The organism is Nocardia sp. NPDC050408, from assembly GCF_044458905.1.
In the GTDB taxonomy this organism is placed as follows: Bacteria; Actinomycetota; Actinomycetes; order Mycobacteriales; family Mycobacteriaceae; genus Nocardia.
This window is the reverse complement of sequence record NZ_JBITIL010000005.1, coordinates 1-57671: the sequence shown is the minus strand read 5'-3', so window position 1 is coordinate 57671 and position 57671 is coordinate 1. Positions and strand designations below refer to the sequence as shown.

The 57671-nt window shown below is 66.0% G+C and carries 49 protein-coding genes and 4 tRNA genes (1 of these 53 running past the window's edge); 22 read left to right on the top strand and 31 right to left on the bottom strand.

Annotated features, from left to right (window positions below; all coding sequences use genetic code 11):
* On the bottom strand, positions 1-2876 hold the 5' portion of the coding sequence (locus ACIBJI_RS16885) for a sacsin N-terminal ATP-binding-like domain-containing protein (protein ID WP_397084785.1). The gene continues 280 nt to the left of window position 1, outside the view; the window shows 2876 of its 3156 coding nt (coding positions 1-2876); its start codon is at positions 2874-2876; the stop codon falls past the left edge of the window.
* Positions 2877-2887: 11 nt separating this feature from the next.
* A complete protein-coding gene (locus tag ACIBJI_RS16880) occupies positions 2888-5140 on the bottom strand; it encodes a DUF3027 domain-containing protein (RefSeq protein ID WP_397084783.1) in 2253 nt (750 codons plus the stop codon).
* 17 nt (positions 5141-5157) lie between these two features.
* On the opposite strand from ACIBJI_RS16880, the gene ACIBJI_RS16875 reads away from it, so the two are divergent.
* From ACIBJI_RS16875 to ACIBJI_RS16865, 3 genes are all read left to right on the top strand, one after another.
* Positions 5158-5931, top strand: a complete 774-nt coding sequence (locus tag ACIBJI_RS16875) for a glutaminyl-peptide cyclotransferase (protein WP_397084781.1) — start codon at positions 5158-5160, stop codon at positions 5929-5931.
* A 77-nt stretch (positions 5932-6008) separates the two neighbouring features.
* Positions 6009-7757: an MFS transporter gene (locus ACIBJI_RS16870; protein ID WP_397084779.1), complete on the top strand. Its 1749-nt coding sequence runs from the start codon at positions 6009-6011 to the stop codon at positions 7755-7757.
* Positions 7758-7826: 69 nt separating this feature from the next.
* Positions 7827-8336: a DUF2771 domain-containing protein gene (locus tag ACIBJI_RS16865; RefSeq protein ID WP_364347096.1), complete on the top strand. Its 510-nt coding sequence runs from the start codon at positions 7827-7829 to the stop codon at positions 8334-8336.
* A gap of 118 nt (positions 8337-8454) precedes the next feature.
* Here ACIBJI_RS16865 and ACIBJI_RS16860 read toward each other — a convergent pair whose 3' ends face one another.
* On the bottom strand, positions 8455-8880 hold the full coding sequence (locus ACIBJI_RS16860; RefSeq protein WP_364347367.1) for a cold-shock protein: 426 nt from the start codon (positions 8878-8880) through the stop codon (positions 8455-8457).
* Positions 8881-9081: 201 nt separating this feature from the next.
* Here ACIBJI_RS16860 and ACIBJI_RS16855 point away from each other — a divergent pair, with 201 nt between their 5' ends.
* On the top strand, positions 9082-9312 hold the full coding sequence (locus ACIBJI_RS16855) for a hypothetical protein (protein ID WP_364347094.1): 231 nt from the start codon (positions 9082-9084) through the stop codon (positions 9310-9312).
* Positions 9313-9678: 366 nt separating this feature from the next.
* A complete protein-coding gene (locus ACIBJI_RS16850) occupies positions 9679-10302 on the top strand; it encodes a resuscitation-promoting factor Rpf1 domain-containing protein (protein WP_364347092.1) in 624 nt (207 codons plus the stop codon).
* 186 nt (positions 10303-10488) lie between these two features.
* Here ACIBJI_RS16850 and ACIBJI_RS16845 read toward each other — a convergent pair whose 3' ends face one another.
* Positions 10489-10677 (bottom strand): hypothetical protein, encoded by a 189-nt coding sequence (locus tag ACIBJI_RS16845; RefSeq protein WP_062988419.1) that lies wholly within the window; start codon positions 10675-10677, stop codon positions 10489-10491.
* A 142-nt stretch (positions 10678-10819) separates the two neighbouring features.
* Here ACIBJI_RS16845 and ACIBJI_RS16840 point away from each other — a divergent pair, with 142 nt between their 5' ends.
* Positions 10820-13219, top strand: a complete 2400-nt coding sequence (locus ACIBJI_RS16840) for a helicase-associated domain-containing protein (RefSeq protein WP_396959407.1) — start codon at positions 10820-10822, stop codon at positions 13217-13219.
* On the opposite strand, the gene ACIBJI_RS16835 is transcribed toward ACIBJI_RS16840, so the two are convergent.
* Positions 13220-13732, bottom strand: a complete 513-nt coding sequence (locus tag ACIBJI_RS16835) for a hypothetical protein (protein ID WP_364347087.1) — start codon at positions 13730-13732, stop codon at positions 13220-13222.
* Positions 13733-13864: 132 nt separating this feature from the next.
* Entirely contained in the window at positions 13865-13987 is a 123-nt protein-coding gene (locus tag ACIBJI_RS16830; RefSeq protein ID WP_397084777.1) for a hypothetical protein, read from the bottom strand.
* Between the two features lie 65 nt (positions 13988-14052).
* Here ACIBJI_RS16830 and ACIBJI_RS16825 point away from each other — a divergent pair, with 65 nt between their 5' ends.
* Positions 14053-14868, top strand: a complete 816-nt coding sequence (locus ACIBJI_RS16825; protein WP_364347085.1) for a hypothetical protein — start codon at positions 14053-14055, stop codon at positions 14866-14868.
* Positions 14869-14871: 3 nt separating this feature from the next.
* Here ACIBJI_RS16825 and ACIBJI_RS16820 read toward each other — a convergent pair whose 3' ends face one another.
* From ACIBJI_RS16820 to ACIBJI_RS16805, 4 genes are read right to left on the bottom strand one after another with little or no spacing between them, the layout of a single operon-like run.
* The gene (locus ACIBJI_RS16820) at positions 14872-16263 is read right to left on the bottom strand and encodes a M1 family metallopeptidase (protein ID WP_364347083.1); all 1392 of its coding nucleotides are present in this window, start codon (positions 16261-16263) and stop codon (positions 14872-14874) included.
* Between the two features lie 53 nt (positions 16264-16316).
* Entirely contained in the window at positions 16317-16952 is a 636-nt protein-coding gene (locus ACIBJI_RS16815; protein ID WP_364347081.1) for a LysE family translocator, read from the bottom strand.
* A gap of 39 nt (positions 16953-16991) precedes the next feature.
* Positions 16992-17660, bottom strand: coding sequence for a DUF3239 domain-containing protein (locus ACIBJI_RS16810; RefSeq protein ID WP_364347079.1), 669 nt, complete (start codon positions 17658-17660; stop codon positions 16992-16994).
* A 40-nt stretch (positions 17661-17700) separates the two neighbouring features.
* Positions 17701-19359: a DNA repair helicase XPB gene (locus ACIBJI_RS16805; RefSeq protein ID WP_364347077.1), complete on the bottom strand. Its 1659-nt coding sequence runs from the start codon at positions 19357-19359 to the stop codon at positions 17701-17703.
* Positions 19360-19832: 473 nt separating this feature from the next.
* Between ACIBJI_RS16805 and ACIBJI_RS16800 the strand changes: the two genes are divergently transcribed.
* Positions 19833-20477, top strand: coding sequence for a LysE family translocator (locus ACIBJI_RS16800; protein WP_364347075.1), 645 nt, complete (start codon positions 19833-19835; stop codon positions 20475-20477).
* 34 nt (positions 20478-20511) lie between these two features.
* Complete coding sequence (locus tag ACIBJI_RS16795; RefSeq protein WP_364347073.1) at positions 20512-21162, top strand: trimeric intracellular cation channel family protein; 651 nt, start codon at positions 20512-20514, stop codon at positions 21160-21162.
* On the opposite strand, the gene ACIBJI_RS16790 is transcribed toward ACIBJI_RS16795, so the two are convergent.
* On the bottom strand, positions 21159-22337 hold the full coding sequence (locus tag ACIBJI_RS16790; protein ID WP_364347071.1) for a pyridoxal phosphate-dependent aminotransferase: 1179 nt from the start codon (positions 22335-22337) through the stop codon (positions 21159-21161). The two genes, ACIBJI_RS16795 and ACIBJI_RS16790, sit on opposite strands and share 4 nt — an antisense overlap.
* A gap of 177 nt (positions 22338-22514) precedes the next feature.
* On the opposite strand from ACIBJI_RS16790, the gene ACIBJI_RS16785 reads away from it, so the two are divergent.
* Positions 22515-22718, top strand: coding sequence for a hypothetical protein (locus tag ACIBJI_RS16785; protein WP_364347069.1), 204 nt, complete (start codon positions 22515-22517; stop codon positions 22716-22718).
* A gap of 50 nt (positions 22719-22768) precedes the next feature.
* On the opposite strand, the gene ACIBJI_RS16780 is transcribed toward ACIBJI_RS16785, so the two are convergent.
* Positions 22769-23689 carry a sigma-70 family RNA polymerase sigma factor gene (locus ACIBJI_RS16780; RefSeq protein ID WP_364347067.1) on the bottom strand — a complete coding sequence of 307 codons (921 nt, stop codon included), beginning with the start codon at positions 23687-23689 and terminating at the stop codon, positions 22769-22771.
* 61 nt (positions 23690-23750) lie between these two features.
* On the opposite strand from ACIBJI_RS16780, the gene ACIBJI_RS16775 reads away from it, so the two are divergent.
* Both ACIBJI_RS16775 and ACIBJI_RS16770 read left to right on the top strand, forming a co-directional pair.
* Positions 23751-24332, top strand: coding sequence for a GNAT family N-acetyltransferase (locus tag ACIBJI_RS16775; protein WP_364347065.1), 582 nt, complete (start codon positions 23751-23753; stop codon positions 24330-24332).
* Positions 24333-24413: 81 nt separating this feature from the next.
* The gene (locus tag ACIBJI_RS16770; RefSeq protein ID WP_364347063.1) at positions 24414-24965 is read left to right on the top strand and encodes a class I SAM-dependent methyltransferase; all 552 of its coding nucleotides are present in this window, start codon (positions 24414-24416) and stop codon (positions 24963-24965) included.
* Positions 24966-25003: 38 nt separating this feature from the next.
* Here the strand turns inward: ACIBJI_RS16770 and ACIBJI_RS16765 are convergent, their stop codons facing one another.
* The 4 genes from ACIBJI_RS16765 to ACIBJI_RS16750 form a co-directional block, all read right to left on the bottom strand.
* A complete protein-coding gene (locus ACIBJI_RS16765; RefSeq protein WP_396959421.1) occupies positions 25004-26146 on the bottom strand; it encodes a 3-deoxy-7-phosphoheptulonate synthase in 1143 nt (380 codons plus the stop codon).
* A gap of 221 nt (positions 26147-26367) precedes the next feature.
* Positions 26368-26838 carry a carboxymuconolactone decarboxylase family protein gene (locus tag ACIBJI_RS16760; RefSeq protein ID WP_364347061.1) on the bottom strand — a complete coding sequence of 157 codons (471 nt, stop codon included), beginning with the start codon at positions 26836-26838 and terminating at the stop codon, positions 26368-26370.
* A 171-nt stretch (positions 26839-27009) separates the two neighbouring features.
* Positions 27010-27888, bottom strand: coding sequence for an oxidoreductase (locus ACIBJI_RS16755; RefSeq protein ID WP_364347059.1), 879 nt, complete (start codon positions 27886-27888; stop codon positions 27010-27012).
* A 25-nt stretch (positions 27889-27913) separates the two neighbouring features.
* The gene (locus tag ACIBJI_RS16750) at positions 27914-31408 is read right to left on the bottom strand and encodes an amino acid adenylation domain-containing protein (protein ID WP_364347057.1); all 3495 of its coding nucleotides are present in this window, start codon (positions 31406-31408) and stop codon (positions 27914-27916) included.
* Between the two features lie 140 nt (positions 31409-31548).
* On the opposite strand from ACIBJI_RS16750, the gene ACIBJI_RS16745 reads away from it, so the two are divergent.
* A complete protein-coding gene (locus ACIBJI_RS16745; protein ID WP_364347054.1) occupies positions 31549-33168 on the top strand; it encodes an AMP-binding protein in 1620 nt (539 codons plus the stop codon).
* A 119-nt stretch (positions 33169-33287) separates the two neighbouring features.
* Here ACIBJI_RS16745 and ACIBJI_RS16740 read toward each other — a convergent pair whose 3' ends face one another.
* Positions 33288-34598: a salicylate synthase gene (locus ACIBJI_RS16740; RefSeq protein WP_364347052.1), complete on the bottom strand. Its 1311-nt coding sequence runs from the start codon at positions 34596-34598 to the stop codon at positions 33288-33290.
* 92 nt (positions 34599-34690) lie between these two features.
* A complete protein-coding gene (locus tag ACIBJI_RS16735; RefSeq protein ID WP_364347050.1) occupies positions 34691-35455 on the bottom strand; it encodes a DUF2127 domain-containing protein in 765 nt (254 codons plus the stop codon).
* A 121-nt stretch (positions 35456-35576) separates the two neighbouring features.
* Here ACIBJI_RS16735 and ACIBJI_RS16730 point away from each other — a divergent pair, with 121 nt between their 5' ends.
* Together ACIBJI_RS16730 and ACIBJI_RS16725 are read left to right on the top strand one after the other, a co-directional pair.
* Positions 35577-38033 (top strand): glycerol-3-phosphate 1-O-acyltransferase, encoded by a 2457-nt coding sequence (locus tag ACIBJI_RS16730; protein ID WP_364347048.1) that lies wholly within the window; start codon positions 35577-35579, stop codon positions 38031-38033.
* Positions 38033-39487: an HAD-IB family hydrolase gene (locus ACIBJI_RS16725; RefSeq protein WP_396959431.1), complete on the top strand. Its 1455-nt coding sequence runs from the start codon at positions 38033-38035 to the stop codon at positions 39485-39487. Before ACIBJI_RS16730 ends, ACIBJI_RS16725 begins: the two co-directional genes overlap by 1 nt.
* 485 nt (positions 39488-39972) lie before the next feature.
* On the opposite strand, the gene ACIBJI_RS16720 is transcribed toward ACIBJI_RS16725, so the two are convergent.
* From ACIBJI_RS16720 to ACIBJI_RS16695, 6 genes are all read right to left on the bottom strand, one after another.
* Entirely contained in the window at positions 39973-40692 is a 720-nt protein-coding gene (locus ACIBJI_RS16720) for a polyprenol monophosphomannose synthase (protein WP_364347044.1), read from the bottom strand.
* Positions 40693-40932: 240 nt separating this feature from the next.
* Positions 40933-41118: a hypothetical protein gene (locus ACIBJI_RS16715; protein WP_397084771.1), complete on the bottom strand. Its 186-nt coding sequence runs from the start codon at positions 41116-41118 to the stop codon at positions 40933-40935.
* A gap of 573 nt (positions 41119-41691) precedes the next feature.
* Positions 41692-41765 (bottom strand) — tRNA-Phe (locus ACIBJI_RS16710).
* A 59-nt stretch (positions 41766-41824) separates the two neighbouring features.
* A tRNA-Asp gene (locus ACIBJI_RS16705) sits at positions 41825-41898 on the bottom strand.
* A 29-nt stretch (positions 41899-41927) separates the two neighbouring features.
* Positions 41928-42000, bottom strand: a tRNA-Glu gene (locus ACIBJI_RS16700).
* A 93-nt stretch (positions 42001-42093) separates the two neighbouring features.
* The gene (locus ACIBJI_RS16695; RefSeq protein ID WP_364347042.1) at positions 42094-42759 is read right to left on the bottom strand and encodes a TetR/AcrR family transcriptional regulator; all 666 of its coding nucleotides are present in this window, start codon (positions 42757-42759) and stop codon (positions 42094-42096) included.
* Between the two features lie 850 nt (positions 42760-43609).
* On the opposite strand from ACIBJI_RS16695, the gene ACIBJI_RS16690 reads away from it, so the two are divergent.
* Together ACIBJI_RS16690 and ACIBJI_RS16685 are read left to right on the top strand one after the other, a co-directional pair.
* Positions 43610-43682 (top strand) — tRNA-Lys (locus tag ACIBJI_RS16690).
* Between the two features lie 862 nt (positions 43683-44544).
* A complete protein-coding gene (locus ACIBJI_RS16685; protein WP_364347040.1) occupies positions 44545-45507 on the top strand; it encodes an acyl-ACP desaturase in 963 nt (320 codons plus the stop codon).
* 122 nt (positions 45508-45629) lie between these two features.
* Here the strand turns inward: ACIBJI_RS16685 and ACIBJI_RS16680 are convergent, their stop codons facing one another.
* Together ACIBJI_RS16680 and ACIBJI_RS16675 are read right to left on the bottom strand one after the other, a co-directional pair.
* Positions 45630-45773: a hypothetical protein gene (locus tag ACIBJI_RS16680; RefSeq protein ID WP_364347038.1), complete on the bottom strand. Its 144-nt coding sequence runs from the start codon at positions 45771-45773 to the stop codon at positions 45630-45632.
* Positions 45764-46297 carry a hypothetical protein gene (locus tag ACIBJI_RS16675; RefSeq protein WP_364347036.1) on the bottom strand — a complete coding sequence of 178 codons (534 nt, stop codon included), beginning with the start codon at positions 46295-46297 and terminating at the stop codon, positions 45764-45766. Before ACIBJI_RS16675 ends, ACIBJI_RS16680 begins: the two co-directional genes overlap by 10 nt.
* Before the next feature lie 236 nt (positions 46298-46533).
* Between ACIBJI_RS16675 and ACIBJI_RS16670 the strand changes: the two genes are divergently transcribed.
* From ACIBJI_RS16670 to phoU, 4 genes are all read left to right on the top strand, one after another.
* Positions 46534-47400 carry an SDR family oxidoreductase gene (locus tag ACIBJI_RS16670; protein ID WP_364347034.1) on the top strand — a complete coding sequence of 289 codons (867 nt, stop codon included), beginning with the start codon at positions 46534-46536 and terminating at the stop codon, positions 47398-47400.
* Positions 47401-47793: 393 nt separating this feature from the next.
* On the top strand, positions 47794-48915 hold the full coding sequence (gene dusB, locus ACIBJI_RS16665; RefSeq protein ID WP_364347361.1) for a tRNA dihydrouridine synthase DusB: 1122 nt from the start codon (positions 47794-47796) through the stop codon (positions 48913-48915).
* A gap of 222 nt (positions 48916-49137) precedes the next feature.
* Positions 49138-51522: an LCP family protein gene (locus tag ACIBJI_RS16660; protein WP_397084767.1), complete on the top strand. Its 2385-nt coding sequence runs from the start codon at positions 49138-49140 to the stop codon at positions 51520-51522.
* A gap of 101 nt (positions 51523-51623) precedes the next feature.
* Positions 51624-52286, top strand: a complete 663-nt coding sequence (gene phoU, locus ACIBJI_RS16655) for a phosphate signaling complex protein PhoU (RefSeq protein ID WP_364347030.1) — start codon at positions 51624-51626, stop codon at positions 52284-52286.
* 138 nt (positions 52287-52424) lie between these two features.
* Here the strand turns inward: phoU and pstB are convergent, their stop codons facing one another.
* From pstB to mshD, 5 genes are all read right to left on the bottom strand, one after another.
* A complete protein-coding gene (gene pstB, locus ACIBJI_RS16650) occupies positions 52425-53201 on the bottom strand; it encodes a phosphate ABC transporter ATP-binding protein PstB (protein ID WP_364347028.1) in 777 nt (258 codons plus the stop codon).
* A 14-nt stretch (positions 53202-53215) separates the two neighbouring features.
* On the bottom strand, positions 53216-54121 hold the full coding sequence (gene pstA, locus ACIBJI_RS16645; RefSeq protein WP_364347026.1) for a phosphate ABC transporter permease PstA: 906 nt from the start codon (positions 54119-54121) through the stop codon (positions 53216-53218).
* Positions 54121-55095, bottom strand: coding sequence for a phosphate ABC transporter permease subunit PstC (gene pstC / locus ACIBJI_RS16640; RefSeq protein WP_364347024.1), 975 nt, complete (start codon positions 55093-55095; stop codon positions 54121-54123). The genes pstA and pstC overlap by 1 nt, the downstream gene beginning before the upstream one ends.
* A gap of 91 nt (positions 55096-55186) precedes the next feature.
* Positions 55187-56299 (bottom strand): phosphate ABC transporter substrate-binding protein PstS, encoded by a 1113-nt coding sequence (pstS, locus tag ACIBJI_RS16635; RefSeq protein ID WP_364347022.1) that lies wholly within the window; start codon positions 56297-56299, stop codon positions 55187-55189.
* Between the two features lie 248 nt (positions 56300-56547).
* Positions 56548-57459 carry a mycothiol synthase gene (gene mshD / locus ACIBJI_RS16630; RefSeq protein WP_397084765.1) on the bottom strand — a complete coding sequence of 304 codons (912 nt, stop codon included), beginning with the start codon at positions 57457-57459 and terminating at the stop codon, positions 56548-56550.
* Here mshD and ACIBJI_RS16625 point away from each other — a divergent pair.
* The coding region (locus tag ACIBJI_RS16625; RefSeq protein ID WP_397084763.1) for a hypothetical protein at positions 57458-57671 on the top strand (214 nt) is incomplete at its 3' end. The genes mshD and ACIBJI_RS16625 overlap by 2 nt on opposite strands.

Genomic DNA, 57671 nt, shown 5'->3' with positions numbered 1-57671 from the left:
TCGCCTGCTATCAAGCGATCCGCGGGCACGGCGAGGCCGAACCAGGGCTGGTCGAGTACCCACACGTCGTTGGGGTCGACAACTGCCGAAGACAGGGCGCGCACGTGCTCGGGGAGTTCGAGTTCGGTCAAGTCGAGATGATCCACGGCGGCGGCGAGGCGGGCGTGGGTTCGGGAAACCACCCCGGGTGTAGGGGTTTTCGATGGATCCGCGAGCGCGTCCAGTAGTGCGGCGGCCAGTTCCTGGGTGATGGCATTCGGGTTCGCCAGGATCGCGCGTAAGGACTCCAGGTCGGAGAACTCGAATTCGGGGAGCAGTCCAGCGAATTCGGTGTCGGCGGGGTGGCGGAGCAGGCCGATGGGGGTGCCGTTGATGCGCGCGTGTCTACGCAACCACCAGGCCGTGTAGCCGTCGGAATCGGTGAGCAGTTTGCGGGTGCGCGGACTGGATGCCAACTGCCGTAGCGCCTCTGGCCAGGATGACTCGTCGACCAGGTCCAGGTCGCGGACGGCGGCCAGTTCCGGCGGATCCTCGGGCAGGCCCGACCACCAGCGCTCCTCGTCGTCCAGGTGATGGTCGGGGCCGGTGGGATCGATTTCGACGACGATGCTGAAGTCCCAGCCGACGCCTACGGCACGCAGCGCCTCGGCACCGTAGCGGTCCACCAGATCCGTCGCGACGGTGCCGAACGGCGAATCCGACACCAGCAATGCGCTCAGCGGCGCGTCGGGGAGCAGCAATTCGTCCGCGGGGAGCAATTCTCCGGTGGCGTCGGGCAATTCGAGCAGGCCGAGCCAGGACGGGAGTGCCGACGGATCGGCATACGCGGCGAGCCGCAGCACGGCGTCGGTGGTATCGGGATCACCCGGCTGGTCCTCCAGCTCCGAGCGTAATCCGGGATCGCTCAACAGGTCCTCGGCGGTGGCCGAACGTGCGCCGAGTCGCGCGAGAAGCGGATGAACAGCCTCGGGATGCGCCAAACGCGCCCAGTGCACCGGTATGGCCACATCGAGCTGATCATCCAGAACCACGGTGCGCGGACCGGTTACCAGCCGGCCATCCGCCAGCGGAACCGCGACGGCGCCGAGTTCCTCGGCGGCCAACGGATCGACAACGTATGGCTCCAACGCGGCATACAGCGACTGCCACCACTTCGAGGAGCGCTCCAGGCCGCCCGAAAGTTCGGCCAGCCGGGCAAGTCCCAGTCTGTGCACATCCAGTACACCCAAGGCCTCGCTATGTGCGCGCCCTGATAACTCGGGTACTACCAGGGGGCCGACGATGTCGTCGAGCAGGTCGGCCAATTCCGGACTCAGACCGGTGAATACGCTTGCTCGCGTTGGTACTGCGGTCGCGTCATCGATTGTCTCGAGCTCGGACGAACGCCCGTTACCGGAATTTTCCGCGACAGTCCGGACGTCGGTGTCCTCACTACCGAGAGCATCGCTGTCAACGGCCGTGCGCACCGAATAGGCCTGGTCCGCAACGGCTGATCGGGGGTCGCCCGAGGCCGACTGTGCGGCGGCTTCGCTCGAGGTTTTCGAGCGGGCGGTGACAATCGGGAGCCAGGGGTGAGTCTGTAGTTCACGGATCAGGGCTTCGCGCAGGATGCCGTCGACCTCACTGCGGGCGAATCCCGGGGTGGGAACCAGGACGAGGCGGTCCCGCGGCGGAAGTGCGCGGGCGAAATCGGCGTAGCCCTTGGCGAATTCGGCAAGGCGGGCACCGGGCAGGACGCGTCGCCGATCCGGCTGCATGGGAATGTCGGCGATCAGTAGCGCCGGTAGCGACAGCTCCTCGTCGGATCGCGTGGGGGCGCGCAACACATCGTGTGCGGCGGACACCGGCCTGCCATCCCGCAGCGGCAGCAACCAGCGTGCCCGGGCAGTTCGGTACTCCCACCAAACCCGCCGCTCCGATCCGGGGCCATCGATGCGCAACTCCCTGAGCCCTGGCCCCGTTGGTAGGCGTGCGCTCAGGTCTGCATCGGTGCTGTTGAATTCGACGTCGTGGGTGTACTGCGGCCCGATCGGGTCCGCACGGACGCGATTCGGGTCCGCGACGGTGTCACCACTGGCGTCTGGCAGGCCGTGTCGACCATGCGGATCCGAATCGCCAGCGCCGAAATCCGCACTGACCTGCGCGGGGTGGGGATCTTCGCGCTCGTCCCGGTGCGGCTTTTGGTTGCGGAGATCGGTGACGGTGCTGGCGATTTCGTCGTCGCCGATTCGGATGCTCTGTAGGGCGGGCAGTTCCAGGAGGAGGTCGACGGCTTCGGCACGCATTGCGGCGAGTAGCTGTTGGGGATCTATGCCGGGACGCAGGTGTAGGACGATCTCGGTGTCCGCGCCTGCCGGCGGGGTGGCCTCGGTCGGCCAGACCAGGCGCAGGACGGGTGCTGTGAAGGTTTCGGCGCGGTCCGGGATGGTGATCGCGTTGTCGCGCAGGGCTTTCCAGGTGAGGTCGTGGGAGAACCGGATGGAGCCGGTGGTCGAGCGGACCTCGATCTCGTCACTTACCGTGCGTACGGCGGTGAAACCGACGCCGAAGCGGCCGACGCTCGCGGTCGGGTCCGCCTTGCCGGAGGCGCGCAGTGCGGTCAGCGCGTGTACGCCCGAGAGATCCAGCGGTGCACCGGTATTCGAGATGTGCACGGCACCGTCGACAAGATGCACCACCACTCGGCCCGCCACACCGGACTTGGCCGCCGCATCCGCGGCGTTCTGCGCCAATTCGGTCAGCAGCCGATTCCGATACCCCGCGCGCACCAGATCCGCCTCGGTCGCCGCATCCTCCCGCAACCGAGTAGGCGAATCACGCCAAGCCGCGAGTACCCCCGCCCGCAGCCCCGCCGTCCCGAACGGATCCGCAGCCACGCCCGCCGCACTCACCCCTGCAGCGATGACCCGAACTCCGGCCGAGCCGCAGCCCCGGGCCCACTCCCACCGGCCTCGCCATCAGCACCTGCGTCCCGGCCGCCGGCGTCGACATCTCCACCGTCATCGTCCGCTCCACCGTCATCGTCCGCAGTGCCGACTGCATCCGCCGCCTCACCACGAACAGCGGAAGCTTCGCCCGCACGCACGCCGTAATCCTCGGCCGCCTCGCCACCTGAATCTTCGGCTTCGTCTGCGAAGTCTGTCGCCGCAGCGGCCGCGTCTGCATCCGATTCCGGCTGCATCCCAGCAGCTTCAATGCTCGGTTCTGTCACCACGGGCTCAGCTTCGCCCGCGGCATCGATGCCCGACTCAGCCGCGCGTTCGACGCCCGAGGTCACCGCGGCGCCCGCCCCGGCGTCCGACGCAGCCTCGTCGACACTCGACTCGCTCGCAGCGAGGCCGCCTTCCACGCCGATGGTCGCCGCCGACTCGTGGACTGCCGCGCCAGCGGCATCACGCGCGGTGGCGGCCGCAGTCGCGCCACCAGCATCCGATTCCGACTGCGGCACAGCAGTTTCAGCAGTCGGCTCCGCAGAAGTGGGGACGCTTGCCGAGTCCGCGCTCGCCGTAGCCTCGAAGTCTGCGCTCTCGGCAGCCGCGTCGTTCGGCTCGGCCTCGCCAATGGTAGATGGAGCGGGGGTCGAGTCAGCCGGGCCTTGGGCCGCATCCGCCCCGGACACCACGCCGCTGATCGACTCGTCGTCCACATCCGACGGGTTGGCGGCAGGCTCGATCACCGGGCTCGGCTCCACGTCAGCGGCAGGGCTGAATGTGGCTGCGGTGCTGGACATGTCGGGCGCGCCCTGGGCGACGATATCGGGTTCACCCGAAGTGCTCGGCTCTGCCGCAGAATCGCCCGGCAGGTCCGCGGTGTCGGACTCGACCGCGCTGGTCAACTGAGTGCTGATATCCGGCGTAGCAGTGCCGTGCTCCAGGGAGGTCGGCTCGGCGATCGCGTCAGTCCGGGCTGCGTCAGCCGCCTCACCTGCCTCGATGCCCACACTCTGCACCGCAGAACCCTCAGCGACCGCCGAATTCGGCTCAGCCACAACATCACCCGACGCGGCAACATCCGGCTCCACCGCGCTGGGCGGCTCACTCGATGTACCAAAGCCCGGCTCGACCGAAGTCGACTCAGCGACATCTGACTCAGCGACATCATCTGTCAGATCTTCGACGGCCCCGGCATTGGCCGCGCTATCCGCGCCAGGCACCGAGACATCGTGCGCAACCGGCGCATTCGGCTCAGCAACGTCATCCGACACGCCAGCAATCGATTCCACCGAGCTGGTCGCAACATCGCCCGACGCTGCGTCGCTGGGCTCGTCGGCGGTATCGGATGCGGCGCGATCGCTCGGCTCGACCGTGGTCGGTTCGGCGGCGGTCGCAGCTTCGCTGGTGTCCGGGGCATCCTCGGTCACCGCATCCGGTGCGGCTTCCGTGGACTTGCGCAGCGTCTCTACCGGAATCACATCGAAAGCGGCGTCGTCAAATGCCTCGTACAGCGGCGATCCTCCGCCGGACGGGACTTCTACATCCGAGTGCGCGCCGCAGCCGTATTCGGCGTGGACTACGTGGCCGTCGGCGCCCATGGCGTTTCCGCAGACGCCGAAGGCGGAGCGAAGGGCGCCGGCGAGGGGGAGGTAGAAGCCGCAGCGGCCGCAGGTGGCGGGGGCGGCTTTGGCCATATCGGTTTCGGGGCCGTATTCGGAGTACCAGCGTTCGGCGGCTTCTTCGCGGCCTTCACGGCTGAGCACCTTGGTCCGGCCGAGGCCGATTTCCAACGCGACCTCGTCGACGGCCGGATCACCACTCGCGACGTAGCCGGGCACCAGCCGCGGATCATCAGCGGGCGGGGCGAGCAGGTCACCGGGCGCCAGATCGCCGGGGCGGACGCGCTGCTCCCACGGCACGAAATCAGGTGCGACCAGCGCGTCCGGACCAGGCAGCAGAGCCGATTCGCTCACCGTCGCGTACCGCGCGTCGAGCGGGGCCGCCACCACGACCGCCCACTGCCAGCCACGATAACCGGACAGCGTGGCTTCGAATCGGTGGGTCGCCGCGGTCTCGTCCTCGGCGGTGACGCCGAGATGCGCGCCGACACCGGTCGGCTCCAGCTCCAGGAGCGCACGTCGGGCCACGTCGACGGCATCGGCAAGGATCGGCCGCACGCCGGACTGCGAAACAGATACTGCGCTCACGGCCTACATTTTGCCGTATGGAGTGCAATCGGCGTTCGTTGGCCGTCGTTGTCCTGGTCAGCCTGCTCGGAATCACCGGGTGTGGCGGCTCCGACGACGCTGTGCCGCGACTGCACATCGAGGTGGTCGGCACCCGTCCGCACGATCCGCGGGCGTTCACCGAGGGCCTGGAGGTCGCCGGCAACGTGCTCTACGAAAGCACCGGTATGCCGGGCGCGTCGGACGTGCGGGCCACCGATCTGACCACCGGCAACGAGCTGACCCGCACCGGACTGCCCGCGCCCTACTTCGGCGAGGGTGTCACCAAAGCCGGTGCCACCCTCTGGCAACTGACCTGGCAGAACCGAGTGGCGATAGCCCGCGATCCAGCGACGCTGGCCGAACGCACCAGGGCGTCCTACGACGGCGAGGGCTGGGGTCTGTGCACGCGCGCGGACAAATTGGTGATGAGCAACGGCACCGACACCCTCACCTTCCGCGATCCGGTCACCTTCGCCCCGACCGGCACCGTCACCCTCACCTCCCGAAACCGCGTCGAGCTCAACGAACTCGATTGCGCCGCCGACGGTTCCGTCTACGCCAATTCCTATCCCACCGACGAGATCCTGCGCATCGATCCCGAAACCGGCCATGTCCTTGCGGTCATCGACGCGCACGGCCTGCTGCCCGCGCCCGCCCGCGCGGGCACCGATGTGCTCAACGGCATCGCCCAACTACCCGGCACGGACCACTTCCTGATCACCGGTAAATACTGGCCGACCATCTTCGAGGTCCGATTCGTACCGGAGTGAGGGAGCCAGGTCACCTTTCCGGACGGCTTGGAGCGGCAATTGAACCCAAGTCGCCGATGTACGACAGAATTGACGTTGTGACTACTCCCCGCGATCCCTCCGGTTCCGACCGTGGTCCGTGGGATGGCGAGGAGTCCCCACCGATTCAGCGTCACCCCGGATACGACCGTTACCCGCCACCCCACACCCCGCCCCGCCGGTCCTCGCTACCGCCCATACCGCCCATACCGCCCGAGCCGCCACAACGCCGCGAACCACCGCCGACCCGGCCGCTGCCCGGTGGATCCGCGGAACCGGCAGACCCGCCACCGGAACCCGAAGCGCCGGCCGAGCCAGAGCGCATCCCGCGCAAGCTGACCGTCACCCGCGTCGCCGCGATGCGCGGCCGCGAACTCACCTCCCGCGGCGTCGCCACCTTCCAGCGCGCCGCCAAGGCCGACGGCGCCGACAAATCCGGCCTCACCGCGCTGACCTACGCCACCATGGCGAATTTCGCCCTGGACGCCGCGATCGCGGTGGCACTGGCCAACACACTGTTCTTCGCCAGCGCGACCGCCGAGAGCAAGACGAAAGTCGCGCTGTACCTATTGATCACGATCGCACCGTTCGCGGTGATCGCCCCCCTCATCGGACCGATGCTCGACCGCCTGCAGCGCGGCCGCCGCCTGGCGCTGGCCACCTCCTTCGCTCTGCGCGCGGTGGTCGCGGTGCTGCTGATCATGGCTTTCGACAGCTGGGCGCTGTATCCGCTCGCCCTGTGCATGATGGTCGGCAGTAAATCGTTCTCGGTGCTCAAGAGCGCGGTGACGCCGCGCGTGCTGCCACCCGAAATCGACCTGGTGCGCACCAACTCTCGGCTCACCGTGTTCGGCCTGGTCGGTGGGACCATCGGCGCTGGCGCGGTCGCGGCACTCGCCGCCGCGATCGCCGGTTCCAATGGCGCACTTGTGCTGGCCGCCGCGATCGCGATCGCGGGCACCTTCCTGAGCCTGCGCATCCCGCGCTGGGTCGAGGTCACCGAGGGCGAGGTCCCGGCGACCCTCAGCTATCACGCGAGAACCGAAGTGTTCAGTCCGGCAACCGAAGCCACGGTTCCGCCGCGTAAGCGCAGGCAGCCGCTCGGCCGCGCGGTCGTGACCGGGCTGTGGGGCAATAGCGCCATTCGCGTCTTGACCGGCTTCCTGACGTTCTATGTGGCCTTCGTCGCCAAGGCGACCGAGCACGGCGGCTGGCAGCAGGCCGCCATGCTCGGTGTGATCGGCGTGGCCGCGGCCGTCGGCAATTTCATCGGCAACGCGACCGGCGCCCGGATCAAACTCGGCAAGCCGTCACTGATCGTGCTGGGCTGCACCGCCGCCTGCTGCGTGGTCGCCCTGCTCGCGGTCTTCCTGAACAATCTGCTCGGCGCCGCATTGGCAACCCTGGTCGCAGCGGGCGCGAGCGCACTGGCGAAGGTATCGCTCGATGCCTCCATCCAGGACGATCTGCCGCCGGAATCGATCGCCTCCGGCTTCGGCCGGTCCGAGACCGTACTGCAGCTCAGCTGGGTCCTCGGCGGCGCGGCGGGCGTGCTCATGCCGACCACCTACTGGCAGGGTTTCGCGTTCATCTCCGCGGTCCTGCTGTTCGGGCTGCTGCAGACCTTCATCAGCGACCGCGGCCACTCCCTGCTGCCCGGTCTGGGTGGGCACCGCCCAGAACATGCGGAGCAGGCCGTCGCCACATCCAGACACGCCGACGTCGACCGAGCCGCGCAACGCGGCACGGAGCGCGGTAGCGACACTAAGCACATGCAACGAGGCACAGGAGATCCGATCTGTGAGTGAGCACAGCGAACGAACCATCGACACAGCAGCTTTGCTCGCGACGGAGCCGAGCGCCAGCGAGGCGCAGTCGTGAGCAAACCAAGTACTCGCACTGTCGTCGCGCTATGCGTGGCGGCCCTACTGGTGTTCACCGTCGCCTTCGTCGGCGTGTTGACGGTGTTCGTCCGCAAAGCCGACCATCCCGACCCGACCGTCACCGCATACGCCCACGGCAAGACCGTCACGGTGCCCCCATTCCTGTATTGCACAGTGAAAATGGAGGACTGCAAGTACGGCGAGACCGTCACACTCGATGTCCCCGCCGGATATCCGCTGCAGCTGTCCCTGCCCAAGAGGATCGCCGACGCGCCCTGGCTGGCCCAGCTGGTCTACGCCATGCCCACCGGCGAGAAGGTGGATCGGGTGGTGAGCCGCAACGACTTTCCCGAGGGCGCGCTCGCCGTCACCATCGATTCGAAGCCGGAGCCCGAATTGCGGCTCGTCGGTATCGAATTGCAGCTGCCCATCCTCGCGCGCGACGAGACCGGCCGGGAGTTCTACGTCCCGCACGCGGCCTGGTCGATCAGCACCGCGAGCTGAGTCGATCAGCACCTCGCCGTGGCGACTGCTTGCGGATCGCTGGACAGGGTGAGCCTGAAAGTGCTTCGCGCGCTGCCCGGTAGACCGGGTAGCGCGCGAAATTCGTTATCCGCGAATGTCAGTGATCGAGTTCGCGCGCGACCGCCCGCACCACTTCCGAAATGCGCTGCGCGGTCTTGCGATCCGGATACTTGCCCTTGCGCAGATCCGGCTGCACCTTGGCCTCGAGCAGCGTGATCATGTCCTCGACCATCCCGTGCAGCTCGTCCGGGGTGTGCTTGCGCGCGACCGGTTCCTTGTGCGCCCCGCGATCGCGGTCCTGGCCTTGACGGACCGAGGGCGGCGATTCGAGCACCTTCAGACTCAGTGCCTGCGGCCCACGACGACCGGCGGCCATCCCGAATTCGACGCGCTGACCGGGCTTGAGCCCATCGACGCCAGCGGGGAGCGCGGAGGAACGGACATAAACATCCTCACCCTCGTCCTGGGAAAGGAAGCCGAAGCCCTTTTCGACGTCGTACCACTTCACCCTGCCGGTCGGCACTGCACTCACCCGTTCGTCATCGAAACTCGAGCCCCAGCGGCCCGAGCACATCCGTCTGCCCAGGTGCTGGTCCGGCGTACCGCCGCGGACAGCTCCTGTCAGTTTGCGAAAAGAACGCGCCCCACAGCTGTGCAGGACGCGATTGGCACCGAGTCTACCCCGGTGCGAATAACGCAAGCACATCAGTTTTACGGTCGAGCAGTGACGAACTCATCCGCGCCACCGCCCCCGCGCCGCGCCGGCGACCGGTTGCTGTACGTGGCACTCGGTCTGTTCGCGATCGGCTTGCTTGCGATTGTCGCCATATTTCTGACGCCGGTCCTCAGCGATTCCGACCCGGGCCTGTGGCTGTATCTGATGGCGATGTTGGCGCCGCTCGGCTTCCTCTGCGCGATCGTCTTCGCACTGTGGTCCGGCCGACGATCCCGGTGAACCGGTTACCCCTGCTAATCGTTACCGAACCACAGATGTGATCCTCGTCACATTACGGCGCGATAACGGAGCGGCAGCGGTCCGAGACCGGCCCGTCCGCACCATCTCTCAGCTGCACGGAAGCATCTCCGTCGCAACCGATACCGGTCCGAGACCCACGCGGACCCGCCGGTTACCAAATAGTGATTTTTCGCGCGGATCGTCGTACGGTCTTACCCAGCCGGGACAACCGGCAACCACCGGCCCGCCGCATCGAACCTCGCCCCGCGGGTACCGGACCCCAACGGAAGCAGGGGTGAGGGCGGGACGGACGACCTCTCAGTCCGGACCACTTGCAGATGCGTACGAGAGGCAGACGAACCCGCAATGAGTGGACGCCATCGCAAGCCAACCTCCACCGGACGCACCGTGGCCAAGGTCGCCGTCACCGGCGCGATCATCGGCACCGCAGGTGTAGCTCTCGCTGGAAACGCCAGCGCGGCACCCGATCAGGACTGGGATCGGCTCGCCCAGTGCGAGGCCGGCGGTAACTGGGGCATCAACACCGGCAACGGTTTCCAGGGCGGACTGCAGTTCTCGCCCAGCACCTGGAACGCACACGGCGGCGGCGAATACGCCGCGACGGCCAACCAGGCCAGCCGCGAACAGCAGATCGCGGTCGCCGAGAAGGTCCTCGCCAGCCAGGGCTGGGGCGCTTGGCCCTCCTGCTCGTCCTCGCTCGGCCTGAGCAGCGGATCCACCCCGCGCACCGCTCCCTCCTCCACCGAGACCCCGCGCTGGAACCCCGCTCCGGCCGCTCCGGAGCAGGCCATCGCCGACCCGAGCCAGCAGGTATTCGACGCGATCGACCGCGCCGTCGCCGTCGTCCAGGGCCAGGGCGTGCAGATCCCGCAGGAAGCCCTCGATTTCTTCAATGCCACCAAGGGCACTCAGCTCGACCCGGCAGTCGTGAACTTCTACGAGGCGAACAAGGGCATGCTGCCCTCCTGAGTCGCGCCGCGAAGCAGTGTTCGATTTGCGGCCCTCGCGGGTCTCTCCGTGGTCACGCTCCGCTACCGCCACCGGGCCCGTCGCTCACGCCGCAGACCGTACGAAGAAGGTCCCCGCATCCGATGTGATGCAGGGACCTTCTTCGTATCCGCGGGTTTTCCGTCCGGGTGCCGAGCGATTCGCCGCTCAGCGGTTGATCACCGTATTCGGGTGCATGTAGGGCAGCTGATCGGCCGGGACCGGAAACTCGGTGTCCTCACCGAACGGCGAGAGCCCACCGGAACGAGTCGACGACAGTTCGGTGACCGCGTGGCCACCGTCCTCGAGCGAGGGCCAGCCATTGTCGACATAGGGTTTCTTCGATTTATTCACCACGACCACATTGTGGCATGCGAGCGACCGGCCAGCACTCTGCCCTCCGCTGCTGCCAACGCCCGGCGACGGATAAACGACATCCACTAGGCTGACATAATCGACAATATTCGGACTGCGACGCAACGACTGATCTCGAGAGCACATGGGTAACTCGTCGGGGACGCCCAAAGCCGGACCGGGCATACGACAGCCAGCCCGCGACGGCAGTCACGCGGCACTCACGACCGGCAAAAGGCGCGGGGAGGCGGGGGAGCCTGCGACCGAATCCCTGGCCGGGTGGCTCGCGGCCCGCAGCGATGCGCAGCTGGTGGCCCTGCTCGAACTCCGGCCCGATCTGGCCGTGCCACTGCCGTCCTCCATGGCGGTGCTCGCGGCCCGCGCCGAGCAGCGCGCGTCGGTCCTGCGTGCCACCGATGACCTGGACACACTCGAGTTCGCGATCGTGGAAACCCTTGCGGTGCATCGGGCGACGGGCTCCGGCGGGACGCCGATGAGTCGCAAGGCATTGCGCGCGCAGTTGAAAGATCGGGTGAAGGTCTCGGCGATCGATGCCGCGCTGGCTCGCCTGTCCGATCGTGCACTGGTCTGGAACGACGGCGACGACCTACATCTGATTCCGGCCACCGCCGAGGCACTGCCGTGGCCGATCGGCAGCACCACCGAAATTCCGGATGCCCTCACCGAGCCCGAGGTGGTCGCGGCCCTCACGGCCGTCTCCCCTGCCGAACGCGCGCTGCTCGACAAGCTGGCCACCACCGGCCCGCGCGGACGCACCAGGGACGCCGCACCGGGCACACCGGCCGACCGCCCGATCCAGCAACTGCTCGGCCGGCGATTATTGCACTGGATCGACGAGGAGACGGTCGAACTACCGGTCACCGTCGCTCAGGTATTGCGCCGGGAGCCGGTGACCCATCCGCACGCGCTGAAACCACCGGAGCCGCCACCGACCAAGCACGCCCCCACCGAAGTGAATGCGGTCGCCGCGGGCGAAGTGGGCGAGCTACTACGGCACTGTGCCGACATTCTGGAGGCGCTCGGCCAGGCCCCCGCGCCCGCATTACGCGCGGGTGGGCTCGGAGTGCGGGAGTTACGCCGAATTGCCAAGCAGACCGGTATCGACGAACCGCGCGCCGGACTGCTCGTCGAACTGCTCGCCGCGGCCAAACTCATCGAGAAGGGCATGCCGGACCCGCCACCGGAATTCGACTCCACCGACGACTTCTGGGCCCCCACACCGGCCGCCGACGGCTGGCGGGACGCACCGCCCGCGCGCCGCTGGGTGGCGCTGGCACAGGCCTGGCTGGACCTGGATCGCATGCCGTGGATGATCGGCATGCGCGATGCCAATGACAAACCGCTGGCGGCGCTGTCGATCGAACTGCGCACCCCGCACGCACCACGCGATCGACGCACCATCTTGAATTTGCTCGCCGAATATCCGACCGGCACCGCATTCGACCCCACCGATATCGGCCGACTACTCGCCTGGCGGCAACCGCGATGGCGCAGGCACTTTCGCGCCGAGGCAGTCGAGCACACGGTGGACGAGGCCGCGAAACTCGGTTTCATCGGACGCGGTGCGCTCGCCTCACCGGCGCGAGCACTGCTGCACGGGTCGCCGACCAGCACATCCGACGCCGAGTCCGAGATGGAATCGGCGCTGCCCGAGCCCATCGATCATGTGCTGGTCCAAGCGGATCTGACGGTCATCGCGCCCGGTCCACTGACCCCGGAGCTACAGAGCCGGGTGGCACTCGTGGCCGATATCGAATCCGCGGGTGCGGCAACGGTTTACCGGATCAGCGACACATCGGTGCGGCGCGCGCTCGATGCCGGGATGACCGCAGCTGAACTGCACACGCTGTTCACCACACATTCCCGCACACCGATCCCACAGTCGCTGACCTATCTGATCGATGACGTCGCGCGCAGACACGGCCAGCTTCGGGCCGGTATGGCGCAGTCGTTCGTTCGCAGTGACGATCCGGCGCTGCTCGCGCAGGTGCTCAGCTCGCCGGTGGCGAGCGAACTCGCGCTGCGGGCCATCGCACCGACCGTCGCCATCGCCCAGGCCCCGCTCGGCGAATTACTCGAACGGTTGCGCGCGGCAGGATTCGCGCCAGCTGGTGAGGATTCCGCGGGCACCATTGTCGATCTGCGCCCGCGCGGCGCCCGGATCGCGGTGCGCCCGCATGCCAGGCAGCCATATCGCCCGACGCCGCCGAGCACCGAACAGCTGGAATTGCTCGTGGCGGAACTGCGCGCCGGTGACCGGGCTGCGAGCGCCCGTAACGGCCAGGCGGTACGCCCCGACGGCACCAGAACCAGCACCGCCGCAACCCTGGCGCTGCTGCAATTGGCGGCGCGGGTGCGGCGGTCGGTCAATATCGGTTATGTCGATGCCCAGGGCGTCGCGTCACAGCGCGTGGTCGAGCCGCTCAAGGTCGGCAACGGCCAGCTCGACGCACTGGACCCGGTGACCGGCACGATCCGGCATTTCACCTTGCACCGGATCGCGTCGGTCGCCCTACTCGAGTAATCAGCTCTTGGCCGGGCCGAGGCAGTAGGTGACCTTCGGGTCCGGGACGGTCACGAAGCTGGTCGCATCGGTGCCGCACTGCAATTCGTCGGCCTGGCCGTCGATGCGCTGCACCACCTTGAAGGTGGCTTCGGTGGAGGAGCAGTCGACGTACTTGTACGGGTTGGTGCCGACATCGGCGTAGCAGCTGCCCTGCTTGAAGTTCGGCGCGAGGCACATGTAGGCCTGGCCGCCACTGACCAGGTCCTCGGTGTAGGTGGTGTATTCGGCCGCGCAGTCGATCTTCTTGTCCGCGGTCTGGAATACCTTGTAAACCGCCTTCGGCGACGAGCAGTCGACCGGCTCGGACTTGGTGGCCGATGACGAACTGTCGGTGACATTGATGCAATCACCGACCTTCGCCTTGGCGGTGTCGGACTTGCTTGCATTGTCGAGCGCCGAACAACCGGTCACCACGGCCACCAATGCGCCCACCGCCAGGAGGGCGAGCACGATGCGTGCCAGCAGCCTCATTCCTGGGAACTTCAACGTGAAACCCTCTCTCACCGAACGTGTTCACAGCAGTTGTGAACGCGGTGAGAATACCGTTCCGGTCGCCCGAACCGCATCAGCAGTTCGGACAACCGACCAACACCGAGGCGCGGCTCAGTACTGCCCGAGCAGCCCGGTCAGTCCCAGCAGCGCGAGGCCCACGTATTTCGGGATCAGGGTGACGATGGCCGTGAGTCCTAAACTGTTCACCAGCAATGCCTTTCGCATTTCGAACACATGGACTTTTGTCCAGTATGTGCACTCTGTCGCTTCCGGAGACCCAGTCGTTACGCTTGGCAAGTATGAGGCTCGAAGAGGTCGCCGTCGACTTGTACGGACTAGACCCTGGTGAGTTCATCGCCGCCAGGGCGGCACGCGTGGCCGAGGCCAAGAATGCGGGCGATAAGGACCTCGCGACCGCCGTCGGCAAACTGCGCAAGCCGACGGTCGTTGCCTGGACGGTGAATCTACTGGCCCGCGCGGCGCCCGATGACGTCGATGCGCTGCTACAACTCGGCTCCGCGCTGCGTACGGCGCAGCGGGAATTGTCCGGCGACCAGTTGCGCACACTGACCACACAGCGGCAGCAAGTGGTCAATGCCCTTGCCAAGCGAGCGGGTGCACTGGCCGCCGATCGCGGACATCCGGTCACCGAGGCGGTACTGCGCGAGGTGGGCCAGACGCTAACGGCGGCGCTGGTCGACGACGCGGTCGCCGAGCAGGTTCGCAGCGGCACACTTGTGACGTCGGCGAATTATGAAGGCTTCGGTCCGAGTGGTGCCGCGCTCATTTCGGTAAGCGGCACGGGCACAACAAAATCCGCCGAACCCGCCGCCGAGGACAGTGCGCATCAGGAGCTCGATGACGCACTCGAGTCCCTCGAATCCGCCCGTGCGGCACGGGATTCGGCGCAGACCGAAGCCGAGCAGTCGGCACACCGGTTGGCCGAGAGCGAATCCCGCATCGAGGCACTGCGCGAAAAGCTCGCACACGCCGAACAGCAGAAGCAGTTCGCCCGCACCGCCGAGCGCGGCGCCCAGGACCAATTACGCGCGGCCCAGAAACAACTCGATCGGGCCGAGCGCCGGGTGGAACGGGTCCGCGAACGCGTCGACTGAACCTCAGCCGCGCAGGCCGCCGGGATAGAGGTACTCGTCGGAGGGGATTGTGGTGCGGTTCAACCATGCGTCGAAGAAGCCGGTCAGATCGGTCGGGGATTTCGACTGCATGAAGGTGCGGAACTCCGGCATCGAGGCGTTCCCGTAGGCGTGCGCGGCATTGAACTCCCGGATGGCCGTGAAGAATACATCGTCGCCGAGTTGTTTGCGCAGGGCATGCAGGAACAGCGGGCCGCGATAGTAGACGGAGGTGAATTCATTTCCGACGCCCGGGTTTTCCAGCGGGATATCCCAGAATTTCGGTTCGGCACGGTTCTTCCGAATGGTCTCACGGTAGGCCGCGTCGACGTCCTTACCCTCCTTTCGCTCCGGCCACAGATAGTCGGCGGTGTAGCTGGCGAAGCATTCGTTGAGGCAGATATCGGACCATTGCCGGACCGATACCGAATCGCCCCACCATTGGTGCGCGATTTCGTGTACCGCGGTTGGCAGGTCGGTCCACGGCGCGTAGATCGGACGGGTCTGGGTCTCCAGCGAGAACTCCAGATCCGCGTCGACGTAGATGCCACCCGCGGCGTCGAACGGATAGGGACCGTAAAGCGCCTCTTCGAAATCGATGATTTCGGGCAGGCGCTGCTCGGTTTCCCTATTGCGCTCCGCATTCGGGGCGAAGGCACTGACCAGCGCGGCGCCGTTGGCGCGACGCTGCTCGAGGTAGCTGTAGTGGTCGATCGCGACGGTGGTCAGATAGCCGAGCACCGGTTGGTGCGTCTCCCAGGTGACATTGCGCTTGGCACCGGTGACCGCATTCTCGGTCCGCACACCATTGGAAACCACCTCCCATTCCGCGGGAACCGACGCGTGCAGGGTGAAGGTGGCCTTGTCCAACGGGGTGTCATTGAGCGGATACCAGCTGGTGGCCGAATGCGGTTCACCCGAGACGAAGGCGCCGCCGCTGGGCGCATAGGTCCAGCCCCCGCCCTCGGTGTTCCTGGCCTGCCCGGCGTAATCGACCGTCACGGTGAAGGGCAGGCCGGGTAGCAGCGGCAGCAGTGGGGTCACCGTCAATTCGTGCTCGCCGTTGCGATCGAAGGCGGCGGGCAGGTTGTTCACCGAGACCATGCGCACATCCGGGCCGTCGAAGTCCAGGTTGAACATCCGCAGCGGCTGGGTGGCGGTGGCGTCGACCCTGGTTGTAGCGGTGAGTTGATTGCTCGGCGGGTCGTAGTCGATGCTGACCTCGTAGTGGCCGACGTCGTAGCCGCCGTTGCCGTCCAGCGGGTAGTACGGATCGCCGAGACCTGGCGCGCCGACGAGCGGATCGGCGTTCGCCGGAACCGGGGCGGCGACCAGTGCCCCGACCACGACCGCACACAACCAGCCGGACCACCTCATATGACCACCACCCCTTTCGCGGCCCCACCCGACCTCGGTGGATGGTAGCCGCTTCAGTCGGCGCTACCGGTGAGCGCCACCGACGCGCCGAGCCCGAAGATCATCGCACCGCCGGCACCGCCGACCGCCTCCAGTCGTTGCGGCGAGCGCGCGAACCAGGCGCGGGCCGATGCGGCGAGCAGGCCCCATGCGCTATCGGAGACCAATGCGATCGCCAGGAAGATGGTGCCGAGGATCAGCAATTGCAGCTGCAGCGAACCCGCCGACGGTTCGGCGAAGTGCGGCAGTACCGCGGAGAAGAAGACGATCGCCTTGGGATTGGTCAGCCCGACGAAGACGCTCTGCCGAAACACCTTGGCATCGGCGGGGTCGATCTGCGCGTTCAGCGCCGCCCGCAACGCCTTGCGCTCGCGAATCGCCTGGATCCCCAGGTACATCAGGTAGAGCGCACCGGCGAACTTGACCACGGTGAGCGCGAGCGCCGAGGCCGCGAGCAGGGTGCCAAGACCTACCGAGACCAGCAGTAGCGCGACGAAAACGCCAGCGGAATGACCGAATACCGAGACCAGAGCGGCGCGGCGGCCGAGTGCGAGGGCCCGGCCGATGGTGAACAGCACACCCGGTCCGGGGATGACGATGATGACAATCGATGCGGCGATGAAAGCCAGCAGGTTGGACGCCGGAACCATTTACCGAGTCTATTCGGCGGCGCAAGGGAATTCGGCTGATCAGGATCCCAGGTCACCGGGCAGCTGGTGCGGGTCGAGCAGCAACCGTTTGGCGGAGGTGCGCCGCACCTTGTCGGCGAGTTCCAGATTATCGGTGAGCAACCGCCATTCGACCTCGCTGATGGCCGCACGCGCCCGATCGATGACGGTGCCGTCGCGAGTGCCCCAGGCAATCGGCATGGCACTGACCGACTGCCAGCGCTCACCGACCTGACCCGGCGCCCGATCGGTGCGCACCGCCACCGACGGCACCCGCTCGCCCGCGCGCTTCTCATGTCCGGGCAGATCCCTGACCTTCCTGATCACCAGGGCATAGCGCCGATCATGGGCCTCCGGTTTCGAGATATCGACCAATGCGAGCAGTACGACGCCGCTCGGATGCGTTTCGGAGACCACCGCGGGCACCAGCTCACCGTCGGCATAGAGCTTGTCGATGCTGGAGCGGTGCGGCGTCCAGAACGCCACCCACAGCGCGACCACCGCGCCGAGCGCGAATGCGATCGCCAGCAGATAGGCCCACGGGTGGTTGAGCCAGATCAGATACGCGGTGCCGGTCGCGGCGATGACGGCGGCCGCGATCGCCATGACGCGCAGTCGACGTAGGTCGGCGAAGACTTCGTTGACCGCATGGGCGTGCTGCCGGTCCACCGCGAATTCGAAGCGTCGCACGTCTTATTCCTAGCACACGTATCGGAGATAATTCCTCCGCTTATCCTATGGCCGGTCCCAGCAAGTCATCGGCATCCGTAATGCGATACGCGTAACCCTGTTCGGCCAGGAAACGCTGCCGGTGCGCGGCATATTCGGCGTCCAGGGTGTCACGTGCGACGACCGAATAGAAGTGGGCTTGGCCACCATCGTGTTTCGGCCGCAACAACCGACCGAGCCGCTGCGCTTCTTCTTGCCGCGAACCGAATGTTCCCGAAACCTGTACCGCCACAGAGGCTTCGGGCAAATCGATGGAAAAGTTCGCGACCTTGCTCACCACCAGCACCGGAATCTCACCACGCCGGAAGGCATCGAAAAGTTCTTCGCGCTCTTTGGTTTTAGTCGAACCTTGAATTACCGGAGCATTGAGATCGGCGCCGAGTTCGTCGAGTTGATCCAGATACGCGCCGATCACCAACGTCTGCGCATCCTTGTGCTGAGCCAGAATCGATTCCACCACGGGGATCTTCGTGCGCGCGGTCGAGCAGAGCTTGTAGCGCTCTTCCGGCTCGGCGGTGGCATAGGCCATCCGCTCGGCATCGGTGAGGGTGACCCGGACCTCGATGCACTCGGCCGGGGCGATCCAGCCCTGTGCCTCGATATCCTTCCACGGTGCGTCATAGCGCTTGGGGCCGATCAGCGAGAACACATCGCCCTCGCGGCCGTCCTCGCGCACCAAGGTCGCGGTGAGACCGAGCCTGCGCCGCGATTGCAGATCAGCGGTCATCCGGAAGACCGGTGCGGGCAGCAGGTGCACCTCGTCGTAGATCACCAGGCCCCAGTCGCGGCTGTCGAAGAGTTCGAGATGTTTGTACTCGCCCTTGGTGCGGCGGGTGATCACCTGATAGGTAGCGATGGTGACCGGACGGATCTCCTTGCGCTCGCCGGAGTATTCGCCGATTTCCTCCTCGGTCAACGAGGTTCGCGCCAGCAGCTCACGCCGCCACTGCCGTCCGGCCACCGTATTGGTGACCAGGATCAACGTCGTGGCCTGCGCCTTGGCCATCGCGGCCGCGCCGACCATGGTCTTGCCAGCACCACACGGCAGCACGACGACACCCGAGCCACCGGCCCAGAACGAATCCGCGGCCATCTCCTGGTAATCGCGCAGATGCCAATGGCCGCCGATGTAGTCCAGCTCGATCGGATGCGCCTCACCGTCGACATAGCCCGCCAGATCCTCGGCGGGCCAGCCGATCTTCAACAGCATCTGCTTGATCCGGCCGCGCTCGGACGGATGCACGACGACGGTGTCGTCATCCACGCGGGCGCCGAGCATCGGGGCGATCTTCTTGTGCCGCAGCACTTCCTCGAGCACCGCGCGATCCAGACTGACCAGCGTCAAGCCGTGCGCCGGATTCTTCACCAGCTGCAACCGGCCATAGCGAGCCATGGTGTCCACGATGTCGACCAGCAGCGGCTGCGGCACCGCATACCGCGAGTAGCTGACCAGGGCATCCACCACCTGTTCGGCGTCATGCCCCGCCGCCCGCGCATTCCACAGCGCCAATGGCGTCACGCGATAGGTGTGCACATGTTCCGGCGCCCGCTCCAATTCCGCGAACGGCGCGATGGCCTGCCGCGCCACGGCGGCCAACTCGTGGTCGACCTCCAAGAGCAGCGTCTTGTCACTCTGAACGATCAGCGGACCGTCGGTCACAGCTCCGCCTCCCTAACGCTCGGCTCCGCTGCGACCGCAGGTGCTGTGTTGATGGTTCCCTCGCTACGCTCGGTCACAGCTCCACCTCGCTAGCGCTCGGCTCCGCTGCGACCGCAGGTGCTGTGTTGATGGTTCCCTCGCTACGCTCGGTCACGACTCCGCCTCACATCTCCTCATATACGGCGTCCGGCTTCATCCGATCGCTCGTGCGACTGCGGCCCATTCTCCCCGACACCACCGACAACCCATCGGATGCGGCATCGATCCTGCCCCCGCCGACGGGGATAGCTCGCGTCGGCCTCGCACATACAGCGTCCGAGCGGCCTATTTTGTTCCGGGACGGAATGCACCGATCGCCTATTCGCGTCTGGATACCGCGGGATCCCGCTGGATCGAGATGGGCGGGGACGCCAGTCCACCACCACCCAACTGGCCCGAGACGAGAGCGACGTGTGTGCGTGAGTATCGAGGGCATGATCGAAACTGCGGCGATTCTGGGAGTGGCGGCGGCCGCGTTGGGGATGGTGCTCACGCCGGGACCGAACATGATGTATCTGGTGTCACGCAGTGTTTCGCAGGGGCGGCGGGCCGGATTGGTGTCGCTCGGCGGGGTCGCGGCCGGATTCGGAGTCTATTTGGCGGCGGCCACGGCAGGGATTACCGCGGTGTTCGCAATCGTGCCCGGCCTGTATCTGGCGGTGAAGTTGGCGGGCGCCGGATACCTGCTGTGGCTGGCCTGGCAGGCGGTGCGCCCCGGCGGGACCTCGGTATTCGCCCCCGCCCAGCTGCCTCCGGATCCTACGCGCCGATTGTTCACCATGGGCCTGGTCACCAATCTGCTGAATCCGAAGATCGCGATCATGTACATGGCCTTGATTCCGCAGTTCGTGGCGCCCGAGCACGGCCGGGTGTGGTTGCAGAGCCTGTGCCTCGGGACGGTGCAGATCGCGGTGGCATTGACGGTGAACGGGCTGATCGTGCTCGGCGCGGGCGGGATCGCCGCCTTCCTGACCGGTCGACCGCTGTGGTTGCGGATCCAGCGCTATTTCATGGGCACGATGCTCGGCGGGATCGCGGTACTGGTCGCGACCGACCGTGCGCGGCCGATGCCTGCCTGAACGCGGGCGCCGCGGCATATGTGATCGTGTGCGCATGGCGCCTTTCGATTCCGCGGTGAATACCGCCCAGCACGTCGGGGAGTTGTTCGGCGTCTTCGCCTTCGCGACCTCGGGGGCGTTGCTCGCGGTGCGACGCGGATTCGACGTATTCGGGATCGTGGTGCTGGCCTGCAGTACGGCACTGGGTGGCGGTGTCATTCGGGATCTGGTGATCGGCCGGACGCCACCCGCGTCGTTCGTCGATCTCAGTTACCTGTGGACGGCGCTGGTCGCGGCCGCGATCATCTTCTTCTGGCATCCGTCACCGCGCGTGACCGGTGGTCCGCTCGGCGTGGCCGATGCGTTCGGGCTCGGGCTGTTCTGTGTGACCGGCACGGTGATCGCCTACAACCACGGTCTCGGCGCGCCATCGGCCACACTGCTCGGATTGGTCACCGCGATCGGCGGCGGAGTGATCCGCGATCTGCTCGGCGGGCAGACGCCAAGTGTGCTGATACCCGAGCAGATCTATGCGGTACCAGCACTTTTCGGTGCGGCAACAACCGCGACGCTATTGCATTTCAATGCCTACAACCCGATCACCGGCGCCTGCGCCGCGCTCTGTGCCATCGCATTTCGCCTGCTCGCGATGCGGTACGACTGGCACGCACCACAGGCGCGGCGTCGCCCGCAGGACCGGGCCTAGCCCACTCGAACACCGGCCCGGAGTCGGCGCACACCCTCGTCGAGAGTTTCGTCGCGTTTGCAGAATGTGAAGCGCACCAGGTGATTCCACGCCGCGACGTGGTCAGCGAAGGCGATGAGCGGCACGGCCGCGACACCCAGCCGAGCCGGTAGTTCCCGGCAGAAGGCCAAACCGTCGGTTGCGCCGAGCGGTGTGATGTCCGCGCAGATGAAATAGCCACCCGCGCTCTCTTTGACTCCGAAGCCGGTGTCCTTCAGCGCGGCGGCGAGGCGCAGTCGCTTGTCCGACAGCGTGTCTCGCAGCGCGGCGACCCAGTCGAGTTCATGGTTCAGCGCGTGCGCGACGGCGGGTTGGAACGGCCCACCGGCGACGAAGGTCAGGAACTGTTTGGCCGCGAGCACTCCGTCGATGAGTTCGGCCGGACCCAGCGCCCAGCCGGTCTTCCAACCGGTGACGCTGAAAGTCTTCGCCGCGCTGGACACCACGACGGTGCGCTCGGCCATACCGGGCAGGGTGGCGAGGCTGATGTGCTCGTTGCCGTCGTAGACGAGGTGTTCGTATACCTCGTCGGTGAGCACCAATAAGTCGTGCTCGCAGGCGATTTCGGCGATCGCGGTCAGATCGGCGCGGTCGAGTACGGTGCCGGTCGGGTTGTGCGGTGAATTGACGATCAGCATCCTGGTCGCGGGCGTTATGGCGGCGCGCAGGCTGTCCAGGTCGAGTACGAAGCGGTCACCGTCGGCGACGAGGTGGGCGGTGCGCCGTTGCGCTCCGGCCAGGGCCACCGCGGCCGCATAGGAGTCGTAATACGGCTCGATCAGCACGACCTCTCGGCCGGGCTCGACCAGACCGAGCACGGCGGCGCTGATCGCTTCCGTCGCGCCGACGGTGACCAGCACCTGGGTGTCCGGGTCGTACTGGGTGCCGTAGCGGCGGGCCCGGTCGGCGGCGATGGCGCGCCGCAGGATCGGCATACCGCGGCCGGGCGGGTACTGGTTCAACCCGTCGGCAATGGCCTGGCGCGCGACCTCGAGCATGCCCGCGGGCCCGTCGGTATCCGGAAAGCCCTGGCCCAGGTTGATCGCCTCGTGACGCACAGCTAAATCGGTCATCTCCGCGAAGATCGTGGAGGCAAAGGGGCGCAGGCGGGCGACGGTCGCGGGTTGCGAGGACATATCCGGAGAGTAGCCCAGCGATCGCTATTGTTGCCATCAGATAGCGAAAGGCTATATTTCACTTTTGATTTGAGCCTTCTACCTGCGAAGTTGTGCGTTGCCCCAACGACAGCTAGCCTCGCCGTGTTATACCTCACAAACCGCCGGCCTGCGGCGGTATCTCGAAAGGGGCGCTTTATGGCCTCGTATCTGGACCTGGTACTGCAGCCGGCCGCGTCGGAGGCCGCCGGAACGGTACTGGGTTTCCTGCGAAATGTCGCACACGATCTGATCGCCGGCTTCGGTTCCTCCACCGGCGATTGGTTCAACGGCTCATCGACCGGCAATAGCGGCACCGGATCGTCGACCGGGGACTGGTTCCTGGGCTCGTCCACGCCGTAATCCGATGGCGGTGTCAGGCCCGGCGATGAGGGCCACGGCCTGGCACCGCCTCACCCCAGACGGACGTGGGACAGTTTTTCCGGATTCGCGAGATCGTAGGTACCCCAGACCAATCCGTCGCGAACCGCGAATCCGATCACCCGGGGCGGACCCTCGAGCCGCCCGTAACCCGGACCGACCCGATACACGACCAAACCCAATTGCCCATTGACCGTGGCGAATTCGAATTCCAGCGTCGGTTCCGAGGAGCCGTCCATACCGTACTTGCGCACCAGCCCGAGGAAGAAACGAGCGACCTTGTCCGCGCCGGCGATGACATTGATCGCGGTGGATGTGGTGCCGTTCGCATCGCCGATCATCACCGAATCCGGGTGCAGTGCAGCGGTTATCGCGGCGATATCACCGGCGGACAGCGCGTCGATGAACTTACGCACCGCTGCCGCGTGCTCGACATCCGGGACGGGCGGCGGGGCCTGTGCGACGGATTTCCTGGCCCGCACGGCCAGTTGACGCGCCGCCTCCACCGAAATGCCCAGGATTTCGGCGATCTCGTCGAACGGCACCGAAAGCCCGTCGTGCAGTACGAATGCCACCCGCTGCGGTGGCGTCAGACTCTCCAAAACCACCATGGCCGCGAGACTGCATTCCTGTTTGCGGACCACCGCCTCGAGCGGATCCGGCATGGTCGATGGCGTGATAGCGGTCACGACCGGTTCCGGGAGCCACTGCCCCACATAGGTTTCCCGGCGTACCGCGGCACTGCGCAAGCGGTCCAGGCAGATTCGGCTGACTACTGTGGTCAGCCAGCCGCGCAGGTCCTCGATCTCGGATTGGTGCGCACCGGCCAGCCGCAGCCAACTCTCCTGCACTGCGTCCTCGGCGTCGCCCGCACTGCCCGTCAGCCGGTAGGCGACCGAGAGCAGATGCGCCCGATGCGATTCGAACAAGTCGGCGAGAAGAGCGGCAACCATTGAGCTGATTCTACGTTCCGCGCTGATAGGCCCGACGAGCCGGTCATGACACCATGCTCATATGGAGGATCATCCGCTATCGGACACAACCATCTGGTTGTCGCGGCCGACCGAGGCCGATATCGACGATATCGTCGCATGCTGCCAGGAGCCCAGCATTGCCGAGTGGGTGACGATTCCGGTGCCGTATCACCGCAAGAATGCCGAATCCTTCCTCGACGATATGGTCGCGCCGGGCTGGGCCACCCGCAGCCCGATCTGGGCGCTGCGCACGCGCGCCGATGGGCCGGTCGTCGGCATGATCGATCTCAACGCGCGCGACGAGTCGGCATCGGAGATCGGTTTCTGGTTGGCCTCCGCGCAACGCGGACGCGGACTGATGTCGCGTGCGGTCGCCCTGGTGTGCGAATTCGGTTTCCAGCCCGCAGGATTGGGGCTGAGCCGGATCAGCTGGCGCGCCTTCGTCGGCAATCACGCCTCGGCCGCGGTGGTCCGCCGCAATGGTTTTCGCTACGAGGGCATGGCGCGACTCGGCAGCATGCAGCGCGGCAGCCGCCGCGATACCTGGCTGGCCGGACGACTGGCGACAGACCCGCCCGGCCCGGCACCCGATTGGCCGACCGGGATATTCGGCATCGCGTAGCGATTCGATGAGGGTGGCGGTCGGGAGACGAGTGGGCCCGAACCGCCGACCGGCGCGGCGCAACAGTCGTAGATTACGAATATGGCGGCCGATGCCCGATTCGAGTGGATCGCCGAAACCATGCACCTGCGGCCCGACGACCGGATCCTGGAGATCGGTCCCGGCTCCAGCGACTCGATCGCGTACCTGGCCGCACGGCTGGACGGCGGTCGGATCGTCGGCGTGGACCGTTCCCCGACGGCCATCGCCCGTGCGGCAAAACGCCATGCCGCACTGATCAAATGCGGCAAGGTCCACCTGTTGCACGCCGGATTGGAACAGCTCGACCGGGCCCGGGTACTCGCCGAAATCGGACCGGCCTGCGGCTTCGACAAGATTGTCGCCGTCAACGTGAATCTGTTCTGGACCAAGCGGCCCACCGCCGAACTAGCACTGATACGGCAGGTCCTCGCGCCCGACGGCACACTGTTTCTGTTCTACGGATACGGACAGCCGGACGGACCTTCCAGCGCCGGTCCCAAGCCCGCGCCCGGACATCTCATCGATTATCTGGCCACCGCGGGCTTCGACGGCGCCACCGTCTGCTCCGGCGGTATCCTCGGCGTTGTCGCGAAACCGCGCCGAAATCCGTAGCCGCGCCCCGGCTTTCACCGGGGCGACAGGCTCGGGTATCAGCGATCGCGGCGCCGCTGCACCGCGTCGGCGAGGCGATCGAGCTGGGCGGCCGTGGTCTCCCAATCGATGCAGGCATCGGTGATGGACTGACCGTAGGTCAAGGCGTCGGCGTGCCCGAGGGTCAGATCCTGGCGGCCCGCGACGAGGAAGCTCTCCAACATCACCCCGACCACCCCCGGCTCACCGGCGGCCAACCGGCCCGCGATATCGGTGACCACATCGACCTGCTTGTTGTGATCCTTATTGCTGTTGCCGTGGCTGGCATCCACCACGATCCGCTGCGGAAGCGATGCCTTCTCCAAGCGCATGCAGGCCTCGCGGACCGAGGCGGCGTCGTAGTTCGGGCCGGTGCTGCCGCCCCGCAGGATCACATGGCAGTCCGGATTTCCGGTGGTGCGGATCAGCGCCGAGCGGCCGTCCAGATCTGTGCCGGGGAATACGTGGCTGGCCGCGGCGGCCCGCACACCGTCGACGGCCACCTGCACATCGCCGTCGGTGCCGTTCTTGATCCCGACCGGCATGGACAGTGCGCTGCTGAGCTGGCGGTGCACCTGGCTGGCCGCGGTGCGCGCGCCGATGGCGCCGTAGGAGACCAGATCCGCGATGTACTGCGGGGTGATCGGGTCGAGGAATTCACAGGCCACCGGCAGGCCGAGAGCGGTGATATCGACCAGTACCTTGCGGCCGATGCCGAGGCCGGTATTGACGTCGAAGGAGCCGTCCAGGTGCGGATCGTTGATCAGACCCTTCCAGCCCAGGGTGGTGCGCGGCTTCTCGAAGTACACCCGCATCACGACGTGCAGCCGATCGTCCAGCTCGGCCGCCTTGGCGGCTAAGCGACGTGCGTAATCCAGCGCGGCGGCCGGATCATGGACCGAACACGGTCCGACGATCACCATCAGGCGATCGTCGGCACCATCGAGCACGTCGACGGTGGCTTTGCGACCGGCTCGGACCACATCGGCCAGGGCATCGGTGATCCGGTGCACCTGACGCACCTCGGCCGGTGAGCGCAACGGGCTCACACTCAGCGTGCGTTGGTCGTCCAAACCGAACAGCATCGCGGAGCGATTCGATGAGGGGTGGTGGTCGGGCGACGGGTGGGCATGCCGCGCGTCGGCGTCGGCTGCGGTAGTCATCGTTTGTGGGTTCCTTTACTTCAAGGCCGACCCACGGAGGTGAAACCCGTCGAGCCGGTCAATCATCCGGCTCGGGGTGGAGGTGAGGTCAGCGCAAATGGTTGCCGCAGACCGACCCACCCGGGGCCGGCTTGCTAAACCAGAAATAGACGCGCTGCACGACGGTGACTGTACCAGGGACTATCCCGAGGTAACCGCAGGGCCGATTTTCGTGCCGCAGCTCACCCCAACTGACCGGGGACGTAACCACCGGCCGGGGTGCGGACGATCACATTCATCCGGTTCCACGCGTTGATCGTGGCGATGGCCGCGATGAGCGCAGCGGTCTGATCGTCGTCGTAGTGCTTGCGCACCTGCTCCCAGGTCTCGTCGCTGACGCCGCGGCCGTCACCGATGCGGGTGGCCTCTTCGGTGAGGGCGAGAGCGGCACGCTCGGCCTCGGTGAAAACGGTGGCCTCGTGCCATGCGGCGACGAGGTTGAGTCGCACGGCGGTCTCACCCGCGTGCGCGGCATCCTTGGTGTGCATATCGACGCACATGCCGCAGCCGTTGATCTGGCTGGCGCGGATCTTGACCAGCTCGTAGGTGGCGGCGGGCAGGGACGATCCGTCGACGACCTTGCCCGCGGTGATGAGGCGCTTGACGTAGCTGCCGGCGACCGGGTTGGCGTAGAGGTTGAAGCGCTGTTCCATGATCTCTGCCTTTCCATTCGGTTGGGTTCACAGAGAGGACGACGCGGCCCATCCGAGTGTGACATCCCCGAATGTGACCCACATCATGAGACCGCAGCCTGGGGCACTTGAATGACGACACCCTGGTCAGTAGAGGTCGAACCGAGTCGACCTGCGCCGCAACGGATTCGGCTACTTGCCGAATGCGTAGACAACGCCGGTAAGCTTCTCCGACAGCTCCCACAGGCCGCGCGCGACCTGCTCGTCCTTGGATGCCGCGGTGGAACCGGACAGCCCCGGGTAGCCGCGCATGGCGCCCCATCCGTCGGGACCATAGAACGCGCCCGGCTCGACCTGCTCGGTAGCCGCGTAGATCTCCGGCAACGCACCCATTTCGGCGCTTTGGGCCAGCAGCCGGTTGCCCAGCGCCATGACCGTGTCCAGGATGGATTCGGTGTGCGACTGCAGTTCCGTTGCGGCATAACCGGGATGCGCGGCCACCGAAATCTTCGACGAACCCGCCGCGGTCAACCTGCGCTGCAGCTCATAAGCGAACATCAGGTTGGCCAACTTCGCCTGACCGTAGGCCGACCAGCGCTGGTACTTGCGGCGCTCCCAGTTCAGATCGTCCAGATCGATCTTGCCGGCCCGGTGCGCACTGCTCGAGACCGTAACCACCCGGTCCGAGATCTTTTCCAGCAGCAGCCCGGTCAGCGCGAAGTGACCGAGATGGTTTGTGCCGACTTGCATTTCGAAGCCGTCGGCGGTCCGTCGCTGCGGCACCGCCATTACGCCCGCGTTATTGATCAGTACGTCGGCCCGGTCGACCGCATCGGCGAACGCACGCACCGAGGCCAGATCCGCGAGATCGAGTTCGCGCACCTCGGCCCGCGCACCGATCTCCCCTGCCACTTTCTCGCCCTTGGCCACATTCCGACAGGCCAGGACCACCTGCGCACCCGCCCCGGCCAGCGCACGCGCCGTCACCGCCCCCAGCCCGCTATTCGCGCCGGTGACGATGATCGTGCGGCCACTCTGATCGGGAATGTTCGAGGTATCCCAATGGCTCATGATCGCCAAGTCTAGTGTGCGCGGCTCACGCCTGGGCGAGGATCTCCTCGTCGGTCATGGCCAGCACCTCCAAGTACAACTCGGCGACGGCATCCAGGCGGTCGGGCGTACCGCGGCTGGTCTCCCGCTCCACCAGACGCCCCGCCAACCCGGCCACCGTCCGGCCGACCAGCAGATCGGCGACCAGCGCATGGTCCACCTCCAGCCATTCGCGGATCCTGGCGACGGCCGTGGTGGCCAGCACCGAGTCACCGCCCGCACCGAAGAAGTCGTCGTGCACGCCGATGCGATCGGTACCGAGCACTTCGGCGACGATGGTGCCCAGCGCGGCCTCCAGCGGCGTGCGCGGGCCTGCGTCCACCGCTTCGGCCGTATCGGGCTCCAACAGCGCAACCACCGCGCGCCGATCCAGCTTGCCGTTATCGGTCAACGGCATCTGCTCGAGGATCTCGATGCGAGTGGGAATCATGTAGCCGGGCAACAGATCTCGAACCGCGGTGACAATTGCCTCGACGGAGGCGACCTCGCCCGAGACCGCCGCGACCAACTTCGGCGCACCCGTGCCGACCACGGCGGCCACCGCGTGCCGCACACCCGGTGCGGTGCGCAGTCCGCTTTCCACCTCGCCCAATTCCACCCGGTAGCCGCGGATCTGCACCTGATGGTCGGCGCGACCGAGGAATTCGATGGTGCCGTCGGGCCAGTAGCGCGCCATATCACCGGTGCGGTACCAGCGCAGATCGTCGTGCACGACGAACCGTTGCGCGGTGCGCTCCGGATCGTTGCGATAACCCGCCGCGACATTCGCACCGCCGACCCAGAATTCGCCGGGCACCCAGTCCGGGCAGTCGCGGCCAGCCGAATTCACCACGCGGCAGCGCACATTGCGCAGCGGCACACCGAACGGGACGGTGGCCCAATGCCCGGGTGGGTCGGCGACCTCGCAAATGGTGTTGTGGATGGAGGTTTCGGTGGCACCGCCCAATCCGGAGAACCGGCAGCCGGGCACCTGCTTCGCCAGCCGCCGCGCCAGATCCGCGCCGACCCAATCGCCGCCGAGGGTGACCGCGCGCAACGAAGCGCCCAGGTGGTCCCCGCCGATCTCCAGGATCATATCGAGCATGCTCGGCACGCAGTTGAGGATCGAGACCCGGTGGTGGGCCAGCAATTCCACCCAACTGGTGGCCTCCTCGCGCTGCGCGGCCGACAGCGCGACGACCGAGCCGCCGACGGCGAACATGCCGAACATGTCGTAGACGGAAGCGTCGAATTCAAGCGCGGACAGTCCGAGTACCCGGTCGGTCGGGCCGACCTCGAACCACTCGTTCACCGCGTCGATGGTGTTCATCGCACCGCGGTGCGGCACGTCGACGCCCTTCGGGACACCGGTTGAGCCGGAGGTGAACAGCACATAGGCGATCGACTCCGGATCCGGAATCACCGGCTCGGCCAATGGATTCGGATGGGTACGCGCCGCCCACAGCGGCAGACAGGTGATATCCGGGCGGCCCATATCGCCGCCGTCGACGGTTAGCGCGGCGACCACGTCGCCGGTGCGCAGGATCTCCGCGCGTCGCCCGACCGGTTGATCGAAACCGATGGGCACATACGCGGCACCCGCCGCGAGCACACCGAGTACGGCGAGTATCTGATCCGGTCCCTTCGGCAGCTGTACCGCGACGGTTTCGCCGGGCCGGACCCCGATCTCGCGTAGCGCGGCCGCGACCGAGAGCGCTTGTGCGGCAAGTTCGCCGTAGCTCCAGCCGCCGTCCACGCCGTCGCGCCGCCACAGCACCGCGGGTGCTTCGGGTGCGCTGCGGGCATGGTCGAAGAAACCCTGGTGCAGCGCTCGTCCGGAGACCGGGCCGTCGGTCGCGTTCACCGCGGCACGCACGGCGGCCTGGGCGACCGGCAGCTGTACGGCGGCCTCGGCGCTCCAGCCGGCTTCGCCCGCACCCAGCCTGCTGATGGCCTCGGTGTAGCTGGCGAACATGGCGTCGATCATGCCCGTGGGGAACGCCGATTCGCGCACGTCCCAGTTCAGCAGTAGCCCACCGCGCACCTCGGTGACCTGCGCGTCCAACAGCACCTGCGGGCCTTGCGAGATGATCCACACCGGCTCGCCGAACGTCTCGGTGACCGAGGTGGCGAACAACTCGCCCAGGTTGAGCGCGCTGGTGTAAACGATCGGCGCGAGCACCGGCTCGCCGCGCTGTCTGCCGAGATCGCGCAGCACTTCGAGTCCGGAATACGCGGTGTGCGCACCGCTTTCGTGCATCGCACGCTGCAGTGCCTTGGCCCGCTCGGCGACCGTCACGTTGTCGGTGACATCCACCTCCAGCATGATCGAGGAGGTGAAATCACCGATCACCCGGTCGATATCCGGATGCACCGGTTCACGGTGGAACAGTGGCACATTCAGCAGGAAGCGGCTCTGCGCCGACCAGCCGCCGATGGTCTCGGCGAATACCGCGGCCAGTGCCATTGCCGGTGTAATGCCGCGGGCATGCGCGGCGGCGAGCAGCCGCTGCTTGGCTTCCGGCTCCAACCAGTGGTTGTAGCGGACGGTGCGATGCGGCTCGGCGCGTTCGCTGACCGGAATGGTCGGCAGTTCCGGTGCGCCGGGCAGCTCCGGCAGCCGATCGCGCCACCACTGCTTATCGCGTTCCCTGGCAACGGAATCCACCGTGCGCTCGGTGCGATAGCGGCGATAGCTGTAGCCCTGCGGCGGCACCGTGCCGCCGTGGTAGAGCTCGGCGAGGTCGGCGACGAGGACGCGATAGCTCATCGCGTCACCCGCGATCATGTCGACATCGAGATGCAGCCGGGTGCGACCGTCGGCGAGCAGGCTCAGTGTCACATCGAGCACCTGGCCGTCCTCGATGGACAGCCGCTGATGAGTCTTGCTGTCGCGCAATCGCTCGAGCTCGGCCGCAGCCGCCGCGGAAGTAAGCGCGCGTAGATCGACGACCGAGAACACGGGCCGACCCGGGTTGAGAATGGTCTGCTGGGTGCCGTCGGGAAGGAACCTGGTTCGCAGCATCGGATGCACCGCAACGAGACCCGTCACCGCCCCCGCCAATCGTTCGGGATCGACCTCGGCACCGTCGAATTCGACATACAGGTGTGCGGCGACACCGCCGAGATCCTGTTCCTCACAGCGACCAACCCAATAGGCGTGCTGCATCGACCCCAACGGGAAGGGCGCGAATTCATCCTCGGGATCTACGTTTTCGACCCGTCCGGGTTGGACCGTCGTGACGGATTCGTCGACACCGAGCAACCGCGCCCACTCCGCGACCGACGGCGCCGCCGCCAACTGCGCGAAGTTGATCTCCAGCCCATGCTTGCGCCAGCCGCCCGCCAACTTCATGGTGCGAATGGAGTCCAGTCCGAGCTGGATCAGATCATCGCCATCGGCGATCGTCTCGACGGGAACGTCGAGCTGCCTCGCGATGGCCGCGCGAATTTCGTCCCGGCTGATCCCCGCCCCGTCCCCCGGTCGCTGTGCTGGCTCCATCTGGCGCTGTCACTCCTTGGTCGCCGCCGCATCCGGCGGATCGAGACTGCTCGGCGGTAGCCTACCGCATTGAGATAGGGTTGCCTAACCTATGTTATGAGACCCTTAATCGGGCAGCAGATCTTCCAGTGAGGCAGACCGTGACTTCGACATCCACCTCGCCCACCCATCACGACGGCTACGTCCCCTTCCCCGCCACCGACGCCGCTACCTATCGCGCGGCCGGTTACTGGACCGGCCGCCCACTCGGCGACCTGCTGCGCGCGACCGCGACCCGGCACCCGCACCGCACCGCACTGCTCGATGCCGACAACGCGCGCACCTACGCGTGGGTGGATGCCGAAGCCGACCGAATGGCCCACGGATTGCTCGCACTCGGCATCGCGCCGGGCGATCGGGTGGTAGTACAACTGCCGAATGTGCCGGAGTTCCTGACGGTCCTGTTCGGATTGCTACGCGCCGGAATCATTCCGGTGCTGACCCTGCCCGCCCATCGCCGCGCCGAAATCGAGCATCTGGCCGGACTTTCCGAGGCTGTCGCGTACATCGCGGCGGACCGGCTCGGTGACTTCGACTACCGCGAACTGGCCGAAACTCTCCGTTCGGCCGTGCCCACCCTGCACCACGTTCTGATACTCGGCGATCCGGGAACCTTCACCGATCTGAATTCGATTCCCCGCGACGGTGGTTCACTGCCCGAAATCGATCCGAGCGATATCGCGCTGATGCTGGTCTCCGGCGGCACTACCGGCCTGCCGAAGCTCATCGCGCGCACCCACGACGACTACGTCTACAACGCCACCGCAAGCGCCGAGGTCTGCGGGCTGACCGAACACGACGTCTACCTCGCGACACTGCCCGCCGCACATAACTTCCCTCTCGCCTGCCCCGGCATCTTGGGCACCGTCTCGGTCGGCGCGGCCGTCACCTTCATCACCGATCCGAGCCCGGAAAGCGCCTTCGTCGCCATCGAACGACATCGCGTCACCGTCACCGCAGTCGTGCCGCCGCTGGCCCAACTCTGGTGCGCGGCAACCGAATGGGAGGACGCCGACCTCGGCTCACTTCGTCTACTCCAGGTCGGCGGCGCACGGCTGGCCGCGGTGAACGCCCGCGAGGTCGCGCCCGCGCTGGGCGTGCAATTGCAACAGGTCTTCGGTATGGCCGAGGGCCTGCTCAACTACACCCGCCTCGACGACAGCGCCGATATCGTCTGCACCACCCAGGGCCGTCCGCTCTCGCCTGCCGACGAGGTGCGGGTCGTGGATGCCGAGGGCAACGATGTCGCTCCGGGCGAAGAGGGCGAACTGCTCGCCAAGGGGCCCTACACAATCCGCGGCTACTACCGCGCGCCCGAACACAACGCCCGCGCCTTCACCACCGACGGCTACTACTGCTCCGGCGATCTCGTGCGCCGACTGCCGAGCGGCCATCTGATCGTCTCCGGCCGTATCAAGGACGTCATCAACCGCGGCGGCGAGAACATCTCCTGCGATGAACTCGAGGAACATCTGCTCGCCCACCCGTCGGTCCGGCATGCGGCAGCCGTCGGCTTCCCCGATGCCGCGCTGGGTGAAAAGGTCTGCGCCGTCCTGGTTGTCGACGGTGAGATGCCGACCTTGGCCGAGCTGAAGTCCTTCCTCACCGACCGTGGCCTGGCGACCTACAAACTCCCGGACCTGCTCCGCCAGACCGACGAACTGCCGATCACCGCCGTCGGCAAGATCGATAAGAAGGCCTTACGCACCAGCCGAGGCTGACCGGAACGGTCGGGGGTGGCGCGAGTCCGATATCGCCACCCCCGATCCGAACCCCGGATAACCGGGTTGCCCCAGCAGATGATTCGGAACGCGGGCCGACCTTGATGGGTCTGAATTTGCTAGGCCTTGACCACGTAGGGCGCGACACTGCCCAGCTTTTCGCAGGTCTCCTCGAATTCGCGCTCCGGCCGCGACTGCCCGACAATGCCCGCACCGGCCCGCAGCCACGCACCCTGGGTGGTCTGGTACACCGCCCGCAGCACCAGCGCCGCCTCCATCGCACCGCTCGGCGAAATCGTCACCACGGCACCGGAATACAGACCACGCGGCGCACCGTCGAGACGGAATACCGAATCGACACCCGCACGCTTCGGAATACCGGACGCTGTAACCGACGGGAACAAAACCTCCAGCGCATCCCAACTGGAACGATCTGCCGCGAGCCGCCCGCGCACCGTCGAGGCCAGGTGCTGCACGCTGCCACGTTCGCGAACCGCCATGAAATCGGAGACCGCGGGCGTGCCGGGATCGGCCACCTCGGTGATCTCGGCGAAGGAGGTCTGCACCGAAATCGCGTGCTCCACGATTTCTTTGGGATCGGTGATGAGCTCAGCGCGAGCCGCCATATCGATCGCTTCGCCGAGTCCGAAGGCGCGTGTACCGGCGAGCGGCTCGGTGGTGACCACCCGATCCTCGTCGACGGAGGCGACCAACTCGGGACTGAATCCGGCGGCCTCGAGTCCACCGAGGCGAAGCAGGAACGAGCGCGCCGGAGTGTTGTTGGCGCGGCCGAGCCGATAACTGGCCGGGACATCCACCGCGAACGGCAGATCGACCTTCCTGGACAGGATGACCTTCTGATAGCGGCCGGAACGGATTTCCGCGACCGCCTCGGCGACCCGATCGCGATATCCGGTCGGATCGAGACGCACGTCGACCGGATGCGCCTGCGGCAGTTCGGTTTCCTGGGATGCGGCGATGAGATCGCGAATGTCATTGGCCTCGGTCGGTGTCGCCCCGGAAATCCGGACGCCGAACTCGCCGACACGCACCTCGATGCGCGGAATCATCAGATGGGCCAGTGCGGTACGCGGATGCAGATGCCGCGTCGCATCCAATGCCCATGCGCAGAATTCGAATCCGATCCAGCCGTAGGCCTGGCGCCCGCCGAGCGGCAGCGTGGCGAGCGCGTTGTCGACGACGCGTGCCGGGCTGCCCTCCCAGACACTGGTGGCGCCGCGCCCATCCCAGGACACGCGTAGTTCGTTGGCGTCGAGTTCGACACTGCCGAGCGGATCCGCGGCGAATACCCATTCGCCGGGCCGTTCGTACATCACGTATTCGCCGAAGCGCTCGGCCGCCGCCAGCCGGGACATCGCTGCCGCCGGATCGGTCACATACTCAACGCGCGAGCGCTCCGTGGTCGACAACGATCCTCCAAGGTTATGCTGACCTAACTTAGAAAAGTAAGGTTAGCATTACCTGCATAGGTCGCTACTGTGCTCCAGACCACAGCGAACGGCTACTCCCCGGGCACTGCGACCGCCGACCGCTCGACGCTCAGCAAACTCTCCGTGCTGTGCTCTGCGTGGTACGCGGCCCCGCCACCCCGCACTCCGAACAACCGCTTGCTGTAGACCAGCCAGACCACCGCGACGATATTGATCAGCAGCGCCCCGATGCGCAGCACGGTGATCTTCTCGGTCAGCTCGTAGATCTCCAACGGCAGGAAGATGCTGGTCGCGACCACAGCAAAATACTCACCCCAGCGCTTCACCAACCACAGCCCGACCGCCTCGATCGCCTGCAGCGCCGCATAGGCGAGGATGCCGATGGCCACCCACAGCAAAGTGGTATTCGACAGCGAGAACGCGTCATCGATCAGATGCACGATCTTGGATCGGTCGATATCCCAGCCGATCTGATCGGCCAGCGGCCGCAGCAGCGGCAGTTCCTGGTCGAAGGCCGCCCGCATATCCTCGCGCGAGGACTGGAATTTGAAGACGGCGAGCGCGGCGACCACCAACAGCAAACCTCGCACCAACCGCTCGATCGCCAATGCCCGCATCAGCCAGCGGTCCCGCAGCAGTCGTCCGCGCGGCACCTCCGGCGCATGGTCGGCGGGTCCGGAGCCCACCGGTTCGCCGGGCACGAAAGTGCCACAGCGCAGACACCGCCACGCGACACCGGCCACCGTCTGAACATGCAGCCGCTCCGCCAGATCCTGCTCGTCCGGCGCATAGGTGTAATGGCCGTGCCAGCCGCACGCGCGTAACGCCCAATCCATGCGCGCAGCCTAGTTCGCGATCACGATCGCGCGCGATCGCAAACGCCGTGTCGGGGCCTGATGCCCAACTCGCCCGCCGGAGTTCCTGCGCGGAATCCACTGGCGGGCTTCAATAGGAGTCATGATCGATCATCGCGGGGATTCGCCCGCTCCGGCTCGAGCGGCAGCACCCGACTCCGTGGTGGCACTGATCGATGCGGGCTCCCGCGTGGAACGCGAACTCGTCGGCGCCTGGCTGGCCGAGGGCGGCGTCGAACACGAACTCGGCGTCGACGCACCCATTACCCAGTTGGATCTGGATGCGGATGCGATCGGCGATCGACTCGTCGGACGGCGCGACGATCCGCTGGTCGTGCCGATCCGGGTGCTGTGGCTGCCGGCGGAACGCGACGGGGTCCGCCGCATCACCTTCGCCGACTTGGCCCTGCTGACCAATCCGCGCAAGCCGAACCGGTTCGCGCAACGCCGGTTGATCGGCAAATCACCGGACCGTCACGTGGTGCTCACCGGCCAGCCAGCACTGCTCAGCGAACTGCGCGCCAATAACCCGGAGGCGGCGGCGCTGCTCATGAAGGGCTCCGCCGAGCCGTTCGCCCGCGCTATCGTGCGCGCCGCGGTCGTCGCTCTGGAACGCGCTGAACGTTCCATCATCGGCGACCGGTACAAGGTGCCGCGGCTGGTGGCCGAGGAGATCCTCGACTCCCCCGAGTTCCTGCGCAGGCTCGAACTCATCGCCGATCAGCTCGGCATGAGTCCGCATGAGGTGTACCGACGGGCGGAGAAGGCGCTGAACGAGCTCGTCGCCGCCCAGAGCCGGTTGGTCTCGGATCTGTTCACCCAGGCAATGCGCCCGATCCATGCCTCGACCTGGAAGGTCGACTCCGACGACTCCGGCCTGGACGGGTTGCGCGCGTTGAACCGGAACCATCCCCTGGTCTTCCTGCCCTCGCACCGGTCCTATGTCGATGCGTTGGTCCTCGGTGACGTGCTGGCCCGCAATGACTTTCCACCGAATCATGTGATCGGCGGCGCGAATCTGAGCTTCTGGCCGATGGGGCCGATCGCCCGCCGCACCGGCGCGGTCTTCATCCGGCGCAGCTTCGGTGACGACGACGTCTACAAGGCGGTGGTCGAGGAGTACTTCGCCTACCTGCTGGCCAAGCGATTCAATATGGAGTGGTACTTCGAGGGCGGCCGCACCCGCACCGGCAAGCTACGCCCGCCGCGCTACGGATTGCTGAATTACCTTGCCGCCGCGGTCCGTTCGAATCGGATCGACGATGTCATGCTCGTCCCGGTCTCGATCACCTATGAGCGCCTGAACGAACTCGGCGCCATCGCCACCGAACAGGTCGGCGGGAAGAAGAAGCCCGAGGGGCTGGCCTGGCTGGCGCGTTATGTACGCAGCCAACAGCATTCGGCCGGACACGTCTATGTGCGATTCGGCGAACCGCTCTCGGCACGCGATCGCCTTGCCGCATACGGGGATCCGCTCACCCCGCCGCCGACGATCATCCCGCTGCACCGCACCGAAGCGGCGGGCACCGCGCCGAACAATGTCGCCGAGTCGGCGCAGGTCGCCGAACTGGAGCGAAAGGCCGTACAGCGGTTGGCCTTCGAGGTCGCCGTCGGTATCAATACGGTCACCCCGGTCACGGTCAACGCGCTGGTCACGTTGGCGCTACTGGGTGTGCACGAGCGTGCGCTCACCCTCGGCGAAGTGCGTACCGTGCTGGCCCCCGTGCTGCGGTACATCGAACAGCGCGGGTTGCCGAGCGGCGAGCTGGCGGCGTTGCGCGACGAGCAGAGTCTCGCGGTGGTACTCGAGCAATTGTCGCTGGCCAGGGTCGTGACGGTGTATCGCGGCGGGCTGGAACCGGTGTACTCGATCGAATCGGGTGCGCATCTGGAGGCCGCGTTCTATCGCAATAGCGCGGTGCACTGGTTCATCAACCGCGCCATACTCGAATTGTCCATCCTGTGCGCCTTGGAAATGCAGGCGCCGGATCAACTGCGGGCGGGCTGGGACGAGGCCTTCCGACTGCGCGATCTGCTGAAGTTCGAATTCTTCTTCCCGGAGCGGGCCGAGTTCTCGGCGCAGATGACCGCGGAAATGCTACTGGTGGACCCGGATTGGCACCAACACACCGCGGCGGACACCCTCGGCGAGGATATTCTGCACAAACTCACCGCATCCGGATTCATGATGGCCCATCGCGCGTTGCGCGCGTTCGTCGACGCGCAACTCGTCGTGGCCGAGCGGCTCGAGGCCCGCGACAGCGCCGAGGAGATCGATCGCAAGGAGTTCATCGACGAATGCGTCGCCGTCGGTAGGCAGATGCTGCTGCAGCAGCGACTGCACAGTCCGGAATCGGTCTCCACCGAATTGTTCTCCAGCGCACTCAAACTCGCGGACAACCACGGGTTGTTGGCCCACGTGAGTCACGACTCGGCCAAGCCGAGGGCCGAATTGGTCCGGCGCAGAAAAGAATTCGCTGGCCAGCTGCGCATCATCGCAACCCGCATCTCCCAGGCCGCCGCACTCGACCCGTCCAATATTTCGGTACGGGGCGCCTGATGGCTGAACAGAGCCCCGCGGTCCCAACGGATCTCGCGGCGGCCATCGCCGCGATTCGATCCGGGCCGCAGGGCCCGCAGGTGGCCGCGGTCTTCGACTTCGCCACTGTTGTGGATGGTTTCGGGCGGTCGTCGCTGTGGCGGCGGACATTTCGGAGCAATAAGGGCGCAACCGCCGCAGACACCCTGCTCGACAGCATCCGCAACCAACTCACCGATGGCGAATACAGCCGGTTCCTCCAGCAGGCGATGCGGACACTGGCCGCCCAACCGGAAGCCGAGCTGGACGAGTTGGGCACGCGGCTGTTCCGGAAAAAGATCTACGGGCATCTGTATCCCGAAGCGTGGCAGCTGATCCGGACGCACGAGGCAGCCGGACACACCGTTGTGCTCGCCACCGCACTCACCCGATTCCAGGTCGAACCCGCCGCGGCCGAACTCGGTATCGAGCACGTGCTGTACACGCGGATGGCGACAACCGACGGTGTGCTCACCGGTTACGCAGACGGAAAGACCCTGTGGCGCAATGGCAAGGCCGACGCGGTTCGCGAATTCGCCGCAGCGCATGTGTTGGATATCACCCACAGCTATGTCTACGCCGACAGCATCGCCGATCTGCCGCTGCTCTCGGTGGTCGGACATCCGGTGACGGTGAATCCCGATCGCCAGCTCGGCACCGCCGCCGTCGAACAGAATTGGCCCGTACTGAGGTTCCGTCCGCGCCGACCACCGCGCGCGATCGACTATCTGCGCACCGTCGCCGGATTCGCCGGACTACTGGCCGGGGCATTGTTCGGTGTGCTGAGCAAGTCGTATACGCGCCAGCGCCGGAAGATGGCCGATGCGCTGATGGCCTACGGAACCGGTGCGACTCTCGGCACAACCGGTATCCGGCTGCGCGTCAGCGGTGCGGAAAACGCCCGCGCGCCACGGCCCGCCGTCTTCCTGTTCAACCATCAGAGCCAGTTCGACGTGATCATCGTGCCCAAGGTGCTCGCAGGCGGGGTCACCGGAATCGGCAAGAAGGAGCTGACGAAGAATCCGATCTTCGGTCCGCTGATGCGGTTCGTCGGGGTGACCTTCATCGACCGTGCGAACACCACGCAGGCCAAGGCGGCGCTCGCGCCGGTGGTGCATACGCTGCGCGGCGGGCTGTCGATCGCGGTCTCACCCGAAGGCACCCGGTCGTATACGCCGAGAATCGGCCCGTTCAAGAAGGGGGCCTTCCATATCGCGATTCAGGCCGGGGTGCCGGTGATCCCGGTGGTGATCCGCAATGCTGGTGAAGTCAACTGGCGCAACTCGATGGTCGCGCGCAAGGGCACCGTCGATGTGGCGATACTCGACCCGATCGACGTCAGCAGCTGGGACCCCAGCGATATGGACGACAATGTCGAAGCCGTTCGTCAGCTGTACACCGACACCCTGCTGAACTGGCCACAGCCGGACCGCTGATGTCGCCGCCGGGCGCCTTCACCGTGCACCCCCGTATACCGCGGTACTCCGTACACAGATGTCCGGCAGGCGATCGGGTGCCCGATATTTGGCGGACGGGTGCCCGGTTGGAGTGCGGGTGCCCGGTTCGTGTGCGGGTGCCCGGTTCGTGGGTGGATGCCCGGTCGGTGGGTGGATGCCCGGTCGGTGGGTGGATGCCCGATTGGAGTGCGGGTGCCCGATTGGTGGGTGGATGCCCGGTTGGTGGGTGGGTGCCCGGTCGGTGGGTGGATGCCCGGTTGGAGTGCGGGTGCCCGGTTGGAGTGCGGATGCCCGGTTGGAGTGCGGATGCCCGGTTGGAGTGCGGATGCCCGGTTGGAGTGCGGATGCCCGGTTGGAGTGCGGATGCCCGACTGGAGTGCGGATGCCCGACTGGAGTGCGGATGCCCGACTGGAGTGCGGATGCCCGACTGGAGTGCGGATGCCCGGTCATCGTCGGGAATGTGTCAGACCGAGCGGCCGAACAGTAGCTTCCACGGCATAAGGGCGGATTCCAGCTGGACCTTGAGGCTCATCTTGGAGGCGCCGAGGGTGCGCTCCTCGAACCGGATGGGCACCTCCGCGATCGTGATGCCCTTCTTGACGGTCCGATAGTTCATCTCGACCTGAAACGAGTATCCGTTGCTGCGGATCGAGGCCACGTCGATGGCGCGCAGCGTGTCAGCCTTCCACGCCTTGAATCCGGCGGTCGCGTCTTTCACGCTCAGACGCAGGATCAGGTTCACGTAGAAGTTGGCCCACGCGGACAGCGCCTTGCGGTACCACTTCCACTCCTCGGCGGTCGACCCGCCGGGCACGTAGCGGGAGCCGAGCACGACACCGGCATCGGTGGTGCTCAGCTTCTCCAGCATGGCCGGAATGACCTCGGCCGGATGTGACAGGTCGGCGTCCATCTGGATCACCACATCGGCGCCCTCGTCCAATGCCCGGGTGATCCCGGCCACGTAGGCGCGGCCTAATCCGTCCTTTTCGGTGCGGTGCAGTACGCCCACGACATTCGGCAGCTCAACCGCCAGCTTGTCGGCGATCTCACCGGTCCCGTCCGGCGAATTGTCATCCACCACGAGCACATGCAGATCGGGCACCAGCAGCGCCGTCAGCCGCTCCACCGCAACCGGCAGATTCTCCCGCTCGTTGTAGGTCGGCACAACAACGGTAACCCTCAAGGGTCGCCCTCCCTGCTCACCTGTTCCAGCCCGCAGACCCACGACAGGACCCGGAGCACTCGTCTGATTGCCAAGAACCGTACTTGATCGAACTGAAGACCACCTGAGCGCCCGCACGCTCCCGCCATCACCCGAATACCCGCGACCTGCCGACTACCTCGCAAATCACCGCACCCACCCCGCCGAGTATCCCCGGATCCGCACCGAAATCAGTTGCCGCACACCACCCCTGACGCCGGCTCACTTATCGCCATGGCGCCAATCCCGGTCCCGAGCATCTTCCCGGGCATTGCGCGCATGCACGATCTCCAACGCCCGCTCAGCAGTGGTCTGATCCGGATACGGCCCCATCCGATCCCGAAACCAACACTGCTTCCCACTCTCGGCCCGCTGATGCTTCAAGCAGTAATACCACTTCTCCGCCATCCCCCCAGCATCCCACCACCATGATCACCAAGCCCCCAATTTCCGCCCCAATGCCTGAGATCCGCTCCTTCTCCGGATCCGCCTCCTGTGGGCACGAGAGATCGCCGCACCCGAGAAAGCACACCCGGTAACCCGACGGAAAACACCACACGCGAGCAACGACCGCCCGGGCAGACCCCCCTCGAAACAACTCACCTGAGAAGCGATCACGCCCACAGGACGCACATCGACCGACAACGACACCTGGGCAGCACCACACCGAGACAAGCTCACACCAAGAAACGACCACGCCCACAGGACGCACACCGACCAGCGGCACTGGACAGCGCCACAGCCGAAACAAGGTCATGCCGTGAAAGCGGCCACGACCACAGGACGCCACTTCTACGAGAGGCCGAACTCGAGTAGCGCAACACCGGAAAACGGCCACAGCCAAGCCACGGCACACCGGGACGGACTTGGGTTCGCGGGGTGAGAGGCCGCCGAGCGGGGCGTGAGGATCGCACCCCACAAAACACTGAACCCGCAGACTCGGCGCGCGCTTTCTGCGCGCAGAGTCCGCGGGTCTGCGGGTGGCCAGGGCCGGGATCGAACCGGCGACCTTCCGCTTTTCAGGCGGACGCTCGTACCAACTGAGCTACCTGGCCGCAGGCACCCGTGGTGAATGCCATACGCGAAACGCCGGATTGCTCCGGCGCTTATTTTGCGACCCTGACGGGACTCGAACCCGCGACCTCCGCCGTGACAGGGCGGCGCGCTAACCAACTGCGCCACAGGGCCTTGCGTTGCTTCCAACGATCCGAAGACCGTACCCCCTACGGGATTCGAACCCGCGCTACCGCCTTGAAAGGGCGGCGTCCTAGGCCGCTAGACGAAGGGGGCTCGCCCCGGATTTCTCCGGACCGGCTTCAACGGGTGTCCGTTGGGAGCTGGGATAGCTTATGACAGATCGGCCGCGTTTCCCAAATCGGCTGTTCAGGCTCCCAAACCGAGCTCTTCGAGTCGGGCCTGTGCGCGCCAGCCGTCGTTGCGGAACTTCTCGGCCCATTCCGGGGTGGCCATCGCCTCGACCACGACCTCGAGCGCCTCCTGGAACCGGGTCCGCAGATCGACCCCGTTGCCGAGGATATCGATCAGATAGCGCTGGCCGGCCAGGGCCGCGGAAATGGTGCGGGTGAAGCGGTCCGGGTCGGCGTCGGCGCGCAGCTGCCCCTGATCGATGGCTCGGACCGCGAGCGCTCTGGTGGCGCGGCCGAGTATCCGACCGCCGCCGGTCTGCACATCGCGATAGAAGTCCGGTTCGATGATCAATCGGAATTCGGCCTGCACGATGATGTCGTGCTCGAGTCGCAATGCCACCTCGTCGACCATCCCGTGCAGGACGTCGAGTGGACCGAGATCCGTTCTGGCAAGCCAACGCTCGGCCGAGGTGCGGTATCGGTCGACCGCGGTCTCGAGTACCGCGCGTGCGAGATCTTCCTTGGAATCGAAATGAAAGTACATAGCGCCCTTGGTGGCGCGTGAACCTTCCAAAATGCGGTTGAGCGATGCAGCGGCATAGCCGCTCTTCCCGAACTCAACGGCGGCGGACCTGATTATCGCCGCGCGTGTCCGGCGGGCCCGCTCTTGCTGCCGTGCCATGCTCGAAACGCCTCCGAAGCCTACTCGTCGCCAAATCGGTGCCCCAAAAGAACGGACCATTGGCGCGAAGTTATGAGTTTTATCAATACTTCAAACCGGGATTTCGCCCCGTTTCAAACTTTCGGTACGAAAACTTGCGAAAATCCTGAAACACACCAGCTGGTATAGTTTTCTTGCCCAGGTGCGCCGCAGGGGGTGCGCACCTGGGCATTACTTCGTCTCGGATCTGCCTCCCCCGGCGTCGACTCGTAGGAAGTCGCGTTCGGTCGTACCGGCCGCGACACGTTCGGGCACACCAACGATAAGCCGAATTCCGGATCGCCGGGTAAGTCGACGATTCTTCCGTAATTCACCAAGGCGTCACGGTACCCGGAAACACCATCCGACACGCGGCAAACCGTAGACTCCAGCGGCCCAAACACCCGGATATCTGTTACGGCAAACTTCACGCAATCGAGCAAAGTGATGCCTCGGATTTCCGAATTCGACAGCGACGCAGCATTGTTCATCCGAGCCGACCAGCGGCCCGGTCACCACGGCGCCGACCGCGCGACACCGGCCAGCCGCCTCGCTGCGTCCCCCCGAGCACTGACCCTACACCTCCCGCAAATCCAAAGAGATTGGTACGCAACATGATTGGATGGTAGCCCGGCACGGTAGGAATGAACAAAGCTGGGTACCAAATGTTTACCGGCAGCATCGCTGCCTGCGGGCATCGTGTTACCCGGCGCGCCAGCGCGACTCGGCACCGGCACCCGACAACCCCGAGCGAACCGAAGCAAGCTTCCGACCGACGCGCCCCGCCCCCGGTTACTCGATCCGCGCCGGGCCCACTACACTGTCCATCCGCGCCCCTATAGCTCAGTTGGTAGAGCTACGGACTTTTAATCCGCAGGTCGTAGGTTCGAGCCCTACTGGGGGCACCTTGTCAGGCGTCCGGTTTCCATACCGGACGCCTGAGTCATTTCCGGTCCTTCCGAACTCGCGACCCGCATCGGCTGCGGCCATGAAACATCACATTCCACCGCTGGCTTTCTGATACCGCGAACGCGACCCCGCCCACCGGGTATCCCTCGGCAACAAGTGACTTCCCTCGCTGATTTGCTCTCGGGGTTCCCATCGGACAGATCGCCGACAAATCGACCAAGCCAGCACCACGAATGCGCTGAAGGCGGCATTGCCGACATTCCTCGGCGGATTACCGGCCCGGTCGTGCGGCCTCGACGGTCGGCGCGCTGGATCAACGCTCGGTCCGATGGAGAGCACCGGCGGCAACGATCTGGTCGCCAAGTTTCCGCCGGCTCGATCGCGATGGCCTATCCGGTGAGCAGTGGCGCACACCACAGACGCAGTTCGGCGGCGGCAGCGCGGACATACTCGGCGGTCTGCTCGGCGGCAGCGGCAAGAGTCCAGGTGGCATCGACGGCGCGATCGGAGAAGCGTTGGCCGAGAGCGCAGGTGGTGCACTCCGGAATCGCCTCGACGGACTCTTCGGCGAAGAGCGCTGAACGATCGCGATGGCGATACCTGCGGCTTTGTGCGTTACAGCACGTTGGGCTAACGACTCTCGGCCCCTAGCGATAGACCCCTTGCTGCGGGCCGAGCCCCTACACTCGGTGTGGTTGTCGAACGCCGACGTCGGCATATGACCTCTATCACGAGGTCTTATTTGTCAGCCAGATGCGTTTCGCATCACACCTACGGTGCCGTAAGGTATGGCCGCATCGGCACACGGTCTACCCCGGGGAACTGACCAGCAAGAGCACACACATGAAGGGCTTGTATATGGCAAGGGATCTGACTCAACTCGAGCTGCTCACGGAGTTGGAGCCGGTTGCCGAAGAAAACGTCAACCGGCACCTCTCCCTGGCAAAGGAATGGCATCCGCACGACTATGTCCCGTGGGATGAGGGCCGCAACTTCGCGGCACTCGGCGGGGTCGACTGGGACCCTGAGCAGTCCCGACTGAACGAGGTCGCGAAGGCGGCCATGATCACGAATCTGCTCACCGAAGACAATCTGCCCTCCTACCACCGCGAGATCGCCGAGAACTTCTCGCAGGACGGCGCCTGGGGCACCTGGGTGGGCCGCTGGACCGCCGAGGAGAACCGCCACGGCATCGTCATGCGCGACTACCTCGTGGTGACCCGTGGCGTCGATCCCGTCGCGCTCGAAGAGGCGCGCATGGTCCACATGACCAATGGATTCGCTTCGCCGACCGAGGCCGATGCGGGCTTCCTGCACTCGGTCGCGTACGTGACCTTCCAAGAGCTGGCCACCCGGGTCAGCCACCGCAATACCGGCCGGGTCTGTGACGACCCGATCGCCGACCGCATGCTGCAGCGCGTCGCGGCCGACGAGAACCTGCACATGATCTTCTACCGCAACATGTGCGGCGCGGCCCTGGATCTGTCCCCCGACCAGGCGATCGAGGCGATCACGCTGATCCTGGAGAACTTCCAGATGCCCGGCGCCGGCATGCCCAACTTCCGCCGCAACGGGGTACTGATGGCCAAGCACGGCATCTACGACCTGCGCCAGCACCTCGAAGAGGTGGTGCAGCCTGTGCTCAAGAAGTGGAACATCTTCGAACGCACCGATTTCACCGCACGCGGCGACGCCGTGCGCGAACGGCTGGGACTGTTCCTGGAGAAGCTGAGCCAGGACGTCATCAAGTTCGAAGAGCAGCGCGACCGCATGCTCGCCCGCGAGGCGAAGAAGCGCGAGCTCGCCGGTATCGCTGGCTGATCTCGACCCCGCAAACCTGAGCGCGCCGCCGCCGGATTTCTCCGGCGGCGGCGCGTTTATGTTCGGCAACGCCGATCTCGGTGGCGAACTTATAGATTCAACCGTCGAAACTCCTCGCGGCGCTACTTCACCGGCAGTGCGCCGTCGACACCGCCCACATCGGTGATCTTCCAGTCCGAGCTCTTATCCAGCGTGACGTTGTAGGTCACTGTTGTCTGCGCGCCCTCCGGACTCTGCGCATTCGTCGAACTCCCATTTACGAACACATCGACTTTGTAGTACCGCCTTGCTCCGACATCACCTTTGCGGTAATCGGCGCGGCGGTGGAGGTCCACTTCAACGGAACCAGAATCTGTTCGAGCTCGGGCGCGGTCGCATCGAACTTATTCGCCAGTTGCGCAACGGTATTCGCCTTCAGCTCGGCCATCCATGACGGTATGTCCTGATAATTGACGGTGGCCGCGCCGACCGCGTATTCGGTGGCCACCTGCTCGGCCTTCTTATCCGCGGCTTCTCGATCTTTTCGATCGGCGAGATCACCGCGGGCCGAGACGAGAAAACCGCTCAGCACGGCGACCGCGATCACCAATGCGCCGATTACCGCGCCGCGGACGACGGTGGAGATGCGAATCGACACGGTTCCCGACTTCCGATCCGACGGCTGTCCGGACTTGTCGGCCTTCGTCTCGGAGGCCTTCGCCTCGGCAGCCTTCGCCTCGGCAGCCTTACCCAGCTCCACGCCGGAGCCGTCGTGTCCGCCTGCTGCGGTGCCCTCGATCCGTTCCGTCATTCGCTCTCTCCGATGAGCCTGGTGGTCGCGGGCGATACCCGCGAGAAACAGGCTACTGAGGCCGTCTGAGACGGTCGAAGTGCCCTCGGCGCTGGGGCGCCGAGCCGGGCAATCATCTCGGGCCCGATTCCGAATCCGCCGACGATCCGGGCGCGAACCTCGACACTGGTGGTATTGCCGCCGACGGCGCGCCGCGCTGACCGGCCATACTCACAGGACCGCAGGAGGCCGAGGAAATGTCCAGCACATCGAAGGGCGACGGGGCGCTCACCGGCAAGGTTGTCGCGATCACCGGAGGCGCGCGCGGTATCGGACGCGCGAGCGCCGAGGCATTTCTCGCGGCGGGGGCCGCGGTCGCGATCGGCGATATCGATGTCGAACTGGTGGCCAAGACGGCGGCGGAGTTGGGCGCGGACCCGGAGGCCAAGATCATCGGCCTACCGCTGAACGTCACGGACAAGGCTTCCTTCGCCGCCTTCCTCGACAGCGTGGACAAGGAACTCGGCCCGCTGGATGTGCTGGTCAACAATGCGGGCATCATGCCGACCGGATTATTCGCCGACGAGGACGAGGCGATGACCGAGCGGATCATCGATATCAACCTCAACGGCGTCATCCACGGATCGCGCCTGGCCGTCGGGCGATTCATGGACCGCGGCAGCGGACATCTCATCAATATCGCGTCTTTGGCTGGGACACAGGGCTTTCCAGGGCTGGCCACCTACTGTGCGACCAAGCACGCGGTGGTCGGGTTCACCTCGGCGCTGCATCTGGAGATGAAGGAGCACGGCATACATGTCGGCGCGGTGCTGCCCGGCATCGTGCGCACCGAATTGTCCGCCGGTGCCGATATGCCGGCTTGGATTACACCGCTGACCACGGTGGATCCGGAGGACGTCGCGCAGGCGATCGTGAAGTCGGTACAGCAGGACAAACCACTGGTGACAGTGCCTCGCCGCCTCGCCGCCATCATCAAGTCAGCCCAACTGCTGCCCTACCGCGCCCAGCTGGGTGTCGCCAAATTAACCGGCGCCACAACGGCTTACGCCCATCCCGACGCGGCCGTACGCGAGATCTACCACCGCAGACTCCGCGACCAGTAATTCGAAAGCCTTACCGTGCTGCCGAATTCACGTTGACCGGGACCATGGTCGATCGTTGACGAATTCCGCAGTGCCACTGCGACTTTCCGCACGAGTGGGGACGCGAACGCGGCAGATGAGGTCCAGGATCCGGAGTACGACGCATACGTCCCAGCGCAAGCGTATGCGGCCGAGTTCGTAAACCGGTTGTCGAACCCGGAAGCGCGCGGCGGGGACGTCGCACATCGTCGCTTCGCAGCCTGGGATGGACGCGCCTTCGGGAAGCTGACCGGGCAGAGCACACAGGAAAAATCTTCCTACTTCCAAAACCGGAATCACGGCGAGGGCCGAACAGGGCGCAGTACCGCTGATGAGACACTGGTGGGCGTGACGATTACTGCTGAGGCCAAGAGCATGCTGCGGATCGGGCCGTATCCGGTCGATCCGGCGGTGGTGCTCGCGCCGATGGCGGGCATCACCAACCTGGCGTTTCGGAAGTTGTGCCGGGAGTTCGGTAGCTCCACCTCGATCTATGTGTGCGAGATGATCACCGCGCGGGCGGTGGTCGAGCGCAATGAGAAGACGCTGCACATGATGTCCTTCGACGCGGACGAGCATCCGCGCTCGATGCAGCTCTACGGTGTGGATCCCGCCACACTCGGCGAGGCCGTGCGGATCATTGTCGGCGAAGGCTGGGCCGATCACATCGACCTCAATCTCGGCTGCCCGGTGCCGAAGGTCACTCGACTGGGTGGCGGCGCGGCGCTGCCGTACAAGCGCGCACTGTTCAGCAAGATCGTCAAGGCGATGGTTTCCGGCGCCGAACCGGCCGGTGTTCCGGTGACAGTGAAGTTCCGCATCGGCATCGACGACAACCACCTCACCTACTTGGACGCCGGCCGCATCGCCGAGGCCGAGGGCGCCAAGGCCGTCGCATTGCACGCCCGCACCGCCGCACAGCGGTATTCGGGCCAGGCCGACTGGACGGCGATCGCCCGGCTCAAGGAGGCCGTCACGACGATCCCGGTGCTCGGCAACGGCGATATCTTCTCGGCGGCCGACGCGGTTCGGATGATGGACGAAACCGGTTGCGACGGAGTCGTTGTCGGGCGCGGCTGCCTCGGCCGCCCGTGGCTGTTCGCCGAATTGCAGGCGGCACTGCGGGGCGAGGCGCTGCCCGAGGCACCGAATCTCGGACGCGTCGGCGAGGTGCTGTACCGGCACGGCGCCCTGCTCGCCGAACACCTGGGCGAGGACAAGGCCATGCGCGATCTGCGCAAACATATGGCCTGGTATCTGATGGGCTTCCCGGTCGGCGCGGACCTGCGCCGCTCGTTCGCCACCGTGTCGAGCCTCACCCAATTGCAGGACCTCATCGGCGAACTCGACCCGAAGGCGCCCTTCCCCCGTGACGCCGAGGGCCCGCGCGGGCGCCAGGGTTCGCCGGGCAAGGTGGCGCTACCGCACGGCTGGCTCGACGATCCCGATGATCCGGCCGTCCCCGCGGGTGCGGATCTGATGCACAGCGGCGGTTGATCGTTTCGAGCGACCCGCAGGCGATCTGTACGTGCATTCGCACTGTCATCCGATCGTCAGAAACCCTCCGACCAGCACACATCCAGATGTGCGACACAACCTCGGCTCGCCGATTTCGCACTGGGCTGGCTCGCCGTGGCGGAATCGTTATCATTGGCGGAATCGGTCATGCCGGTCGAAAGCGGCCGAAACGGCAGCGGAGACGAAAAGCGAGGTTCGTTGGTGGGTGACGATCGGCACGGGCAGTCGCCACGGCCCGGAGGTCGCGCCCCGTGGGAGCGCTATCCCACGGCGGATTACACCGAACGCGACGGTGCACGGTCCTCACGCAGAGCCCGACATAACGATCCTGATTCCGGCTCGGCACCGCTGACGGTTCAGGACCTGGTCCAGAAGGTCGACAACGAACGCAGCGGGCGCAGACGTCGGTCCACGCCACCGGACGCACCGCCCACGCATGCGAACCGGGCTGCCCCGCAGCCGCCCGAAGCCTCCGCACGCCAAGCCGACACCCCGCCGCGCAAATCGAGCGCTCCAGCGGCGCGCCAAGCGGACGCACCGCCCCGGACCTCCGCCATGCCTTCCGGACGTAACGGCGACGCGCCTCGCACCTCGGCCACGCCAGCCGGACGCAAAGCCGACGCACCGCGTACATCGGCCATGCCCACCGGACGCAACGACGGGGCACCTCGCACGTCGGGCAACCCGGCCGCCCGCAAAACCGACGCACCCCGCACGTCGAGCAACCCGGCCGCCCGCAAAACCGACGCACCCCGTACCTCGAGCACCCCAGCCGCCCGCAAAACCGACGCACCCCGTACGACTGCCACTCCAGCCGCCAAGGCCGACGCCACCCGCCGTTCGGCGGCCTCCGCGGTCGTCGACGACATCGCGGGCACCCCGACAACCGCACGCACCGGGAAACGCCGCGCATCGACAGTTTCCGCGAAAGAACCCCCCGAGGTCGTCACCGACGTAATCCCCCCGGTCGAGGAAACTCCGCGCCCCAAGAAGCGCGCCATCGGCTGGCCGACCACCGATCCGGATGAGCCGACAACCGCAACCGCATCCACCCGCGTCGGCCTGTCCCGGCTCGCCGCGAGTAAACAACGCCGCAATAAGCGGCTGCAGGTTGCTGGACGCGCCAGCCTGACAATCTGTGCGGTGGTCGCCCTGCTGGTCACCGGCGGCGGCTGGAGCTATCTACGCTCGACCGCCAATGGCTTCACTCAGGTCTCCGCACTCGACGACCATCCCGAAGACGTCCTCGACTCCGGCGCCCAACTCGGCGACGAGAATTTCCTCCTCGTCGGCACCGACACTCGTGCGGGCGTCAACGGCCAGGTCGGCGCCGGCACCCTGGACGATGCCGAGGGCTCTCGCGCCGACACCGTCATGCTGGTGAACATCCCCAAGAACCGCTCGCGCGTCGTGGTGGTCTCGTTCCCCCGCGACCTCGATGTCAGCCGTCCGCAGTGCAACGGCTGGGACAACGACAAGGCCGAGTACACCAACGAGGTCTTCCCCGCGGCCATGGGCGACAAGCTCAATGCCGTGTACGCGCTCGCCGGACCGAAATGTCTGGTCAATGTGATCCGCAAGATGACGGGTCTGAGCATCGGACACTTCATCGGCATCGACTTCGCCGGATTCGAGGCAATGGTCGATCAGGTCGGCGGCGTCGATGTCTGTACGCCGAAGCCGATCATCGATGGCATTCTCGGCACCGTGCTGGAGAATCCGGGCCACCAGCACATCAATGGCGAGACCGCACTCAACTATGTGCGCGCCAGGCACGTCTACGGCGAGGAACGCAGCGACTACGACCGGATCAACCGGCAGCAGCGCTTCCTGGCCTCGCTGCTGCGCGGTGCGCTGTCGAGCCGGGTGCTCTTCGATCCCGGCAAGTTGAACGGTTTCATCTCCGCGTTCACCAGCCACACCTTCGTCGACAAGGTGCAACCGACCGACCTGCTGACCCTGGGCCGCTCGCTGCAGAAGGTCGACGCGGGCGCGGTCACCTTCTTAACCATCCCGACCGCGGGCACCACCTCCTACGGCAACGAGATCCCGCGCGATTCGGATATCAAAGCGATCTTCCGCGCCGTCATCGATGACCAGCCGCTGCCCGGCGAGAAGAAGTCGACCCCGGCCCCCGGTTCGATCCCGTCGTCCCAGCCGGCGCCACCGAAGCTGACCGCGGTCGATCCGAGTTCGGTATCGCTGCTGGTCTCCAATGGTTCGGACACACCCGGCGCGGCCAACAAGGCGGCGACCAAGCTCGGCAATCAGGGCTTCCAGATCTACAACACAGGCAATTACTCGGGCGGGAATACCGAGGTCGCCACCAAGGTGCGCTTCGCGCCCGGCCATGAGGCCGAGGCGGCCACGGTGGCCAGTTCGCTGCCCGGAGCGTCGATGGAGCAGTCGAACAGTCTCGGTGGCATCATCGAGGTCGTGATCGGTGCCGATAACCCGACCATTCGCACTCCCACACCGGTCGGCGATTCGATCTCGAACGTCTCGGTCACCGTGGCGAGTGCGGAACCGGTCACACTGCCCTCGGACCTGGAGCACGTCAACGCCGCGGACGAAACCTGCAAGTAGGGAAGGCCGTGAGCTGGGGCAACGTTCTCGCTAACGTTCGGCACCGCCCATTAACCCAGTGTTGGTGACTAGGTCAGCACCTGGCACTAATGTCTCTTTTCATGCGTGTCATCTACAACGAGCAAATGGCCGACCTTGCCCACCTGCTGGGCGAGATGGCCGGTCTGGCGGGTTCGGCGATGGAACGGGCCACCCAGTCTCTGCTCCAGGCCGATCTCACTCTGGCTGAAGCGGTGATCGGCGAGGGCGACCGGATCGCCGAAATGATCACCGATGCCGAGGAGAAGGCGTTTGCCCTGCTTGCGCTGCAGGCGCCGGTGGCGGGCGACCTGCGGCAGGTGGTGAGCGCGATCCAGATCGTCCAGGACGTCAACCGGATGGGCGCGCTGGCGCTGCACGTGGCCAAGGTGACCCGGCGGCGCCACCCCAACCACGCGCTACCCGAGGCGGTGAATGGCTACTTCGCGGAAATGGGCCGAGTAGCGGTGAATATGGGTGCCGGCGCCAGGGAGGTGCTCGAGTCCCGCGATCCGGAGCGCGCCGCGCAGCTCAACGATGACGACGAGGCAATGGACGATCTGCACCGTCACCTGTTCACGTTGCTGATGGATCGCGACTGGAAGTACGGCGTCGCCGCGGCCGTCGATGTCACGCTGCTCGGCCGCTACTACGAGCGCTTCGCCGACCATGCCGTGGAGATCGGCCGCCGGGTGATCTTCCTGGTAACCGGTGAGCTGCCGCCGGATCCCGACGTCGAGCTGTAGTCGAGTTACCCTGCCGGACAACGAAACACGGCACGCACCGGCGCGCCGGGGCTCGGTCACGCGCCCCGGCGGCCACGAATAGCGGTGTCCGACATAGCAAAAGGCCCGCACCTTAGTGCGGGCCTTTTGGTTTGCCGCTTATCCGAAGCGACCGGAGATGTAGTCCTCCGTCGCCTTCTGCCCCGGGTTGGAGAAGATCTTCTCGGTATCGTCGATCTCGATCAGCTTGCCCGGCTTGCCCTGCGCCTCCAGGTTGAAGAAGCCGGTCTGGTCACTCACGCGCGCGGCCTGCTGCATATTGTGCGTGACGATGACGATGGTGAATTCCTTCTTCAGCTCGGTGATCAGGTCCTCGATCGCCAAGGTGGAGATCGGGTCCAGTGCCGAACACGGCTCGTCCATCAGCAGCACATCCGGCGATACCGCGATGGCGCGCGCGATGCACAGACGCTGCTGCTGACCGCCGGAGAGGCCGCCGCCCGGCTTGTCCAGCCGGTCTTTGACCTCGTTCCACAGGTTGGCGCCGCGCAACGAACGCTCGGCGACCTCGTCGAGCTCCTTCTTGTTGCGCACACCCTGCAGCTTCAGTCCGGCCACCACATTGTCGCGAATCGACATGGTGGGGAACGGGTTCGGACGCTGGAACACCATGCCGATGGTGCGGCGCACGCCGACCGGATCGACGGTGGAGCCGTAGATGTCCTCGCCGTCCAGCAGCACCGCGCCATCGACGCGGGCACTCGGGGTCACCTCGTGCATCCGGTTGAGCGAACGCAGCACGGTGGACTTACCGCAACCCGACGGGCCGATGAAGGCGGTCACGCTGCGCGGCAGTACCGACAGCTTGACATCGGCAACCGCATGGAATTTGCCGTAGTAGATATTCAGGTCTTTGACATCGATCCGCTTGGCCATTTTTCCGTTCGCTTCTATCGGTTCCGCGTGAGCAGCTTGTTGACGACCGCGGCCGCCGCGTACAGCAGGGCGATCAGCAGGATCAGTGTCAATGCCGCGCCCCACACCCGGGCTCGGCCGGCCGGTTCCGGGTTCGCCAACTCCTGGTAGATCAGCAGCGGCAACGACGCCATATTGCCGTCGAACAGGTTGGTATTGATCGACTTGCTGTAGCCGACAAGCACCAGCACCGGCGCGGTCTCACCCATGACCCGGGCGAGCGAGAGCAGGATGCCGCTGATCATGCCGGGCGCCGCGGTCGGCACCACGATCCGAACGATGGTCTTCCACTTGGGAATTCCGAGCGCGTAGGACGCCTCGCGCAGCTCGTCGGGAACCAGTTTCAGCATTTCCTCGGTGCTGCGAATCACCACCGGGAGCATGAGCAGAACCAGCGCCAGCGATACCGCAAGCGAACTCTGTGGGAAGCCCATGGTCGCGATCCACAGCGCGAAGATGAACAGCGCCGCGACGATCGACGGGACACCAGCGAGGATGTCGACCATGAAGGTGGTGACCTTGGCCAGCACGCCACGCCCGTATTCGACCAGGTACACCGCGGCCATGATGCCCAGCGGCACCGCGAGGACGGCGGCGACGAGAGTCTGCACGATCGTGCCGTAGATCGCGTGGTACACACCGCCACCGGACTGGTCCGGCAGGATGCCCTTCTGCGATTTCTGCCACCAGTCCGGCGAGACGACGGACTCGAGGCCCTTCGACACCACCATGAACAGCACCCAGATCAGTGGCACGAGCGCGATGGCGAAGCACGCCCAGACCACTCCGGTCGCGAGGCTGTTCTTGACTCGGCGGGCCGTGCTCACATGCCGGAAAGTGGGCGCCTTGACCGGCTTGTCGAAAGTCGTCGTGGTGGTCATTACCCGTTCACCCTTCCACCGGATACGAGCCGCGCCAGCGCGTTGACGATGAAGGTCAGCGCGAACAGCACGAAGCCGGCCGCGATGTAGGCGCCGGTCGGCAGCGGCTGACTGAATTCCGAAGCGGCGGCGGCGATTTTGGAGGCGAAGGTGTAGCCGCCGTCGAACAGCGACCAGTGACCGGCCTGTGCCGAGGTGCGCAGGATGACCAATACCGCGATCGTCTCACCGAGCGCGCGGCCCAGGCCGAGCATGGAACCGGCGATCACACCGCTGCGGCCGTATGGCAGCACCGTCATCCGGACCATCTCCCATTTGGTCGCGCCGAGTGCCTGCGCGGCCTCGATATGCGAGACGGGCGTCAGGTTGAAGACCTCGCGGGAAACCGAGGTGATGATCGGCAGAATCATCACCGCCAGCACCACGCCCGCGGTGAAGATCGTGCCGCCGCCGGAGATCGACACATTGCCGTCGGAAAACAGAAAGAACCAGCCGAGCTTGTCGTTCAAGAAGGTCTCGACCGGTTCGATCCGCGGCGCGAGTACCAGGAAGCCCCAGAGACCGAACACGATCGACGGCACCGCCGCGAGCAGATCGACGAGCATCGCGAAGGGACGCGCCATCGACTTCGGCGAATAGTGGGTCAGGAACAGTGCGATGCCCACACCGATGGGCACCGCGATCACCAGCGCGAGTATCGAGCTCAGCACCGTGACCATGAGCAGGTCCCGGATGCCGAAGCGCAGGTGATCGGCACTGGTGGTGTTGAACTCGCTACTGGTGAAGAAGTTCGCCTCGTTCGCCATGATCGAGGGCCACGCACGGATCAGCAGGAATAGCGCGATCAGTGCGATGGCCGCAACGACCGTCGCACCGGCCGCGGTGGCAAGCGACCGGAAGATGACCTCGGCCCGCTGGTTGTGGCCGGGGCGGGCCTTCGGTGAGGCCGGTTCGGTGCTCGGTTCACTCGACATAGGGGCAGTATCTCCAGCCGCCCGCGGGCCAGTCGAGTCCGACTGGCCCGCGGCGGTCACCTCAGGGTGCACGGTCATGGCGTGGCAGCTATCAGGAAATGGCGTTGATCGCGGTGGTCAGCTTGGTCTTGAACTTGTCCGGGATCGCGACGTAGCCCGCGGTGTCCAGACCCTTCTGGCCATTGTTGACGGCCGAAGTCAGGAATGCCTTGACCGCCTTGGCGGTATCGGCGTCGGCGTACTTCGAGCAGACGATCTCGTAGGTCGGCAGGATGATCGGGTATGCGCCGGCCGCGGTGGGCTTGTAGAACGACGAGGTGTCGAGCACCAGGTCGTTGCCCTCACCCTTGATCTTCACGCTGTCGACGGCCTTGGCCGCGGACTCCGGGGTCAGCTTGACCGGGTCCTTGGAGGCCGACGTAACGACCTGCGCGATGGACAGGTTCTGCGCCTTGGCGAAGGACCACTCGTTGTAGGTGATCGAGTTCTTGGTGCTCTTGATGGCGGCCGAGGTGCCCTCGTTGCCCTTGGCACCCTCACCGACACCGCCGTTGAAGGTCTTGCCCGCGCCCTTGCCCCACGCGCCGTCGGCGGCGGCGTCGAGGTAGAGCTGGAAGTTGTCGGTGGTGCCCGACTCATCGCTGCGGAAGATCACCGAGATCTTGTCCGAGGGCAGCTTGGCGCTCGGGTTCAGCGCCTTGATCTCCGGGGCATCCCAGGTGGCGATGGTGCCGTTGAACACCTTGGCAGCGGTCGGGCCGTCGAGCACCAGATCGCTCACGCCGTCGATGTTGTAGGTGATGGCGATCGGGCCGAAGACGGTCGGCAGGTTCCATGCCGGGGCGCCGCAGCGCTCCTGTGCCTTGGCGGGTTCACCCTTCTTGTCGCTCAGCGGCGAGTCCGAACCGGCGAAATCGGTCTGGCCGCCGAGGAATTCGTTGACGCCGGCGCCGGAACCACTGGAGGTGTAGTTCAGCGTAGAGCCGCTGCAGTTGGCCTCGTAGGCGGCGACGAAGCGGTCCATGGCGTTCTTCTGGGCCGAGGAACCACTGGCCTTGAGGGCCTTCTTACCGCCACAGGCGACATCGACCTTGGCAGCGGAATCGCCGGTGGCAGAGGTGTTGTCGTCACTGCCACAGGCGGCCAGGGGCATGGCGACGGCGGCCAGCACACCGATCAGGGCGCTGCTGCGCTTGAAGTTCACTTGTTCCTCCGGGAATCGCGTTCGACACGCCCGGTCCCTCACCGGCCCGGGCGGGTTTCGTGGTGCCGTTCGCGGGGAACTTGCGCACCAGGCGGCAACGGTGCCGCCCTTATGTAACGTAAGGTCGCTCGGTTGACATTTGGACCAGGCTGGGTGAACGGAGGGTGAACAGCCCGGCGCGATTGCTCCCGTTATGTGTGACATTTGCCCCAGTGTTACTCGAGCAACCCCGGCGGTCCGCTTGCTATTCAGTCAGCGGCCGAATACGCGACATCGACATGTGACCGTTCGAAGCCGAGTCGCGTGTAGGTGCGCACGGCCGCGGTGTTGTCGGCCTCGGTGTAGAGCAGAACCTCCGGCAGGCCACGTTCGCGCAGGTAGCGCAGGCCCGCGAGGGTCAGCAGGCGGCCGAGTCCCCGCCCCTGCGCGGCCGAATCAATGCCGACCACGTAGACCTCGCCGACCGGTGGGTTGTTCTCGTAATGCACCTTGGTCCAGTGGAATCCGAGTATGCGGTCCGGATCGGCCGGATCCACAGCGATGAACAGCCCCTTCGGGTCGAACCAGGACTCCTCGTGCCGAACCGTGATATCGCGCTGGGTCCAGCCGCCCTGTTCCGGATGCCAGGCGAAGGCGACGTTATTGACACGCAACAGTTCGGCATCGTCGGCGGTGCCTTCGTAGGTCCGCAGCACGATACCTTCCGGAACGACCAACTCCGGTAGCTCCGGCGTTGCCAGCGCCCGCCGCATCTGCCACAACTCCCGTGCGACGCGCAGTCCGAGTCGGGTTGCGAGCGCCTGCGCGGCAGGCTTATTTCCGTGTGCCCACACCCGAGCACCCGATCCGCCCTTCGCCAGTGCGGCCGAGACCAATTCCGCACCGATACCGTGGCCGCGAGCAGCGGGATCGACGGCAACCTCCGCCATTACGGGGTGTTCGCCATGTGCGGGAACGAGATTCGCGTATCCGGCTACGACACCGTCACGCACCGCGACCAGATGTTCGGCTGCGGAATCGGTCGCGGACAGCGCGAGTACGGCCTGCTCGGACACCGGTGCGACACCGTCCGCCGCGCCGGCTCGCTCGAGCAGTGCACGCACCGCCCGCGCCGGCTCGGCATCGAGGCCCGCGCTCCAGCGCAGCGTTGTCTCACCCATGAGCGTCTCCCTCGTCGATCCCATCACCGCGACGAACGCGCGAATCCCGCGCACCATTCCTTCGGATCAAGATCAGGTGGATCCGGCGGCGGCTTCTCGGGCGGCGGATTCAGGCGATGGTTGCAACAGTGCTTGCCTGGGTGAGTATCTCATTGAGGATTTTGGTGGGGCTGCGGAAGCCGTGGCGTTTGCGGGGGCGGTTGTTGAGTTCG

What these genes read in the sequence shown, in the direction of transcription:
- ACIBJI_RS16875 (WP_397084781.1), top strand. Translation starts at nt 5,158, where the DNA reads ATGGAGTGCAATCGGCGTTCGTTGGCCGTCGTTGTCCTGGTCAGCCTG.
- ACIBJI_RS16850 (WP_364347092.1), top strand. Translation starts at nt 9,679, where the DNA reads ATGAGTGGACGCCATCGCAAGCCAACCTCCACCGGACGCACCGTGGCC.
- ACIBJI_RS16840 (WP_396959407.1), top strand. Translation starts at nt 10,820, where the DNA reads ATGGGTAACTCGTCGGGGACGCCCAAAGCCGGACCGGGCATACGACAG.
- ACIBJI_RS16835 (WP_364347087.1), bottom strand. Translation starts at nt 13,732, where the DNA reads ATGAGGCTGCTGGCACGCATCGTGCTCGCCCTCCTGGCGGTGGGCGCA.
- ACIBJI_RS16825 (WP_364347085.1), top strand. Translation starts at nt 14,053, where the DNA reads ATGAGGCTCGAAGAGGTCGCCGTCGACTTGTACGGACTAGACCCTGGT.
- ACIBJI_RS16820 (WP_364347083.1), bottom strand. Translation starts at nt 16,263, where the DNA reads ATGAGGTGGTCCGGCTGGTTGTGTGCGGTCGTGGTCGGGGCACTGGTC.
- ACIBJI_RS16815 (WP_364347081.1), bottom strand. Translation starts at nt 16,952, where the DNA reads ATGGTTCCGGCGTCCAACCTGCTGGCTTTCATCGCCGCATCGATTGTC.
- ACIBJI_RS16800 (WP_364347075.1), top strand. Translation starts at nt 19,833, where the DNA reads ATGATCGAAACTGCGGCGATTCTGGGAGTGGCGGCGGCCGCGTTGGGG.
- ACIBJI_RS16795 (WP_364347073.1), top strand. Translation starts at nt 20,512, where the DNA reads ATGGCGCCTTTCGATTCCGCGGTGAATACCGCCCAGCACGTCGGGGAG.
- ACIBJI_RS16790 (WP_364347071.1), bottom strand. Translation starts at nt 22,337, where the DNA reads ATGTCCTCGCAACCCGCGACCGTCGCCCGCCTGCGCCCCTTTGCCTCC.
- ACIBJI_RS16785 (WP_364347069.1), top strand. Translation starts at nt 22,515, where the DNA reads ATGGCCTCGTATCTGGACCTGGTACTGCAGCCGGCCGCGTCGGAGGCC.
- ACIBJI_RS16780 (WP_364347067.1), bottom strand. Translation starts at nt 23,689, where the DNA reads ATGGTTGCCGCTCTTCTCGCCGACTTGTTCGAATCGCATCGGGCGCAT.
- ACIBJI_RS16775 (WP_364347065.1), top strand. Translation starts at nt 23,751, where the DNA reads ATGGAGGATCATCCGCTATCGGACACAACCATCTGGTTGTCGCGGCCG.
- ACIBJI_RS16770 (WP_364347063.1), top strand. Translation starts at nt 24,414, where the DNA reads ATGGCGGCCGATGCCCGATTCGAGTGGATCGCCGAAACCATGCACCTG.
- ACIBJI_RS16765 (WP_396959421.1), bottom strand. Translation starts at nt 26,146, where the DNA reads ATGACTACCGCAGCCGACGCCGACGCGCGGCATGCCCACCCGTCGCCC.
- ACIBJI_RS16760 (WP_364347061.1), bottom strand. Translation starts at nt 26,838, where the DNA reads ATGGAACAGCGCTTCAACCTCTACGCCAACCCGGTCGCCGGCAGCTAC.
- ACIBJI_RS16755 (WP_364347059.1), bottom strand. Translation starts at nt 27,888, where the DNA reads ATGAGCCATTGGGATACCTCGAACATTCCCGATCAGAGTGGCCGCACG.
- ACIBJI_RS16750 (WP_364347057.1), bottom strand. Translation starts at nt 31,408, where the DNA reads ATGGAGCCAGCACAGCGACCGGGGGACGGGGCGGGGATCAGCCGGGAC.
- ACIBJI_RS16735 (WP_364347050.1), bottom strand. Translation starts at nt 35,455, where the DNA reads ATGGATTGGGCGTTACGCGCGTGCGGCTGGCACGGCCATTACACCTAT.
- ACIBJI_RS16730 (WP_364347048.1), top strand. Translation starts at nt 35,577, where the DNA reads ATGATCGATCATCGCGGGGATTCGCCCGCTCCGGCTCGAGCGGCAGCA.
- ACIBJI_RS16725 (WP_396959431.1), top strand. Translation starts at nt 38,033, where the DNA reads ATGGCTGAACAGAGCCCCGCGGTCCCAACGGATCTCGCGGCGGCCATC.
- ACIBJI_RS16715 (WP_397084771.1), bottom strand. Translation starts at nt 41,118, where the DNA reads ATGGCGGAGAAGTGGTATTACTGCTTGAAGCATCAGCGGGCCGAGAGT.
- ACIBJI_RS16695 (WP_364347042.1), bottom strand. Translation starts at nt 42,759, where the DNA reads ATGGCACGGCAGCAAGAGCGGGCCCGCCGGACACGCGCGGCGATAATC.
- ACIBJI_RS16685 (WP_364347040.1), top strand. Translation starts at nt 44,545, where the DNA reads ATGGCAAGGGATCTGACTCAACTCGAGCTGCTCACGGAGTTGGAGCCG.
- ACIBJI_RS16675 (WP_364347036.1), bottom strand. Translation starts at nt 46,297, where the DNA reads ATGACGGAACGGATCGAGGGCACCGCAGCAGGCGGACACGACGGCTCC.
- ACIBJI_RS16670 (WP_364347034.1), top strand. Translation starts at nt 46,534, where the DNA reads ATGTCCAGCACATCGAAGGGCGACGGGGCGCTCACCGGCAAGGTTGTC.
- dusB (WP_364347361.1), top strand. Translation starts at nt 47,794, where the DNA reads ATGCTGCGGATCGGGCCGTATCCGGTCGATCCGGCGGTGGTGCTCGCG.
- phoU (WP_364347030.1), top strand. Translation starts at nt 51,624, where the DNA reads ATGCGTGTCATCTACAACGAGCAAATGGCCGACCTTGCCCACCTGCTG.
- pstB (WP_364347028.1), bottom strand. Translation starts at nt 53,201, where the DNA reads ATGGCCAAGCGGATCGATGTCAAAGACCTGAATATCTACTACGGCAAA.
- pstA (WP_364347026.1), bottom strand. Translation starts at nt 54,121, where the DNA reads ATGACCACCACGACGACTTTCGACAAGCCGGTCAAGGCGCCCACTTTC.
- pstC (WP_364347024.1), bottom strand. Translation starts at nt 55,095, where the DNA reads ATGTCGAGTGAACCGAGCACCGAACCGGCCTCACCGAAGGCCCGCCCC.
- mshD (WP_397084765.1), bottom strand. Translation starts at nt 57,459, where the DNA reads ATGGGTGAGACAACGCTGCGCTGGAGCGCGGGCCTCGATGCCGAGCCG.